42 protein-coding genes and 1 pseudogene (1 of these 43 running past the window's edge) are annotated in these 57,671 nt (G+C 63.5%); 11 read left to right on the top strand and 32 right to left on the bottom strand.

Going from position 1 to position 57,671, the window contains the following annotated elements; all coding sequences use genetic code 11:
• On the top strand, nt 1-653 hold the 3' portion of the coding sequence (locus VGM61_RS17950; protein WP_331524271.1) for a DUF3800 domain-containing protein. The gene continues 376 nt to the left of window position 1, outside the view; 653 of the gene's 1,029 nt are visible here — the last part of the coding sequence; its start codon lies off the left edge, out of view; it ends in the stop codon at nt 651-653.
• A gap of 173 nt (nt 654-826) precedes the next feature.
• On the opposite strand, the gene VGM61_RS17945 is transcribed toward VGM61_RS17950, so the two are convergent.
• The 7 genes from VGM61_RS17945 to VGM61_RS17915 form a co-directional block, all read right to left on the bottom strand.
• Nucleotides 827-1,951 carry an alpha/beta hydrolase gene (locus tag VGM61_RS17945; RefSeq protein ID WP_331524270.1) on the bottom strand — a complete coding sequence of 375 codons (1,125 nt, stop codon included), beginning with the start codon at nt 1,949-1,951 and terminating at the stop codon, nt 827-829.
• A 141-nt stretch (nt 1,952-2,092) separates the two neighbouring features.
• Nucleotides 2,093-2,638: a peroxidase-related enzyme gene (locus VGM61_RS17940; protein WP_331524274.1), complete on the bottom strand. Its 546-nt coding sequence runs from the start codon at nt 2,636-2,638 to the stop codon at nt 2,093-2,095.
• A 56-nt stretch (nt 2,639-2,694) separates the two neighbouring features.
• Nucleotides 2,695-3,234 (bottom strand): carboxymuconolactone decarboxylase family protein, encoded by a 540-nt coding sequence (locus VGM61_RS17935; RefSeq protein ID WP_331524269.1) that lies wholly within the window; start codon nt 3,232-3,234, stop codon nt 2,695-2,697.
• A gap of 100 nt (nt 3,235-3,334) precedes the next feature.
• Nucleotides 3,335-4,309 (bottom strand): AraC family transcriptional regulator, encoded by a 975-nt coding sequence (locus tag VGM61_RS17930; protein ID WP_331524267.1) that lies wholly within the window; start codon nt 4,307-4,309, stop codon nt 3,335-3,337.
• 3 nt (nt 4,310-4,312) lie between these two features.
• Nucleotides 4,313-4,768 carry a DUF3788 domain-containing protein gene (locus tag VGM61_RS17925; RefSeq protein WP_331524266.1) on the bottom strand — a complete coding sequence of 152 codons (456 nt, stop codon included), beginning with the start codon at nt 4,766-4,768 and terminating at the stop codon, nt 4,313-4,315.
• Between the two features lie 11 nt (nt 4,769-4,779).
• On the bottom strand, nt 4,780-5,196 hold the full coding sequence (locus VGM61_RS17920) for a cupin domain-containing protein (protein WP_331524264.1): 417 nt from the start codon (nt 5,194-5,196) through the stop codon (nt 4,780-4,782).
• Between the two features lie 113 nt (nt 5,197-5,309).
• Nucleotides 5,310-6,716, bottom strand: coding sequence for a PLP-dependent aminotransferase family protein (locus tag VGM61_RS17915; protein WP_331524263.1), 1,407 nt, complete (start codon nt 6,714-6,716; stop codon nt 5,310-5,312).
• A gap of 102 nt (nt 6,717-6,818) precedes the next feature.
• On the opposite strand from VGM61_RS17915, the gene VGM61_RS17910 reads away from it, so the two are divergent.
• Genes VGM61_RS17910 through VGM61_RS17900 form a run of 3 tightly spaced genes read left to right on the top strand, consistent with a single transcriptional unit; the run spans nt 6,819 to nt 8,535 of the window.
• Entirely contained in the window at nt 6,819-7,436 is a 618-nt protein-coding gene (locus VGM61_RS17910) for a nitroreductase family protein (protein WP_331524262.1), read from the top strand.
• Nucleotides 7,437-7,442: 6 nt separating this feature from the next.
• Nucleotides 7,443-8,078: an FMN-dependent NADH-azoreductase gene (locus tag VGM61_RS17905; protein WP_331524261.1), complete on the top strand. Its 636-nt coding sequence runs from the start codon at nt 7,443-7,445 to the stop codon at nt 8,076-8,078.
• Nucleotides 8,079-8,085: 7 nt separating this feature from the next.
• Nucleotides 8,086-8,535 carry a GNAT family N-acetyltransferase gene (locus tag VGM61_RS17900; RefSeq protein WP_331524260.1) on the top strand — a complete coding sequence of 150 codons (450 nt, stop codon included), beginning with the start codon at nt 8,086-8,088 and terminating at the stop codon, nt 8,533-8,535.
• Between the two features lie 26 nt (nt 8,536-8,561).
• Here VGM61_RS17900 and VGM61_RS17895 read toward each other — a convergent pair whose 3' ends face one another.
• Together VGM61_RS17895 and VGM61_RS17890 are read right to left on the bottom strand one after the other, a co-directional pair.
• On the bottom strand, nt 8,562-9,809 hold the full coding sequence (locus VGM61_RS17895; protein WP_331524259.1) for an ABC transporter permease: 1,248 nt from the start codon (nt 9,807-9,809) through the stop codon (nt 8,562-8,564).
• A gap of 10 nt (nt 9,810-9,819) precedes the next feature.
• Complete coding sequence (locus VGM61_RS17890) at nt 9,820-11,094, bottom strand: ABC transporter permease (protein ID WP_331524257.1); 1,275 nt, start codon at nt 11,092-11,094, stop codon at nt 9,820-9,822.
• Nucleotides 11,095-11,263: 169 nt separating this feature from the next.
• Between VGM61_RS17890 and VGM61_RS17885 the strand changes: the two genes are divergently transcribed.
• From VGM61_RS17885 to VGM61_RS17875, 3 genes and pseudogenes are all read left to right on the top strand, one after another.
• Nucleotides 11,264-12,226, top strand: coding sequence for an alpha/beta hydrolase (locus VGM61_RS17885; RefSeq protein WP_331524256.1), 963 nt, complete (start codon nt 11,264-11,266; stop codon nt 12,224-12,226).
• A 225-nt stretch (nt 12,227-12,451) separates the two neighbouring features.
• Nucleotides 12,452-12,790 carry a PhoD-like phosphatase N-terminal domain-containing protein gene (locus VGM61_RS17880; RefSeq protein ID WP_331524255.1) on the top strand — a complete coding sequence of 113 codons (339 nt, stop codon included), beginning with the start codon at nt 12,452-12,454 and terminating at the stop codon, nt 12,788-12,790.
• Nucleotides 12,791-12,892: 102 nt separating this feature from the next.
• Nucleotides 12,893-14,521 (top strand): annotated as a pseudogene (locus tag VGM61_RS17875) (alkaline phosphatase D family protein); the annotation flags it as partial.
• A 53-nt stretch (nt 14,522-14,574) separates the two neighbouring features.
• Here VGM61_RS17875 and VGM61_RS17870 read toward each other — a convergent pair.
• The 3 genes from VGM61_RS17870 to VGM61_RS17855 all read right to left on the bottom strand — a co-directional run bounded on the left by VGM61_RS17870 (nt 14,575) and on the right by VGM61_RS17855 (nt 27,377).
• The gene (locus tag VGM61_RS17870; protein WP_331524254.1) at nt 14,575-25,509 is read right to left on the bottom strand and encodes an autotransporter-associated beta strand repeat-containing protein; all 10,935 of its coding nucleotides are present in this window, start codon (nt 25,507-25,509) and stop codon (nt 14,575-14,577) included.
• 199 nt (nt 25,510-25,708) lie between these two features.
• Nucleotides 25,709-26,659, bottom strand: coding sequence for a helix-turn-helix domain-containing protein (locus tag VGM61_RS19570; protein WP_414694910.1), 951 nt, complete (start codon nt 26,657-26,659; stop codon nt 25,709-25,711).
• A 235-nt stretch (nt 26,660-26,894) separates the two neighbouring features.
• The gene (locus tag VGM61_RS17855; RefSeq protein ID WP_414694911.1) at nt 26,895-27,377 is read right to left on the bottom strand and encodes a TetR/AcrR family transcriptional regulator; all 483 of its coding nucleotides are present in this window, start codon (nt 27,375-27,377) and stop codon (nt 26,895-26,897) included.
• Between VGM61_RS17855 and VGM61_RS17850 the strand changes: the two genes are divergently transcribed.
• The 4 genes from VGM61_RS17850 to VGM61_RS17835 all read left to right on the top strand — a co-directional run bounded on the left by VGM61_RS17850 (nt 27,312) and on the right by VGM61_RS17835 (nt 31,817).
• Complete coding sequence (locus VGM61_RS17850; RefSeq protein WP_331524250.1) at nt 27,312-27,686, top strand: MFS transporter; 375 nt, start codon at nt 27,312-27,314, stop codon at nt 27,684-27,686. The two genes, VGM61_RS17855 and VGM61_RS17850, sit on opposite strands and share 66 nt — an antisense overlap.
• A gap of 95 nt (nt 27,687-27,781) precedes the next feature.
• The gene (locus VGM61_RS17845) at nt 27,782-28,276 is read left to right on the top strand and encodes a (2Fe-2S)-binding protein (RefSeq protein WP_331524249.1); all 495 of its coding nucleotides are present in this window, start codon (nt 27,782-27,784) and stop codon (nt 28,274-28,276) included.
• Nucleotides 28,273-30,510, top strand: coding sequence for a xanthine dehydrogenase family protein molybdopterin-binding subunit (locus VGM61_RS17840; protein ID WP_331524248.1), 2,238 nt, complete (start codon nt 28,273-28,275; stop codon nt 30,508-30,510). The genes VGM61_RS17845 and VGM61_RS17840 overlap by 4 nt, the downstream gene beginning before the upstream one ends.
• Nucleotides 30,507-31,817 carry a cytochrome c gene (locus VGM61_RS17835; protein WP_331524247.1) on the top strand — a complete coding sequence of 437 codons (1,311 nt, stop codon included), beginning with the start codon at nt 30,507-30,509 and terminating at the stop codon, nt 31,815-31,817. The genes VGM61_RS17840 and VGM61_RS17835 overlap by 4 nt, the downstream gene beginning before the upstream one ends.
• A 21-nt stretch (nt 31,818-31,838) precedes the next feature.
• Here VGM61_RS17835 and VGM61_RS17830 read toward each other — a convergent pair whose 3' ends face one another.
• From VGM61_RS17830 to VGM61_RS17735, 20 genes are all read right to left on the bottom strand, one after another.
• Nucleotides 31,839-32,762, bottom strand: coding sequence for a hypothetical protein (locus tag VGM61_RS17830; RefSeq protein WP_331524246.1), 924 nt, complete (start codon nt 32,760-32,762; stop codon nt 31,839-31,841).
• 45 nt (nt 32,763-32,807) lie between these two features.
• A complete protein-coding gene (locus VGM61_RS17825) occupies nt 32,808-34,103 on the bottom strand; it encodes a gamma-glutamyl-gamma-aminobutyrate hydrolase family protein (protein ID WP_331524245.1) in 1,296 nt (431 codons plus the stop codon).
• 183 nt (nt 34,104-34,286) lie between these two features.
• Nucleotides 34,287-35,423 carry a hypothetical protein gene (locus tag VGM61_RS17820; RefSeq protein WP_331524244.1) on the bottom strand — a complete coding sequence of 379 codons (1,137 nt, stop codon included), beginning with the start codon at nt 35,421-35,423 and terminating at the stop codon, nt 34,287-34,289.
• 60 nt (nt 35,424-35,483) lie between these two features.
• Nucleotides 35,484-36,065 (bottom strand): hypothetical protein, encoded by a 582-nt coding sequence (locus VGM61_RS17815; protein WP_331524243.1) that lies wholly within the window; start codon nt 36,063-36,065, stop codon nt 35,484-35,486.
• Between the two features lie 25 nt (nt 36,066-36,090).
• On the bottom strand, nt 36,091-37,236 hold the full coding sequence (gene tssA / locus VGM61_RS17810) for a type VI secretion system protein TssA (RefSeq protein WP_331524242.1): 1,146 nt from the start codon (nt 37,234-37,236) through the stop codon (nt 36,091-36,093).
• A 16-nt stretch (nt 37,237-37,252) separates the two neighbouring features.
• Complete coding sequence (locus tag VGM61_RS17805; protein ID WP_331524241.1) at nt 37,253-41,248, bottom strand: type VI secretion system protein; 3,996 nt, start codon at nt 41,246-41,248, stop codon at nt 37,253-37,255.
• Entirely contained in the window at nt 41,245-42,009 is a 765-nt protein-coding gene (locus VGM61_RS17800; protein WP_331524240.1) for a DotU family type IV/VI secretion system protein, read from the bottom strand. Before VGM61_RS17800 ends, VGM61_RS17805 begins: the two co-directional genes overlap by 4 nt.
• Entirely contained in the window at nt 42,006-43,412 is a 1,407-nt protein-coding gene (gene tssK, locus VGM61_RS17795; protein WP_331524239.1) for a type VI secretion system baseplate subunit TssK, read from the bottom strand. The genes VGM61_RS17800 and tssK overlap by 4 nt, the downstream gene beginning before the upstream one ends.
• An 8-nt stretch (nt 43,413-43,420) precedes the next feature.
• Complete coding sequence (locus VGM61_RS17790) at nt 43,421-43,867, bottom strand: hypothetical protein (protein ID WP_331524238.1); 447 nt, start codon at nt 43,865-43,867, stop codon at nt 43,421-43,423.
• 23 nt (nt 43,868-43,890) lie between these two features.
• Entirely contained in the window at nt 43,891-44,289 is a 399-nt protein-coding gene (locus VGM61_RS17785) for a DUF4150 domain-containing protein (protein ID WP_331524237.1), read from the bottom strand.
• A gap of 4 nt (nt 44,290-44,293) precedes the next feature.
• A complete protein-coding gene (locus VGM61_RS17780; protein WP_331524236.1) occupies nt 44,294-44,857 on the bottom strand; it encodes a DUF3540 domain-containing protein in 564 nt (187 codons plus the stop codon).
• On the bottom strand, nt 44,857-45,936 hold the full coding sequence (locus VGM61_RS17775) for a pentapeptide repeat-containing protein (protein WP_331524235.1): 1,080 nt from the start codon (nt 45,934-45,936) through the stop codon (nt 44,857-44,859). The genes VGM61_RS17780 and VGM61_RS17775 overlap by 1 nt, the downstream gene beginning before the upstream one ends.
• The gene (locus tag VGM61_RS17770) at nt 45,933-48,512 is read right to left on the bottom strand and encodes a DUF2169 domain-containing protein (protein ID WP_331524234.1); all 2,580 of its coding nucleotides are present in this window, start codon (nt 48,510-48,512) and stop codon (nt 45,933-45,935) included. The genes VGM61_RS17775 and VGM61_RS17770 overlap by 4 nt, the downstream gene beginning before the upstream one ends.
• A gap of 7 nt (nt 48,513-48,519) precedes the next feature.
• The gene (locus tag VGM61_RS17765; RefSeq protein ID WP_331524233.1) at nt 48,520-51,102 is read right to left on the bottom strand and encodes a contractile injection system protein, VgrG/Pvc8 family; all 2,583 of its coding nucleotides are present in this window, start codon (nt 51,100-51,102) and stop codon (nt 48,520-48,522) included.
• On the bottom strand, nt 51,099-52,223 hold the full coding sequence (gene tssG, locus VGM61_RS17760; protein WP_331524232.1) for a type VI secretion system baseplate subunit TssG: 1,125 nt from the start codon (nt 52,221-52,223) through the stop codon (nt 51,099-51,101). The genes VGM61_RS17765 and tssG overlap by 4 nt, the downstream gene beginning before the upstream one ends.
• Complete coding sequence (gene tssF / locus VGM61_RS17755) at nt 52,187-54,010, bottom strand: type VI secretion system baseplate subunit TssF (protein WP_331524231.1); 1,824 nt, start codon at nt 54,008-54,010, stop codon at nt 52,187-52,189. Before tssF ends, tssG begins: the two co-directional genes overlap by 37 nt.
• A complete protein-coding gene (locus VGM61_RS17750) occupies nt 54,007-54,399 on the bottom strand; it encodes a hypothetical protein (protein WP_331524230.1) in 393 nt (130 codons plus the stop codon). The genes tssF and VGM61_RS17750 overlap by 4 nt, the downstream gene beginning before the upstream one ends.
• A gap of 42 nt (nt 54,400-54,441) precedes the next feature.
• Nucleotides 54,442-55,008, bottom strand: coding sequence for a type VI secretion system tube protein Hcp (locus VGM61_RS17745; RefSeq protein ID WP_331524228.1), 567 nt, complete (start codon nt 55,006-55,008; stop codon nt 54,442-54,444).
• Between the two features lie 39 nt (nt 55,009-55,047).
• Nucleotides 55,048-57,411, bottom strand: a complete 2,364-nt coding sequence (tssC, locus tag VGM61_RS17740) for a type VI secretion system contractile sheath large subunit (protein ID WP_331524227.1) — start codon at nt 57,409-57,411, stop codon at nt 55,048-55,050.
• A gap of 74 nt (nt 57,412-57,485) precedes the next feature.
• Nucleotides 57,486-57,671 (bottom strand): hypothetical protein (locus VGM61_RS17735; protein ID WP_331524226.1); only part of this gene is annotated, 186 nt, incomplete at its 5' end.

Genomic DNA, 57,671 nt, shown 5'->3' with positions numbered 1-57,671 from the left:
ACGAGATTGATCGAGTCTTGCGTGACATGTCTTCGCTATCGCCGCAGCTTTATGTTGAATTTGCGTGCCGCCTGCATCTTGGATGGCGGACTATACGTTTAGCCACACTCTATTTTTCTGGACGTTACCCCGCTACGTTGGGTCGCTTTAATTGGCAATTGGACGAAAAGCCCCCTAATCTTCAACGGCTCTATCGAAGCTCGCTACCTGGCTTTATCCAAGAGCTGGCGAAGGACCAGCCGCTCGAGCTCCTTGAAGAAGCGAACTATCAGCATCTCAGAGCGTTCCTGATACCGAGTGATGTCCATAGCGGAATTCAAGACGCTGACATTCCTCCCGCCAATCAGCGGATCTACAACGCTGCCCGCATGTTGACTGAAGAGGCCAAGTTCGTCGATTCGAAGACGTCCTTCGGCGTCCAAATTGCTGACCTCATAGTCGGAGGATTACGTGCCTGTCTCCGAGGCGAGTTCAAGAACAACGATCGTGCTGCACGTTTGCTTGGTCGACTTCTGTTCGACAAGGACACCGAACATCAGATATTGCCACTGATGCACTTCACGGAAGGCCCTAAATCAGTTCTCGATGAGGGGACGGCTCTCGCTGCCATACGGGCGATGGGGCAATCAGCGATGCGCTTGCGCGCGCGGTAGGACACTCCATGCAGTTCCATCTTATTAATTTTACATAATATACATTATGCGAAGTAGCCAATAGACCATACCATCCCTGACCTCAGGCCTTCCCTCCCGAAAAATGGCCAGAATTCAGCCAGATATCAGCTTGGGCTCTTTGATGTCCAGGCCCATTCTGGAGTCCCTGAAACCTACTGACCGTCCGGCGTCGCTGCCTCACGCAGAACATCGAGCACCGCTCTGTTAACGGCTTCTGGCTGCTGCAGCTGGATGTAGTGCATGGTGTCGTCGATGTACCTGACTTCGCCCTTCTTCGAGAGCGCCGCCATTTGGTCGTTGAAGGCAACGTTCACATGGGTCAGAGCATCCCAATGGGCCTGGGTCTCGCCCGGGGGCACGTTCTTGGGAAGGATCTTGGGGTAATTCTGGACGAGCACGATCAAGGGCATATCGCCATACCACCTGCGTGCAGCCCGTACCTGGTCGGCGCTCGTCGCATATATTTGTGCTTCTTCGGACAAGGAAGCCGCCTGGAACGCGGGCGACAAATGAACTTTGACGTACGCATCGTTCAATGCCTTGCCGAACTTCGGGAACGGCGGCGGAACGCATTGATCGTAAAGAGTACCTCCCTTCTTCAGCGCCTTTGTCTGCGCCGCCTCAACGCATTTCTGGTCCTCTAGAACACTTTTGTTGTGATCCGAGAAGACTTCATCCCACATCTGTCGCCAGGCTTGCTGTTCGGGATCAACTTTCCAGTAGCTCGCCGGCCAGTCTTCGTTTGCCGTATCCACGAGCACCATGCCGGCCACTTCCTTCGGATACAGGTCGGCGTAGAGGCGGACAATCATCCCGCCGTACGAGTGCCCGACCAGTACGTAAGGAGGCTTGATGCCGGCGGCGGCCAGGAGGTGATGCAGATCGTCAACGGCGTTGGAGGCCGTGCCCGGGCGATTTGCCGGGTCGCTGAAGCCGAGGCCTGCCCGCTCGTAAGAACATGCGCGCGTGTGGGAGCCGATGACCGGTTGGACAAAGCCCCACGTTCCGGCTTCGTTGCCCGAACCTGATTCGAAAATGACGGAAGGAGAGCCTTTTCCGACGCAATAAAGGTTGAGTCTACGCCCCGGCGCCACTTCCACGAGTTGCTGCGCATGCGTGTAAGCAGGGTTGTCGATGACGGCCGGCGCGGGAGCGTCGTCGGCAGTGATCGGTGTCGAGAAGAGCCAAAGCAGCGCTGCCAGCGCACTTGCGCAGCGCCTTGGCATGGCGAACCAGAAACACCACGCGCCGATAGCATTCGTCCGATGAAGCTTCATTCCTTTCCCCATGTTTTTTTAAGAAGGCTCACTGGTGATAGTAGCGAATTACTATTCGTTTCACGCGCTCCCGCCCTTCCCCACCGCCCGATCCGCCACAGGGATGACTGTCGCGGAAGTTGGCTCCTCAGGGCGCGCCCTTCAGATAGTTCCCGCCAGCGCAACGGCAGGAAAGTCTTTTTCCGGATCGAAGACGTTATTGAAGAAGTTCGTCAGCGAGTACATCGCAACCAGGGCGATGATTTCGATGACGTTCGCCTCCGTGTAGCCGGCTTCGCGCACGGCTTTCAGGTCGGTGTCACTGACCTGGCCGCGGCTCTCGATGACCTTGCGCGCGAACTCGACGGCGGCGTGGCGCTTCGGATCGGTAGCCTCGCCCTTCCGCGCGAGGATGATTTCATCGGCAGGCAGCTTCGCCATATGCTCGGCAGTAAAGCTGTGAACCGTCAGGCAGTAATTGCAGCCGTTCACCTCGGACACCGCCAGACCAATGCTGTCGCGCGTCTTGACGTCAAGTGACTTGCTCAATGCTCCGAATAGAGCAGCCCAGGCGTTGAACGCAATCGGGCTCTGCGCGAAGGTTGCCATCATGTTTGGGGTGAACCCGATATTCTTGGTGAATGCCTCGAGCGTCGGCTTCGAATCGGACGGCACCTGGTCCAGCTCCAGGGGGATAGATCTTGTCATCGTAGTATTCCTTAAGTTAGTTGATTCAGGTTCGCTTTTCGACCACGTGGCTTCGTTCAATCCACGTTCGGAAAGTCGACGTCGGTATCGTTGATACGATTGAAGGTATTGGTGAAAGTGATAAGCCCGATGGCCAGCGATATCTCAGCCAACTGCGTGTCGGTATAACCGGCGGCACGGATAGCAGCGAATTCGTCCTGGCTGATCGATCCGCTGGTGTCTTGCAAGATGGACACAAGGCGAATCAAGGCATCGCGCTTGGCGTCACCTGTGGCGTTGCCCGCACGAATGGCCCGCAAAACATCGACCGGCAAGCCAGCCATCTTGGCCAAGAAACTGTGGGCGGCCACACAGACGTCGCACCCCGCCTTTACGCTGACCAACAGCTTGATGGTTTGAAGGTCTTGCTGGCTCAGGCTACCCAGGGCCAATGCGGCGTGGGCATCCAGAAACGCCTGGAAAGACGGTGGAACGAGATAGCCGAGGGCGGCGTACGTGTTTGGGACACGGCCACCAGCGAGTTTTTTGACTCGTGTATAGACATCGGCGGTAGCGCCGGTGGCGGACTGCACGGCGGGAATATCGATACGGCTCATACTGGGGGCCTTTCATCGCGTGGTTTTGATAGGTCGCCACGTTAGGCCTAACCGATACCGCTTTCGAGACTGCCCATACTCAATAAAATGCTGCAAAGGATCATGGCAGCGTGGCGAGCCGCTCGTCGTTGCGAGCCAGGCGACGCCATTGCCCTGGTGTCATCTTCATCTTGTCGGTGAATGCACGCCTGAAGGCTGCCACGGACCGATACCCAACTGTCTCGGCCACGGCCTCGGTGGTCATCGCCGGCTTCTTTAACTCGTTGGCCGCCAGGCTCATCCGAATGTCGGTCAGAAGCTCCGTCGCCGAGCGCCCAAGCTTGTCTTGAAAATGCCTCATGAAAGTCGCGCGTGACATGCTGCACATGTCCGCCAGCTCAGGCAGGTTCCAGGCTCGAGCCGGATCAGCGAACATGGCTGAAATGGCAGGAGCCAGCCGTGGATGGCCAGCAAGTGATAACAAGCCCGTCGGCACATGCGCCGATTCACTGGCCGCACGAAGCACCAGCGCGAACAGCGCCAGGCTAAGTGAGTTGAAGATCGTCTGTGCGCCAGGCTTATTACCCTCCGATTCCTGGCGCATCAGCCCGACGAGGTTGGCCAGATGGCTTGAAGTGGACTTAACGCCTTCTTCGTCATGGCTGTCCGTGGAGCGTACCGTGAGGGTTTTGGGCAGGTAGTCGCGAATCAGCCGATCATGGGGGCGTTCGATGAGAAATCGCCCACACAACATATCCAGGCGCTCGCCATCGCCATCATTTTCGCTCAGCATCCACCCAGCAGGACCTCGCTGTTTGTAGGTACGGCCTGGCGTTTGTCCGCTGCCGTCGTGCAGCACATGCGCCGCTCCGTGAGGCAACAACACGATATCTCCACCCCCCAGCTCGCTGGTCGTGCCAGTCTCCGGATCTTCAAGGATGGCCCTGCCCTTGAGAACGACATGGTAGGGAATCTCGTGCACGGCGGCCTGAGGCCACACGACACGCCACGGCGCGCCGAAGGCGCAGTGCACCTCCAGCTGACCAGTGAGGGTGATCATTCGCAACAGAGGGCCCAGCCAGTCGACTTCGTGCATATCTCAGTTGCGTGACGGTGGAGGACGCTTCATGGCCAGAAGCTCCGTCACATCATGCCGATCAGTCGCGGATGAGATCGCCATGGTCAGCCACTTCCCGTCAGGGTATGTCGGAGCCTCGTCATAGTGCTTGACCAACTCTGGGCGCCAGGCATAACGCCGTTCGTCGAACTTCGCGCGTTCTGCTCTGCCTAGAACCACCAGGACCGAGAGCCGCTTATATTCCGGCAGCAGCGTACAGAACGCCTTGGTCTTCTTGTAGCGCAGGGACCAACCGCGTTTCTTGCCACCATAGAGCCAATCGGGCGAAAAAACGCCAGGGTAGGATGCATCTATCCACTTCTGCAGTTCGGCCCAATGCGCAAACGCCTTCCGCCCAATCCAGGAACGAACGGCGCTGTCATCAGGTGGTGATGATTTGTCGGTGATCCTGTCGCCGACCTGGAGAGGTTGTTCCATGGCGTTCTCTTTTACTTTTCCGGTGTCGTCAGCGGCGCGTCATGGCTGTCGACGACAAACACGGCGAGCAATTTTGCCGGCTCACTCTTGCTCGCGTTACGGCTGATGCGATGAACGGCACCAGGCTCCTCGTGGAACGATTGCCCGGCCGTATAGATGCGCGCGGGCTCGCCATCTACCTGGCTTTCTATCGCGCCTGAAACGACATAGGCATAGATGAATGCTGACCTTGCGTGCGTGTGGGGCAACGACGCTCCTGCCGGCGGGTACAGTACTTCGACGGCGACGAGGGATTTACCCGGGATATTGGTGATCGCGTGTGAAAAGTTCGGGACAACTGACTCAGTTGGCGCGTGCGCGAAGGCCGTCGTCGCCAACAGCAAAACCGCGACACCCAGCAAGCCCGAACAAAGGGTCTTGTTACTCATTGATGCCTCCTGGTTTTAGCGCCTATGGTCCGCTGGCGCGGATGCGTTAAAAAAGAACCAAGAATGCCAATCTTCGATGTACCACGACTTGCGGCGTGCACGTCGCATAGATGCTATGCGGATGCGCGGATCAGCCCGTCCAGCTGTTTGCAGGCCGCCGGAATCTGGTCCTCGCTGACCGTGGCAACACCAAGCAGCAATCCCGATTCAGGCTTTGTGCCTGGAACGAACCAGGGCGACAGAGGCGACGGCGCCATGCCCAGCTCAAGCGCCTTTTGGCACACTGTCGTATCGGACACGCCATCGGGCAAGTGCATGACGACGGCCAGGCCGCCGATGTGTACGCGATATCCCATCTGCCCCAGGATGGTTCTTAGCATCTCACCTCTCGCGGCACATACTCGCTTCAACCTGCCTAAATGCCTCATGTAGTGCCCGTCCTGCATGAACGTCGCGGTCGCCTGCTGTACGGCAGGGCCTGGTGTCGATCCCATGTAGAGAGTTGCTTCGACAAACCGATCGACCAGTGCCGGCGGGGCCACGATAAATCCAAGCCTGAGTGCGGGGCTTATGGTCTTGCTGAAGGACCCGATATGAATCACCCGGCCGCTGCGATCCAATGACGCCAGTGCCGGCGCCGCCCGCCGGGTGAGCTGGAGTTCACCGAGGTAATCATCCTCGATAATCCATGCCCCGTTGCGGGTGGCCCATGTGATCAGCTCGTGCCGCCGGTTGAGCGATAGCGTTCCACCCAGAGGAGCCTGCTGACCTGCCGTCACCAGGGCCAGGGCGGCATCAGGTGATCGTTCGATACCACGAAGAACATCCATGCCCTCCTCGTCTACCGGAATGCCGACAGGAACGAGGCCTGCGAACTCGAGCGCCAAGCGACTTTGGAAGAAACCGGGATCTTCAACCCACGCCTGACGACCTTTCGCGTCAAGTACGCGCAGGGTCATGCCCAGGGCGCCGCTGAAACCTGCGGTGATGAAAATCTGGGATGGACTGCACTGAAGTCCACGCGCAAGCGCGACGTGCGCAGCGATGGCGCGTCGTAGCCCAGCTTCACCGCGCGGATCCGGATAGACCGCGGGAGCATCCACTTCCATGCGAGCGGCCTGCGCGCGCAAGCGCGCGAGCACGCTCGCCGGAAGGCCGCCCGGGGGCGGCACACCCATTCGAAAAATGCCGGCGCCAGCGAGCAGGTGACGGTACAGCGCTGGCGGCGTGTCTATGTCTTTCGAGGACATCGCCTCAGCGGCAACGGCGGGGCGTCTGGCGACTCGGGTGCCGCCCGAACGCGACGAGACAACGATCTGGTCGTCGACCAGGCGTTCATAGGCGGCCTTGACCGTACCCCTGGACACGCCCAACTGCCCGGCCAGCGTTATCCACGAAGGCAACCTCGCTCCCGGTTCAAGCACGCCGCTCGTAATCGCTGCGATGACCCCTCGGCAGATCTGCTCCGCCAAGGTGATTTTGGCCGAACGGTCGATCCTGAAATGCAGTGCGTATCCCATGCCTCATGGTACATCCAAAAATCGCCTTTTTGGTTCTTCTCAGTGCACCTGTGGTAGCGCAGCATGCCTCCCAATTTCGTTCTTTCACGCATAGGAACCACCATGAGCAACGCCGTCATCGACTGCATCCTGAGCCGCAGTTCCTCGAAGTACTACGATCCCTCCGCCACGTTGAGCGACGACCAGATCCGCGATCTGGTGCGAATCGGCACCAGCGCGCCGACATCCTTCCACTTGCAAAACTGGCGCTTCATTGCGGTACGCACGCCGGAAGCCAAAGCGCGACTCAGCCCGATCGCCTGGAGCCAGCCTGCGATCACGGAAGCTGCGGTGACCTTCATTGTCTGCGGCCAACTGGCCGATTCCAGCGTCATACCCGATCGCCTGGCACCGCTGGTCGCCTCGGGTGTCATGCCGGTCAAGATGGTGCCGGAATGGGAAATTCCCGCACGTGATCTGTACATGGCCTACCCGCAGCGCCAGCGCGACGAAGCAGTACGCACCGGCACCTTCGGCGCAGCGGCAATGATCTATGCCGCTCGCTCGTTGGGCTTGGGGTCGACGCCGATGATCGGCTTCGATGCCGAAGCGGTACACCAGGAGTTCGGCCTGGACCGCGACGAAGTGCCGGTCATGCTGCTGTCCGTTGGGGCGGAACGTCCCGGAAACTGGGCCCAGAAGCCGAGACGTCCTGTGGACGATGTGCTGGATCTTGTTTGACTTCGCATGAACATCCTCCATCTGGATTGCAGCCCGCGGCGCGAATCGCACAGCCGCCAACTGTCAGCGGCGATCGTCAGAAGGATCCTGGAGGTTGCGCCTGACGCTACCATCAGACGGCGAGATTTTGCCTCAGCTCCCTTGCCTCATGCCTCGTCCGACTACGCGACGACTTTGTCGTCGCCGGTGACCCTGGCTGCTCCCTTGAAAGGCGCGCTTGAGCTTTCCGAGACGCTCATTCATGAGGTCGAGGCAGCCGATGTGATTGTTATCGGAACGCCCATGAACAACTTGACCGTTCCGTCGGTACTCAAGGCGTGGATCGATCAGATCCTTCGCGCCGGCCGTACGTTCATGTCGACGCCTGCCGGAAAGGTCGGCATGCTCAAGGATCGTCCGGTGCTCATTGGCATCGCCTCCGGTGGCACATTCACTGGCGACCGTGCTAACCAGCCCGATTTTCTCACGCCGTATCTGTCGGTCGTGCTGGGGAGCATAGGGCTCAAAGCCGTGCAATTCCTTTCAGTGCAGGCCACTGCCTTTCTCAATGCGGACCAGGCGACGCAAGCGCGGGACAAGGCGCTCGCGGCACTCGACCTCAAGAGCATCACTGAAGACTATCGCGCCCTCGAAAAGTCATGAGGCATTTATGAAGTCCATCGAGATTAAAGCCGTTGATGTCAGCGATTTTCATGTTTGGCTTCCGCTTTGGAAAGGCTATCAGCGATTCTACGAAGTGGATATACAGGAGCCCGTGACGCGCGAGACCTGGGCGCGCTTCCTGGACCCCATTGAACCGATGCATGCGGTGCTTGCGATAGCGGGCAACCGGGCCTTGGGGCTGGTGCATTGGATCTACCATCGATCGACCTGGACCACAGGCGACGACTGCTATCTCCAGGATCTCTTTGTCTCGGACGATGCGCGTGGCGCAGGCATCGGACGCGCATTGATCGAGCATGTCTATGAGGATGCAAGACGTCGTGGGTCTCCCCGCGTTTACTGGCAGACGCACCAGTCCAACCATAACGCCATGCAACTTTATGACCGCATCGCTGATCGCTCGCCCTTCGTGCAGTATAGAAAGCTACTCGCCTGACGTGCTGGAACGACCAAACGGCATCCTCATATTGTACGAATGGCCACCACGGGCGGCACTTTCGCCGCATACGACGCCGGCCCCCAGACAGCCAGCTGCCCCAGCCCCCACAGCACCAGCGCTCCGATCGCCGGCACGTACAGCGGCATGACCTGCAACGGATAGGCGTTCATCAGGCCGATGTTCGCCAGCACCGCCAGCACCAGCCCAAGTACGACACCACCACTGACAATCAAGAAGTTCTCGGCGTGGAAGTAGCGCAAGATGTCACCGGTGGTCGCGCCAAGGGAGCGGCGAATGCCGATTTGCGTGCGCCGCTGGCTGACCCAGAAGCTGCTCAGTCCTACAATGCCACCTGCCGTGGCCAACAGCAGCAACCCGCAGACGATGCTCAGCAACGTCGCCACGCTTCGATCCGTGGCATAGGCATGCTCACGCGCCGTCGCTAGCGTGACTGCACCACTGTTCGGGTCGACGATGCGCATGCCACCACGCTGTTCAAGCGATTTCAGCGCTGCGGCCATCACAGGTGTCATGCCGGTGGATTGAGTGCGCACCAGGTAAACCACGCCATCCGGATCGCTGGAACGTGCCGGCAGCAAAATGCTATCGCCGTCCAGCGTATGCGTCGTGGTTAACGGTGACTGGAGGCTGGCAATGATGCCGATAACGGTCGATGGCCCGCCCGGCAGGTAAACCGTCTTGCCCAGGCCCTGGCCATCGGGAAAGATCTTGTCGGCAAGGCTTCGCGTGATGATGATGCCCGGGGCTGACATCGCTCCATCGGGGTTAATGGTCGAGACTTCCTCGGGACGGAAATTGCGCCCCTCTTCCAGCGTTACACCCAGCGTATCGATCGCGTGCTCATCGGCAAGGTAGACGACGCCAACCGGCGGGCGCTTGGTCTGGTCCGCCTTCAGGCGCACGCCTGCCAGGCGGACCCCGTAGTTTTCCAGTGGATACGCCTGGCTGGAAAACACATCACGCACACCCGATACATGGCGCAAGGCTTCGAGGTCAGCACGGATATTGGCATCGATCTGCGTCGCATTCTGTCCACCCTTCCAGCCATTGCGGATCGCGAAGAGATGCGATTCGTCCACCCCGGAGGCGCGTGAAAGATGCACAACCCGCGTCGCCACGATAAAAAGCGCATTGGAGGTGACTGCCAGCGTCAATGCCACCTGCAGCACGATAAGTAAGGTGGCGACCTTATGCCGGCTCAGCGCCGCAAGAATCGGGCGTAGCTGCATGATTGCCCTGGTCACTGCCATGTCAGGAGCCTCAAGGGTTGATCTTGATCTGCCAGGCTGGTTCGGTTTGAGCCGCCCGCCAGGTCGGATACAGGGCGGAAACCACCGTGGCCGCCATCGAAAGCAGCACAGTCAGCCCCACGAGCGAGGCATCGGCGTGTACCAGATGGGCAATATTCGGCTCGAAAAGTCCCCCGATGCCCCAGAGTCCCAGCATGGTCAGTGCCACGCCCAGAATGCCGCCGACGAAACCCACACTGGCTCCCTCGATCAGGAATTGCCGGTACACGGACGCCCGCGACGCACCCAGGGCGCGGCGTATACCGATCTCTGGCGCCCGCCGCATGAACCTGGCCAGCATAAGGCCGACCACATTGACCAGCACGATCAGTAAGAAGCTGGCAGAAACCAGCATGGACAAGGACGATGCCTTGGGCGTAATACGCAGGTAGGCCATCCATCCCATCAGATCATGCAGCCCAATATTCGGCGGCCATGCGAATCGGCCCAGGCGCTGCTGCTCTTCGGCATAGTGGCGCAGGTACTCGCGGTAGCTGGCCACGTCCGCGGCCGTCGGAAGCTCGACCCAGGCGGCGATGCGCCCGCATTCGCTATGGAGATACGCATCCCAGTTCGTCGTATCCACTGTTCCCGTATCCGTCGGACAATCGGAGTACTTGCTGTCCTTCTTCATGTCGGTCGCGCGGGTAAACGGGATGTAGATGTCGCCCACGTCGTCGAACGCGCCCGCCGAACTCATCACGGCTACGTCAAAGAAGCGCGGCTTGGGGTTCCAGTCGTCAAGGACACCGGCGACCTGAAACGCCTTCCCGTCGAGGCGAAGCCCCTGCCCTACGCTATTCCGGCCACCAAACAGTTTTTCGTTCAAGGTCCGGCTGATCACCACTACGGAGGCATGCCGCGCGTCGTCGTTTGAGGTCCAGGCGCTGCCGTAGCGAAATGGCACATCGAACATCGGGAAGAAGTCGGCGGTGACCGCATCGCCGGTCATCGGCAGGGCGGGAATCGAGGGGTCATTCGATTCCACGCCCCACTTGGTCGGATACACCAGCGTCTGCCGCTTGGCCTTGCGCGCCTGCCACAGAGCCACCGCATCGGTGTAGCTCAGCATGTCAGGCGGCTGGCCCTGGAAGGTGTGCGCCGGACCGGCATTGTCGATCTGTGGGGCATAAAGCTGCGAGGATCTGGCGGGAATCGGGTTGCTCGTCGTTGCGCGAAACACGGCGTAAGACACCATGCAAGCCGATACACCGAAAGCGAGCAACGCCACCACCAGCGCCGTCAACGCCTTGCTCCGCCGGCTGCTTCGCAGTGCCAGCTCAACGTAATGACCCCACATGCCCCGCCCCTGTCACTTCCCTTGCGTGCATGGTACGGGAAATGCGCCAGCTTCTCGCCATAAAAGCGCCTCAACTCCGGTCTAGCCTGAATGCCTCAACGAGGGGTTCAAGTCGATGAATTACACATGGCGTCAGGCCGGGTTACTCGCCGTCCTCTATTTGGCGAGCGTTGCCGCAAACGCGTTTCCTCTGGACACGCCATCCTCAACCAGTGCTTTGCCTGCGACCTGGCAACCCCCTGCCCCGCTCGTCCAGGTTCCACTTTGGCCGCAGGGACACGCGATTGCGCGCCCGCCCGTGACCGGGCCGGAATCGGTCAAGACCGGCGCCATCATCGAAAACGTCACCCGCCCCACGATGACGGTCGTCCCCCCTAAGGGAGCCAATACCGGCACAACGGTCGTCGTGTTTCCGGGAGGAGGATTCAGGGTAGTCGCCATGGAAGGAGAAGGCACCGAGGTCTGCGACTGGCTGACAAGCAAGGGTATTACCTGTGTTCTTCTAAAATACCGCGTCCCCACGAGTGGCCCGCAGTGGGATGGCTCGTGCAACTGCCGCCGCGAGCCGACCGTCCATATGGCGCTGCAGGATGCCCAGCGCGCTATTCGGCTTCTACGTCAAGAGGCGAGCGACCTGCACATCGACCCGCACAAAATCGGAGTGATCGGTTTTTCAGCCGGCGGTAACATGGTCGCCGACGTCAGCAACGCTGGCGAGCACAGCTATGCATCGGTCGATGACGCCGACAGGCTTAGCGCCCGGCCCGACTTCGCCATGGCCCTGTACCCGGGCCGCCTATGGGAAGGAAAAGGTGTCGTGCTCAACCCGACGCTCCACGTGACGGCGAAGACGCCGCCCACCTTCCTTGTCCAGGCTGAAGACGATCCGGTCGATGACGTCCGTAATTCGATCACCTATTACCTCGCGCTGAAACAGTCAGGCATCCCAGTGGAAATGCATCTGTATGCGACGGGTGGCCATGCCTTCGGCCTGCGCAAGAAAGATCAGCCGATCGGGGTGTGGCCGGAACTGGCGGAAAAATGGATGAAGTCGATCAGCATGCTACCCCATGGCTAAGAAACGAGTATGCATGATTCGTTATGTATCAAATAGTAAGACATATACTTCATCTCAAATATATTATTCTTCATACATCGATCGCCCCTGACAAAGGGTCCAGCGACCCGGCGTCACGCACGCCCCTCCCCAGCCAGGTGAGCCTGCTCAGGACCGCCATCAGTTGGGTGTCATCGCCCGCGTCGCGGGACTATGTTTGTCCCACGACACGGGGCGCCCATCACGATGCAACTTAACCGACGCCAGTTCCTCGCCATGGCCGCTGCCCTCGGCGCTGCCGCCATCTGGGGGCGGCCGCTGCATGCCCTGTCGCGCATCCCCTGGCGCGAACGCCGGGATCTGTACCCTGAAGGTGTCGCCTCGGGCGATCCCACCGCCGATGGCGTGATGCTGTGGACGCGCTATCCGCTGAAGGATCCCGGCAAGGTCGCCACGCTCAACGTCGAAGTGTCGGAAGACCCCGGCTTCCAGCGGGTAGTCGCCCATGGTGTGGCCCGGGTTTCCAGTGCCGCGGATTGGACCTGCCGGGCACTGATCGGCGGCCTGAAACCGGCACGTGAATAGTGGTATCGATTCACCGATGCCCAAGGCAACGGCAGCCGCGTCGGCCGCACGCTTACCGCGCCGGCGGAGAATGACGATCGCCCTGTCCGCTTTGCTTTTGTCTCCTGCCAGAACGCCAACTTCGGCGCGCAGAACGCCTACCGTCGCATGATCTTCGAAGACGAGCGCGCCGCGCCAGAGGATCGCCTAGGCTTCGTACTGCACCTGGGCGATTTCATCTACGAGATCGTCTGGTATCCGGAGGACCGGACCAAGGGCATGTACGACCGACGCATTCGGGACATCGTCCGTTATGCACACGGCGAGAAGATCGCTGATTTCCATATCCCCACCACGGTGGACGATTATCGGGCCATCTACCACGCCTACCTTCACGATCCGGATATCCAGGACGCGCGGGCACGTTTCCCGTTCGTGGCCATGTGGGACAACCACGAATTCAGCTGGCAGGGATGGCAGAGCCAGCAGCGCTTTGACGGCAAGACCCATGCCCGCCAGACACGCAAGGTGGCAGCCAACCAGGCCTGGTTCGAAGTACATCCGGCGCGGATCAAGACGCCGAGCGGCTCGCACGATCAATTCAACCCGCCGCACGTGGTGGATACACCGATCGAGCACTTCGACGATGCCGGGATGGGCCAGGAATCGAACAACCTGGCCGCGCTTGCCAGCCTTACCGGTTATCGCACCCTGCGTTGGGGCAGCAACGTGGACGTGATCATCACCGATCAGCGCAGCTATCGCTCTGAGGATCCGCTCGACCGCGCCGAGGCGGATGCTTTCACGGCCAAGGAATTTCCCGAGTTTGTGCCCCAGGAAGCTCAGGAGATCCTCGATGCCGGGCGCAGCTATAACCAGGATAAGCCGCCGGCGACGATCCGTTGGGGCGACCAGGATCTTCCCAACTTCATGCGCGACAAACCGCGCAAGGTGATCCTGGGCGCCACCCAGCAGGCGTGGTTCATGCAGCAGCTGAAGGCATCGAAGGCCACCTGGAAGATATGGGGCAACACCACGGCCACGCTGGACATGCGCGCTGATCCGCAGAATCTGCCGACCGGCCTTACCAAACCCTGGCCTGGCGCTGGCTACGCCGGTTTCGGCGGTGGCGACCATAGCAGTGCCTACGTGGAACGGGCCGAGATCTATGATTTCGTCGAACGCGAAGGCATCACGGGTTTCGCCACGGTTGCCGGTGACAGGCATAGCTTCTGGGCAGGCCTGGCCGCCAAGGCTTTACCACCGCACAAGTTCGAGCCCGTCGGCGTGGCCTTCGTGGTCGGATCGATCTCAGCGCCGGGAATGGTCGAGGCCATGGAGCACAACTTTGCCAGGGAACATCCCCTGCGCCCGTTATTCCTTGCCGACAATGCTGGCACGGCCAAGCCAGGGCCGGCCGTGAACATGTTGTTGCACCACGGTGTCCGCAGTTGCCTTGAGTATGCGAAGAGCGCCGACATGGCCAAGGCGCGGGCGGTATCGAATCCGGACAACGCGCCCCATGTCGCCTTTGTCGACATGGGTGGCCATGGCTATGCCGTGGTGAAGGCCAGCCCAGAAGCGCTCGAAACGGAATTCGTCTGCATCCAGCGGCCTATCGAACGTGCCACCGGCGAGGATGGCGGACCGCTTCGCTATCGCGTGGCGCATCGCACGCCGGTATGGAAAAAAGGCGAGCGACCGAAGATGGAGCAGAAGATGCTGGAAGGCGATGCTCCGTTTTCGGTGTGAATGCAGCCAACTTGAGCCCTTCCCCAAGGAAGGGCTCATCCTTTCAGAAGCGGTTACCAACGCATACGGAAACCTAGCGTGCCATTGACCGCGTGCGAATCACCGTAATGCGATAGCCCCGTCTGCGCCTGCACTTCTCCGTATACCGAATAACGTCCGCCTGCCCAGTCGAGCGCGCCACCCACGCCTGCCCCGCCCCACCACCGTTCGTTGCGCGTGGTGAAGTCGGTGCCGGCCACGTTCACGGTCGCCCCGTCCTTGAAATGATCGTAGACGTTGGCGATAGCGTACACGTGTGTCACGACCGGGCCAGAGGCGCCCTGGTGGGTGCTCCGGTAGTCGATGGTGGTGCCTGCACGGGCGGTGGCGGCAGTGCCGGTCTGCTGGGACACGCGCGCGCCGAACGCATCGTTGAAACTATCGAACGACGTGTTGCCCCACGTTACCTGGGCCTGCGGCACGATGGACCACGCGTCGCCCAGGGACACGCGTTGGCCCACTTCCACACCTGCGGCGTAGCCGTTGGCTTTGTTGTCGTCGCCAAGGATTTGCCCAAGCGTGGTGGAGTGCAGGTCGGACTTCAGGCGCAACAAGCGTGCCTGGCCATCGGCGTAGAAACCGTTGTCGGCGTACCAGGTCAAAGCCGCTCCCACGCCATAGGTATGGGTGTTGATGCGGCCGTCGCCATAAGCCGAATGCACATCGGAGCTGTCGTGGCCGAATTGCAGCGAGGCGCTGCCGACCAGCTTGCCGCCGTCTGCGTTGGCGAGCGTTGAATCGATGCCCACTTCTGAGCTGCCACTGGATACGTCGTAGTGGGTGCCGCTGGTGGTGGTTTCGGGCTTCACGGTCTGGTTGCCGCCCTGCACACGTACCCACACACCCTCGCCCGGCTTCATGCCATCGGCAGCCTGCGTACCGGCCCACTGACGGTCGCCGGTGCGCTGGAACAGCGTGTCGAGCGTATTTGCCTGCTGCAGGATGCCCGCATAGGCCTCGTACAGCGGCACACCCGGCTGATACAGCGGCGGCGGATTATTGCCCCCGGTACCTGGATCGCCAGGATCTCCCGGGTTACCCGGATTGCCCTGCGGATTGGTCAGCGCCGAGCGAAGGTACCAGTCGCCGTCGTTCGGATTGGCATCCGTACCCTTGTAGAGACGATAGGCATAAGCACCGGCAACCACCGCCTGATCGCCCTGGAACACATAGTCGCCCTTCAGCGCGAAGGCGCCATTGGATGCGCCCTGTACATCGATCAGCCTGATGCCCTGCGTGGTCGCGGCACCGGTGCCGCCGACGTTGGTGACCTGCACCGTGGCCGTGCCCGAGGTGTTGCCCGCCACGACCAACTGATCCGTGGCCGACGAATCACCCCCCAGCGCACTGTTGAAGTTCAGCGTGCCGCCCTGGCCGGTGTAATCGCCCTGCACGGTCAGCGTGGTGCCGGGCGCGGTGCCGAAATTCACCGTGCCGGCGTTGGCGAGCGAAGCGATGTGCTGCGCATGGCCGCCCAGGTCCAGCGTGGCGGCCTGCTGCACCGTGAAAGCGGACGAGGCGTTGAAGGCGCTGTCTACCGCCGCGGTCAGGGTTCCTCCGCTCACGGTGGTGGCGCCGCTGTAGCTCGATGCGCCGCCCAGCACCAGGGTGCCTGCGCCGGCCTTGGTGAGGCTACCCGTACCATCCATACCGCGGGTCAACTCAAGCGTCGTGCCAGTGTCGGTATCGATGGTCGCCGCGCCGCCCAGCCCCACTGTGCGACCACTCTGGAAGCTGCTCGTGGTGTGCAGCGTGGCGTCGTCGATGGAGAGACTGCCCAATGACTGGCCCAGGTTGCCGTCGTTCGCCACCTGCAGCGTACCGGCGTGCACCGTGGTACCGCCGACATAGGTGTTGGCGCCGTTGAGCACGAGGGTGCCCAGGTCGTCCTTGACCAGCATGCCGGCGCCGGTGAGGGCCGAGTCGACCGTGGCCGTCATGCCTGCGCTGGCTGCGGTGCCGTCGCCCACGCGGATGGTGGAAGCGCCGCCCGTCAGCTGGATGTCGCCACCGGTAAGGTGGTAGCCGTCGGTCTCGAACTGCATGCCCGAGGCACTGACCTGCCCGTTCGTGTTGTCCACCGTCACCGTGCCGCCGGTACCACCGAATACGGCCAGGGCACCGTTCGTATAGGGTGCATTGAGCGAACCGGCGATGTCGGTCCAGTAGTCGTTGTCGGCCAGGCGCCACGTGCCGTTGCCGCCCGTGATGGTACCGTCGTTCGCATGGCCCGGACCGTCCCAGAAGCTGAGCGTCAGGCCCTGCGTGTTCACCAGGTTCACCTGGTTGGCCAGCGAGGTCTGCACGAAGACATCGGTGCTGGGTAGCGTACCCAGGGCCAGGCCGTTGTCGATAAGGCTGCCGTCGTAGCTGAAGAGGCGATACACGCCCGCGCCGAAGCTGCCGCCCGGCGAGGTCGACACGTTGAGGGTACCGTCCAGCGTGAGGTTGCCGTGTACCACGGTGAGGTCGTTGAGCGCCCCGCCTACCGTGCCAGCCTGGCCCAGCTGATATGCGAGCGCCGCGTTGGCGCCCAGGGCGAGGTTACCGTTGATGGTGAGCGTGCCCGCCGAAGCGCCCGGGCTGAGCGTACCGCCGTCGGCGACCGTGACATTGCCGCCGATCGTTCCGGTACCACCGAGCGTGCCGCCGTTCAGTACGTTGGTGGCACCGGTAGCTGCGGACTGGTCGCCATTGATGAGCAAGGTGCCTCCCTGCACCGTTGTGGCACCGGTATAGCTGTTGCCGGCGGTGAGCGTGGTCGTGCCGCTGCCGAGCTGCGTTACGCCGCCCACGCCTGAGACCTGACCATCGAACGCATGGTCATCGGAATGGTTGAAGGCCAGCGTGCCGTTATTGATCACGTCACCGAGTATCGAGCCAGTCGTGCCGCCCTCGCCAAGCTGCAACGTGCCATCGGTGATGGTCGTCCCGCCGGTATAGGTGTTGTCGCCGGCCAGCACCAAGGTGCCAAGGTCCGACTTGGTCATGCCGCTGCTGCCGGTGAGCACCGAGGCTATCGTGGCCGTCATGCCCGCGCCGTCCGTCGTGCCATCGCCCACACGGATGACCGGAGCGGACCCAGTTAGCGCGATGGCATCGCCCTCGACGCGATAACCGTCGGTGGCGAACTGCATGCCGGAGCTGTTGATGTCACCCAGGCTGGCATCGACGGTCACCCGGCCAGCGGCACCGGCAAAGATCGCAAACGTGCTGTCCTGATAGGAGGCATTGACGCTGCCGTCAACGAGCGTCCAATTGTCATTGCCCGTGGCGTTCTGCCACAAACCGTCGCCACCTTGCACCTGGCCATCACCACGCGCACCATTGCCGTCCCAGAAGTTCACCGACAAGCCGTTGGTATTGACCAGGTTCACCTGCTGGGCAATCGAGGTCTGCAGGAAATAGTCCGGTGACGGCACCGAACCAATGTTCAACCCGTTGTCGGTGAGCGCACCGCCGTACCCGATGATCCGGTAGATGCCCGGGTCGAAGCTGCCACCCGGCGGCACCGAGACATTGAGCGTGCCGTCGAGCGTCAGGTCGCCGCTTACCTTCACCAGGTCGTTGAGCGGGCCGCCGACCACATTGGCCTGCCCGAGGTTGATATTGAGGTTGGACGCATCGCTCAGGGCCATGCTTCCCTTCACGGTCAGCGTACCTGGAGCGCTGCCCACGTCGCCCGGGCTGAGCGTACCGCCGTCGGCAATGGTGACGTCGCCGCCGATGCTGCCCTTGCCGCCGAGCGTCCCGCCGCTGTCGACCGAGGTCGCACCCGTCGCTGCCGTCTGGTCGCCATTGATGAACAGGCTACCGGCGCGCACCGCGGTCGGGCCAGTGTAGGTGTTGACACCGCTCAGCACCGTGGTGCCGCTGCCCTGCTGCTCCACCGCGCCGACGCCGGAAACGACGCCTGCGAGGGCGAGGCTGTCGGAACGATCCAAGACCAGCGTGCCGTTGTTGACGACATTGCCGACGATCGAACCGGTGGTGCCGCCGTTGCCTAGCTGCAGTACGCCGCCGGTGATGGTGGTGCCGCCGCTGTAGGTGTTGTCCCCGGCAAGCACCAGCGCGGCGCTGTCGATCTTGTTCAACGCACCGGCGCCGGTAATCGTTCCGGTCAGCGTCGCATCAACCGTGGTATCGAAGGTGCCGCCGCCGCTACCGAGCGTCATATCTCGGGCCGAAGTAAGCGCGCCCGTGTTTTTCAACGTACCGCCATTCAGCGACACCGCACCGGCTGCGTCGCCGAGATTACTGTCGTTGTTGACGGAGACGATGCCGCCGTTGATGAACGTACCACCGGCATAGGTGTTGGCGCCTGAGAGAAGCAGCGACCCCGTACCGATCTTGGTGAGCGCACCGGCGCCACTGATGGCTCCGCTGGCAATCATGATGACCGGCGTATCGATCGTGCCGCCACCCTGGTTGAGGGTGATGCTGCGCGCCGTGACGAAATTCCCCCCGCCAGTCCGCAGCGTGCCACCGTCGAAGCTGAGCGTGCCTGTGGTATTGCCCAGGCTCGTATTACTCGATGCCTGCAGCACGCCGCCATTGATCGCCGTGCCGCCGGTGTAGATGTTAATGCCGCTCCGAAGAATCAGCGTGCCGAGATCCTCCTTCACCAGACTGCCGGCACCATTGAGCGAAGCGGTGATGGTCGCCGTCATGTTCGCGCCATCGGCGGTGCCATCGCCGACGCGGATCACATCCTGCCCGGCGGCGAGGGTGATCCCGGCCCCGGTACCCGTGACGGTATAGCCGTCCACCGCAAACTGCATGCCGGAACTGGTCACGGCACCAAGGGTGTTGTCCACCGTCACCGTGCCCGGTGCACCCATGAAGACGGCGAACTCGCCGTCGGTATAGGGCGCGTTGAGTTGGCCAGTCTGGTCGGCCCAGTTGTCGTTGCCCGCGCTGTTCTGCCAGACGCCGGTGCCACCATCAATGGTGTTGTTGGCGTGCCCGTTCGGGCCATCCCAGAAGTTGAGCGTGAGCCCGCTGCTGTTGAGCAGGTTCACCTGGTTCGCGACGGACGTCTGCACCTGATACGTGCCGGCCGGCGTGGCACCCAAGGTGAGGCCGCTGCCGGAGAGCGCGCCGTCGTAGCTGATGATGCGATACAGGCCCGGACCAAAACTGCCGCCCGGCGTGGCCGACACATTGAGTGTGCCGTTCAGATCAAGGTTGCCGTGCACCACGGTGAGATCGTTGAGCGCGCCGCCCACTACGTTGGGCTGTCCGAACTGATAGTTGAAGACGGAAGTGGGAGCCGCCGCCAGGTTGCCATTGAGGGTGAGCGTGCCTGCCGCGTCCGTATCGCCCGGGCTGAATATGCCGCCGTTGTTCACCCGCACGTTGCCGCTGATAGTGCCGGTACCGCCCAGCGTCGCGCCGCTCGCCACCAACGTACCGAGGACGGCGCCGGATTGGTCGCCGTCGATCAGCAAGGTGCCCGCGTTCACGGTCGTCGCGCCGTTGTACGTGTTGTTGCCGGTGAGCACGGTGGTGCCGCTGCCACTCTGTGTCACGCCTCCCGTGCCAGAGATCAAACCGCCAAACGTATAGACGTCCGAACGGTCGAACGCCAGCGTGCCGTTGTCCGACACGTTGCCCACGATGGAGCCATTTGCGCTGCCATTGCCCAGCTGCAGTGTGCCTGCATTGATCGTGGTGCCGCCGGTATAGGTTTCGGTGGCGGTGAGAATGGTGGAACCGGTACCCGATTGCTGCACCTTGCCCGCGCCGGAAATGACGCCGTTGAGCGTCATGGTGTCTGAACGATCGAAACCCAGCGTGCCGGCGGTATCCACGATCACCGTGCCACTGGCGATCGAGCCACTGTTGCCGCCATTACCCAACTGCAACAAGCCGTCATTGACCACGGTATTACCCGTGTAGGTGTTAGTCCCGGTCAGCAACCAGGTACCCGCATCATTCTTGGCCAGCGTGGTGATGCCGCCAGGGCCATCGATGATGGTACCTCCCATGGTGTTGTTGCCGGTGTTCGTGCCGCCAAGTCCCAGCGTGCGATTGCCGCTGCCGGTGTACGCGGCCGAACCGGTATTGGCGAAATCGATCGCGCCGGTGCCCGATGATTCGATCACGCTGGTACCCAGCGAAAGCGTGAACAGGCGATCGGTGGTGTCGCCCGTACCGGTGTAGCGTAAGGTCGCGCCATTGCCGATCAACAGGTTGGCGGCGGCATTCGACGACGAGCCGATGCTGCTGGCCTGTCCGCCATCGGTCAGGTGATCGACACCAAGCACGCCGCCGGAGATCGCGGTGACGCCGGTGTAATTACTCGCGGCATTGCGAAGAATCCAGGTGCCGACACCGGTCTTGCTGAGCGATGTCTTGCCGGTGCCATTGTCTGTGATCTGCGCTGAAAGGCTGTTGTTGTCGGCGCTGGTGCCGGTGAGCGTGACCGCCTGGGCCGTGTTGGGCGTGCTGAACGCGATCGCACCGGTGTTGGTGAACTGCACCGCGCCAGTACCGGATGCATCGAGCGCGCTGGTGGCGGATGGTCCGAGTGTGAATAGACGATCGGTTGAATCGCCCGTGCCCAGATACTGGAACGTGCCACCATTAAGCACGAGGTTGCCGGCGGCGGCGCTGGAGCTGCCCATGGAACTGGCGCTGCCACCGTTGTCCAGGCATTCGACGCCAAGGGTGCCGGCGTTGACCGTGGTGGTACCGATGTAGCTGCTGTTGCAACCACTGAAGATCTGCTTATAGGCGCCGCCCTTCACAATGGCGCCCGTCCCCAGGATCGCGCCAGCGTAGTCGGCAGTGCCCGTGCTGGCGGCGTTGAAGGACAGGGTCGCACCACTCAATTGCACGTTACCGCCGGTCGTACCACCACCGGTCAGTAAACGTATCGTATTGTCGAACCCGTTCAGGTCCAGCAGCGCACCGGCGGTATCGTCCATCTGGAAATTGCCCGTGCCAAACAACTGGCTGGCGCCCGCACGCAAGATGCCGCCGCTGACCCGCGTACCCCCCGAATAGGTGTTGTTGGCGTGGGTCAAGACCAGCGTGCCGTCGCCCTGCTTGATGAGAACACCGGGACCCTGGATCAAGCCGCTGTCGGTGAGCGTCGTGGCCGCATTGGTGATATTGAGCGCCCCGTTTGCCGACAACTGCATGCCACGGTCGATGCTGACCGTCGCACCGGTATAGGAAAGAACACCGCCGCCGAACGTCAGGTTCGTCGGGTCGGCGGTGGAAGCACCAATGCCACTGTTCTGACCGCCATTGGCCAGGCAGTCCGTGATGATCATGGAGGAGAAGATGTTGGTCGCGCCGGTATAACTATTGTTGCAGCCGCTGAACGTTTGCGACGTGCCGGAAAACGCGCTCACTGAGCCCGCGCCGCTGATGCTGCCGGTGAATGTGCCGGTGCCCCGCAACTGCAGCACGCCGGTATTGCCGAGGGTGAGGTTGCCCGCGCCATTGAGCCCGGTGACCCAGACCGCAAAGCCGTTGAGGTCCGCGGTCGCGCCGGCATTGACCGTCAACTGGCCGGCACCCGCACCGGTCGCGAGCCCACCGAACGCCTGGCTTGATCCCGCACGCAGCGTGCCAGCGTTGACCGTATTGCCACCCGTGTACGTGTTGGTGCCGGTAAGCACGAGGGTGCCCGCACCGTCCTTGACCAGGGAGCCGCTGCCGACCACGGTACCGTCAACCGTCAATGTCGTGCCAGCTTGATCGACGGCCACATGGCCGGGACCGCCGCCCAGCGTGAAGCCGCGGTCGATATCCACCGTTCCGCCGGTATATTCCAGGCCGCCTCCGGACTGCAACGCAAGGCTGCTCGAATCGCTGGTCGCGGCGCCAAGGCTGCTTGCCTGTCCACCATCGGCTAGCGTGGCCACGGACAGCAGGCCCCCGCTGACCGTCACCGGTCCCACGAAATCATTGCCGGCGTTGGTTAACGCCAGCGTACCCGTGCCGCTCTTGATGAAGCCGGCATCGTCCGGGCTGGTCACCTGGCCGCTGAACGAGAGCACCGTGGTTCCATCGACCTGGACCGCGCGCGATGGGCCGCCATTGACCAGTGTGAAGCCGCGATCCGTGGAGGCGGTGGCACCGATGTAATGCAGCGAGCCGTTCTCGATCACCAGATTGGACGGGTCGGCCGATGACGCACCGATCGCGCTCGCCGCGCCGCCGTTGGCGACGCTGCTGATATTGAGCGTACCGCCGCTCACCGTGGTGCCGCCGGTATAGGTATTGGTGCCGTTCAACGAAACGGCTCCGGTGCCTGATCCCCCCGAGACGAAACTGGTGGCACCGCCGTTATCGACGATAGTTGAAGTGATATGGAAATTACCGCCGCTGTTCTGCAGCACGCCCAGCGGGCTGCCGCCCGAGCCGCCGGTAATCGATCCGCCCTGGATGGTTTGGCCGGCGCCCGCTACGGTCGGGGTGATGATAATGCTGCCATCCACACTGAGCGAATTTGCAGCTCCGATACTCACGATGGAATTCGCCAGGGCGGTGTATTTGAGCCCTCCGAGCGCGACATTGCCGGCCACCGTTCCGAAGTATCCCGTGTTGGTCGCTCCGCCTTCGTCGCTGACGATGTCACCGTTCACCCAGGTGCTGGCGTCGTCCTTGTCCGCATAGGCGGTGAACGCGGTGATCACCCCGCCGGTCACCTGCGCGTAGTCGGTACCATTGACGGTCGCCCAGCCACCAAGCGCGCCGTCGGCGTGCGTGGTGGTGATGGTACTGCCGGTGTTGAAACCGAAATCGACAAGGCCACCGCTTCGATTGATCCCCCCAAGCCCAACGTTCAAGGTGTGGCCGCTGGCCGCCGTCGCATTGATGCGGTTGCTGCCAGCAGTGACGTTCAGGCCGTTGAAGCTTTGGCTATCGGCTGCTGCACCGCCCGTGATGGTCAGCGCGCCGCCGTTGAGGTTGAGCGCGGAAGCGCTGCCGATGATATTGCTCGTCGGTGCGCCGGCCGCTGCGAAGTTCAGTGCCAGCGTGCCGCCACCGATGGTGGTGTCGCCGCTGTAAGTGCTGGCGCCGGTCAGCGTTTGCGTACCCGCGCCGAGCTTGGTCAATCCGCCCGTGCCGACGATGGCGCCGGCGTACGCCGTGCTGCCGGAGGTGGATTTGAGCGTGAGCGTGCCGCTGCCCAGGTCCACGCTGCCACCGGTACCGGCTAGCGAGGGCGCCGTAATGTCCTGGCTGTTGAGATCGAGCGTACCGCCATTGACGACCACCGCCTTGGTCGTGCCGAGGGCCTGGTCGGAACCGGCGATCAACGTACCGCTCTGCACGGTAGTGGTACCGGTATAGGTGTTGTTGCCGTCAAGCTCCCAACTGCCCGCGCCATTCATGGTCACGCTACCAGGCCCGGAAACGATGCCCGACAGCACGTTGGGCCCGGCAAAACTGCCACCGAGTGTCAGCACGCTGGCGGCAGCAGCCGTCGTGGCGGTGCCTGAAAGAGAAAGCGCACCGGTGCCATCGTTGTCGATCACGCTGGCACCTGTGACCGAGAATGCACGATCCGTGCTGGTCAGGCCGCCGATATAACTCAGTGTGCCATTGCTCAGCGAGATGCCACCCGCCGTGCCGGTACCGAACGAGCTGTTGGTGCCAGCGACCGCCAGGACCGGGGCAACGACGGTGATGTTGGTAATGCCCGAGCCGCCGAGATAGGTGTTCGATCCGCCGAGTGTGATGGTGTGTCCTGCGCCACCGGTGTACACGACCTGGCGAGTGGAACCAGCAGAACTGATCACGCCGAGCAACTGCATATCGGCAGAGCTCGCATTGAAGTTCATCCCTTGCGTCCCCCCGCCGGCAACGATGCCTCCGCTGAGAATCAGGGCCCCGGTCCCAAAGTTCGCCAGCTGGTTGCCGCCACTGGACGTATTGTTGAACTGCCAATCGCGGTTGGAACTGTCGCCGTCGCCACGGTAAACCAAGGTGCCGCCCAGACCACCGCCGGCCACCACCAGGATCGTGCCGTTCGCCTCCGTGGTAGGCGCACCCAGTGAACTGGCCTCACCGAGATTGCCCACCGACGTGAAGTTGTAGGTACCACCGGTGTAGAAAGTCGTCGCACCGGTGTAGTCGCTGGCGTCATTGCTCAGGGTCACACCGCTGGCAAGATCGAGACCACCCGTGCCAGTAAAGCGCGCCGAACCGACACCCACACCACGCGCGACCACAACGCCTGTGATGGTGATATTGCGGGTCGCCGCCAATGCGCCGGTGGCGGTCAGGGCGGTTCCCGTGGCCATCACCACGTTGTTGCCTGCAGCTCCCAGGGAGGCGTCAGTGGCGACAACCATCGTACCCGCCGTCAGGTTGACATCGCCGGTGAACGTGTTCGTACCGTTGAGCGTCAGCCCGCCGGCACCGCTCTTGGTTAGTCCGACGTTGCCAGCGATCACCGAGTTAATGGTGGCTGCGACGCCATTGCCCGTGGAAATGGTCGGAGTCGTGCCCGCCAGGGTAAGCGTTCCGCCATTGAGCGCGAACCCGGTTAGGTTGAATGTCAGGTTCTGCGCCGTGATCGGCGCGCCCAGCGTGACCGTGCCTGCGGTCCCGGTGAAAACGGCATTATCGAAAGCCGCGTTGTTCCAGGTCACGAACGGCCCGGCAACGCCGTCGCTGGCGCTGTTGAAGAGCGCAGAGGTGGTATCCCACGTACCGGTACCACCGTTACCGGCCGATCCACCGTTGACGTCCCAGTACCGGTCGGCGGAAAGCGCCGGCGCGGCATAGAGCGAGGCCAGTCCCATCAACACGCCAACGCGAAGCGTCCATGTGCCGTGTGACCTGCGCGCCGATGATGATCGCTCGTCGACCGCCCGCGCCGCAGCGCGCCCGCGTCCCTTGCCGTGCTTCCCGGCGAGTTCGGAAGCCACCATCCATGTGTTCAGCGCCCTGGACCAGACGATGCGAAATACGCGGTTCATCAATTTCCCCTGTCGAGGGCCGAAGGGGGTTCTCCGGCCAAATAGCCGCTGACAGGCGCAAACCGATACCCGGTGCCTGCCCGCGGCGTCCTACAAGAAAGACAGGCGAAAGGGTATGCAACCAACGGCCGGGGGAATCGGCGTGACGTCTCCTTTCGTTCGGCATGGCGTCTCTTTCGAACGCCGCGCTGTGTCGGGGCTACGTTGACCCGCCCGACAGACGTGCGATCCAGGCCGGCACGTCCACGGCTTTCCGCGCCAGTTCCGGCGTCTTGACGCCATGTGCCCTGGCTTCGCTGGGCGTCACGCCGAAGCGGGCCCGGAAACTTCGCAGCAATTGGTTGCTGCTGGAAAAGCCAAGGGTATACGCCAGTTCCGTGATCGAACGTGGCGCGCGATCGGTTTGCGTCAATTCACGGTATACGGCATCCAGGCGCATGTCCCGCAACACCTTCGCCACGCCGCCGTCTTCGGCGAAGGCACGGTACAGGTGCGCGCGCGACACGTTGAAGCGACGGCACAGAAAATCCGGCGACAAGTCCAGCAAGTAGATGTTCCGTGCCAGGAATTCCGTGATGCGCTGATGCAGGCCCGCGCCCAGCGGAGAAGCACGAGCGGCGTCGCCGGGTCCATGGTCTTTGAGCGCCGCCGAGACCAAGGTGAGCACGGCTTCCTGCGCCGCCAGGGCCTGCGTGTCCGGCAGGGGCGTGTCGAGCAGGCACAACTCACGCACATACGAAGCAATCAATCGCGTCATGGGCCAGCGCGCTTTAAGCACGGCGCCATGAAGGTTCCGCTTGCCGGCGACAGCCTCCAGTGCCTGCCGCTGCAAGGCCATCGACATCGTCGAACCCGCTTCGATCCAGCCTGTGGCGACCTGCGCAAGATCGAGAATGCAGATGTCGCCCACACCCGCAAGAAGTTCCGGTCCATGGAAGTTGCCCTGGAGCGCGCCGGAGGTCACAAGGTGGAGGCGATAGTGATCAAGATCGCCTTGCTCGGCGATGTCGCGATCACGGCGGCGATGCGGCCGTTCTGGCGTTATCCCGGTTGACGGCGGCGCAGCGGTCCACGTTCGTTTTGAACCGTGGCGCGCCACCTCGAAACTGATATCGCCAGGCTCCTCTGCCTCGGCAATATCAGCGGACATAGATGCATCTTCAGCCACAACGAATCGCCCCCTGTCGGCTATCGATGGCACTAACGGTCCAGCTTCGCGCCATGCGCGAAACCAATTTACTTTGCAAATGCTAACAGGGCAGCCATCGTCGTCATGGAACGCAGATCACAGATCGACCTAGCCCGAAAGTCACGATTCGATGCCCGCCGAAATGCTGCGCGCCGAATTTGTGCATTCCTTGCTGGCCCCATGCGGTGCGCTTGCCTCACCCCCCGTTGGACTGAACCTTGCTCCGCGTGTACTCGCGGGCGATGGCGCGAAGAAGCATGCGGCCTGTCGTTGGATCCCCGTACTGACCGGTCATCTGTGCGCGGATCACCGAGCCTTCGATAACGACCATGACCGCCTCGTGGACGCGCTTTGGGCGGGACAGGCCAAGTCGCCTGGCAAGCTTCTGGATGAACTCACCCAGTTCCGCCTTGTGGTCCAGCACCACTTGGGCGATGAGCGGGTCCTCGTGCGCACCTTCGGCCACCGAGTTCATGAACGTGCAGCCACGAAAATCAGTTTGTTCGAACCAGCTTTCCAGGGTATCGGCTATGACCTCCAGCCCGGCGCCGCGCTTTGCCAGGCGCCTCTCGACCTCCGTGCGGAACCATGCCATCCACTCACCGCTGCGCTTATGAAGGAAGGCCACGATGAGGTCACGCTTCGCCGGGAAATGCCGGTAGAACGACATCTTCGCCACGCCCGATTCGGCAATGATCCGGTCGATGCCGGTCGCGCGCAGCCCCTCGCCTTCGCCGTCGACCACACCGCCCAGGGGCGCATCAACAGCCTGTACATGACGGCCATTTTCTTAGGGGGCGCCCTGGGCGTCATGATCAGCGGCTGGCTGATGGGCCGTTACGGCTGGCCAGGCAACGTCGCCTTCGGCGTGGCGCTGGGCCTCATGGCCGCTGCCTACCACTGGATTCCCAGGCAGGAAAGCGTCACTCACCATCCGAATCGGACCGCCCATCGAACACCCGCTCACCGGACCGATCGACCCGGGTGAGGCTCGCCTTGTCCCGGGTCGACAGGTGTAGGATTGTCGAGGCATCAATCCCAGCCCATGCCGCGTCCGTCGCGGCCGCCAGGAGGAAACCGCGCATGACCACGTTGCGTGTGAACGGGGAGGACCGCGAGGTCGACGTGCCGGGCGACATGCCCCTGCTCTGGGTGCTACGGGATGTGGTGGGCCTGACCGGAACCAAGTTCGGTTGCGGCATCGCGCAGTGCGGGGCATGTACCGTGCATCTGGATGGCAAGCCCGTTCGCTCCTGCCAATTGCCCGTGTCGTCCATAGGCGGTCGTGCCATCACCACGATCGAGGGCATCGGTACGACGCCAGAGGGGCAAAAGGTGCAGCAGGCATGGTTGGCACTGGATGTCGTCCAGTGCGGCTACTGCCAGTCCGGACAGATCATGTCGGCCGCCGCCTTGCTGGCACGCACACCCTCCCCCAGCGATGCGGACATCGACGCAGCCATGGCCGGCAATATTTGCCGCTGCGGCACCTATGTGCGCATTCGCCAGGCTATCCACCAGGCCGCTACCGGTAAGGTTTTCGGGCTCCAGGTAATTGTCGACGGGAGCCCGGCATGAACACCCGCACAAACAACGACCGGTTCGATGCAGGTCGTCGCACCGCGTTGAAGAGCGCCGGGACGGGTCTGGCCGTGGCATTCCTGTGGACGGCCGGGATGGGTCCCGCGTACGCCGCCATGAACGCACGCCGTCAGGATGCCGATCCCGCCGTGGCTGCCGCGGACGGCAATCCCCCATTCGCGCCCAATGCCTTCATTCGGGTGGGGGCGGATGGCAAGGTCCGTTTGGTCATGCCGGCGGCAGAAATGGGCCAGGCCATCTATACAGGCATCGCCATGATGCTCGCCGAAGAACTTGGCATCGGCCTGGACCAGGTCGCCATCGAGCATTCGCCGCCCAGCGATGCGCTGTACGGCCAGCCCTTGCTTGGTGGGGGCCAGATAACCGGTGGCTCCACCAGCACGCGCGGTCAGTGGCAGGTTTTGCGCGAAGCCGGTGCCGTGGCTCGCGAAATGCTTATCGCTGCGGCAGCTGCACAGTGGCACGTCGAGCCCTCCGGCTGCACGGTGTCGCGCGGCATCATCACCCATGGCCCTTCTGGTCGCCATCTGGGCTTTGGCACGGTGGCGACGGCAGCCGGCAAGCTGCCGCAGCCGGCGACGGTGAAGCTCAAGGAGCGTAAGGACTTCACCCTGATCGGCAAGCCACTTCGTCGCGTGGACTCGCCCGACAAGATCAATGGTGGCACCCAGTTTGGCATCGACGCTAAGGTGCCGGGCATGAAGATTGCCGCGGTACGCACCAGTCCGGAACTCGCTGGCAAGCTCGGCCCGGTGGATGATTCCGCGGCGCGGAAGATCCCGGGCGTCATCGACGTGCTGAAACTCGACAATGCGGTGGCGGTGGTCGGCGAGCACTACTGGGCTGCCCAGCGCGGCCTTGAATCGCTGGACATCACGTGGCTGCCGGGAGTGAACGCAAAGCTCGATACGCAGGCACTGATCGACGGGCTGAAAAAGAGCTCCCGGGACGGTCCTGCGCTGGTGGGTCGCAAGCCCAAGGGCGAAGCGCCGACGGGCGGCAAGCAGGTCGACGCAGAATACATCACTCCCATGCTGGCGCATGCGCCCATGGAACCCCTCAACGCTACCGTGCATGTCACGCCAGGCAAGTGCGAGATCTGGACGGGCACGCAGGTGCCCACGCGTGTCGTGGCCGAGGCATCACGTATCTGCGGGATCCCCGCCGATGCCGTTACGTTGCATACCCAGTACCTGGGCGGCGGTTTCGGCCGGCGCCTGGAAACCGACCAGGTCGAACAGGCGGTGGCTTTCGCCAGGCAGGTCAGCTACCCGGTGAAGGTAATCTGGAGCCGCGAGGAAGACATCCGCAACGACCGCGTGCGCCCGCTTTACTTCGATCGCATCTCCGCGACACTGGGTGATGATGGCCGGCCCACTGCCTGGCATCATCGCATCACCAGTGGCACCGTGCTGGGTCGCTGGATGCCCGGCGCCTTGGGCAAGGACGGCATGGACAGTGACGCTATCGAATGCGCGGCCGACCTGCCCTACTCCATTGACTACGCCCTGGTGGAGTGGATTCGCCACGACATGCCACCCGGGCTTGTCGTTGGCTGGTGGCGCGGCGTCGGCCCCACGCACAACCTGTGGGTCATCGAAGGTTTCGTCGACGAACTGGCTCACGCCGCCGGGAAGGATCCAGTGGCCTATCGCCGCGCAATGATGCCCAAGGGCTCACGCGCTCAAGGTGTACTGGACCTGGCAGCATCGAAGATCGGCTGGGGCTCGCCACTGCCGGCGCGCTGTGGCCGGGGCATTGCTGTCGGCTCGCCATTCGGCAGCCACGTGTGCCTGGCGATGGAGGTGGAAGTTTCGCCAGAAGGCGTGGTGAAACTGCGAAAGGCCGTGGCCGCCGTCGACAACGGCATCACCATCAACCCCAGTTCGGTCAAGGCGCAGATCGAGGGTGGCGTGTTGTTCGGCCTGAGCGCCGCGATGTTCAACGGCATCACCCTTGAGAAAGGCGTGATCGAGCAGAGCAACTTCAACGACTACCGCAACCTGCGTATCAACGAGGTGCCCCTGGTTGAAGTCCACCAGGTGGAAAGCGACGAGGTGCCCGGTGGTATTGGCGAGGTCGGTACCGCCATAGCGGCGCCGGCCCTGGCCAACGCCATCTTCGCGGCCACCGGTATCCGCCTGCACCAGTTGCCGGTGTCGCGTACTTCGCTTGCGCAGTCGAACGACGGCAAGGAGGACGCGGCATGAAACGGTTCTGGAAACGTCTCCTGGTCGTCGTGGTCGTACTGTTCGTCGTTGGCGTGGGCGCATTCTTCTGGCTGACCCGCACCGATCACTCCGACGGCACCGCTCCTGCCCTTGCAGGCGCGCCATCTGGGGCAGACCCCGTCGCCCGTGGCGCATACCTGGCGCGCGCGGCAGATTGCGTCGCATGCCACACCACCCCGGACGGCAAGCCCTTCGCGGGCGGCCTCGCCTTCAAACTTCCTTTTGGCACCATCTATTCATCCAACATCACGGCGGACCCGGAAACAGGCATCGGCCGGTGGTCCGACGATGAGTTCGTACGCGCGGTGCGCGAGGGCATCCGCAACGATGGCAAGCACCTATATCCCGCCTTCCCGTACACCTCATACACCGAGTTGAGCCGGAGCGACGTACTGGCGATCAAGGCGTGGCTCTTCACCCAACCGAAGATTCGCCAGCCCAACCTTCCCAATGAGCTGGGATTCCCGTTCAACCAGCGCTGGGCGATGGCGTTCTGGAATGCGGCGTTCTTCCGCAGCCATCGTTTCCAGCCGGACGCTTCCCGGCCACCTTCCTGGAACGCCGGCGCCTACCTGGCAGGCGCACTGGGTCATTGTGCGGAATGCCATACGCCGCGCAACTTTGGCTTTGGCCTGAAACATGGCGACGCACTCGCGGGCGAGGTTGTCCAGGGGTGGCGCGCGTACAACATCACCTCCGACGGCATGCACGGGCTCGGTCAGTGGTCCGATGCCGCGATTGCCAGTTACCTCAGCACCGGCCATGCCGATGGCCACGCGTCGGCCTCGGGCCCCATGGGGGAGGCGGTCGAGCACAGCCTGCAATACCTCCGGCCCGAAGATACGGCGGCGCTCGTCACCTGGTTGCGTGGCGTGCCTGCCCGTGACGGCAAGGATCCCATCGTGGTGAACGCGCGGCCGAAGGCTGTGCTGGCTTCGGGTGACCGCGCTCCAGCCGGCGACAACGCGGCAACGGCCCTGGGCTCTGAGTTGTTCGAGGGTGCATGCGCGAGCTGTCACCAGTGGAACGGTGCCGGCCAGCAGACACCCTATGCGTCGTTGGCCGGAACACGTGGAGTCAACGATCCGAAGGGCGCCAATGTCACCCAGGCGATATTGCACGGCGTGAAGATGCGCATCGGCGAAAACGACATTTACATGCCAGCCTTCGGACATGCCTATAGCGACGCCGAGGTGGCGGCGCTGGCAAACTATGTCATAGGGCACTTTGGTGACAAGCGCGGCGAGGTGACGCCCAAAGACGTGGCGGTGCGCCGGACACTATAGGTACTGGCGAAAGCGGCGCCTTCAGTCACTATCCGAATCCGACTCTGCCTCGTACCCGAACCCGGCGCCGGACTTGAATGTGTGTTTGGTCTGCGCAAGTTTGGCTGTCGACTTGCGCACCTGCTTGGGCTGGGATTCGTAGCGGCTCTTCCAGATCTTGCCCGGCTCGCTGCCGAAATCCACGTCGTGCCCTTCGGATTTGGTATGGCTCATGCGACCTGAACAGGTCAGGCACGGGCGCATCTTGCCCCCGATAACCGTCCGTGTCTTGTGCCCGCTGGTCTCCAGCAGGTCCATGAATTTTTCCTCGACGTGACGCCCTTCCTGGGTGCGGTCGCTGTGCACGATAAACACCCTGCCCTGGCTCTTGAAGGCGTCCTTCACGGCCTTCTTGTCGGTCATGTTGAGATATTCCGGCGCCACGTCCCGCAGAAGTTTGGCGGAGTACGCCGCTGATGAGCGCGAGGCCGCGTCCGCGCCCTTGCCTTTCTTTACCCATTTCTTTTGCCCGCTCTCGTCGAACATGCGGGACTCCAGCTTGCTGGCATGCCGGCTGGTAATGCGGCCGCCCGCGGATTTCCTGGTGGCAAAGTAACTTTTTTCCACCAGCGCCTTGCGCGTCCTGTCCTGGTAGGACAGCGTCTTATGGAGGGTGAGTGCAGTGTCGTCTTCGTTGCTGCCGATGAAGATGTTGGTGCCGGCGCGCATCATCTGGATTTCAACCGGGTTATCAAGGCCTTTCTTTTTTGCCCTGTCCTTGGCGTGGAAATACAGCCGGGTGGAGATATGGCGGAACAGCTGCCTTTCACGATTGCCCGAATAACTCCTTGGCGCGATGGTCTTGATACCTTTCCTGGACTGAAAACCAGCCTGCGAAGCGCCACTGCCCTTTACGTGCGGAGCGATCGCGTTGTCCCAGGACGTGCTGCCTTTGATCTTAGGCATGAAGGTAGCCTCGATGATGATGGTTGAAACGATTCACAACCGTATTCACAGCTTTGCATTCTTGCGTGCAACCTGGAACGCGCGACTGCGGGCCAAATGAAGCGGTTGCAAACGCTTGGTGCCCACCCATTTGCTGAATTCGGCGGTCATGTCCCGGCGTGCTTCGTACGCGTCGCCGGCCCTGGCCATCCAGGTGAGTAGACGTTTGTTGGCCTGGCTCTGGGTCGCGGGAAAACCGGTGCCGTAGGCCTCGGGATGCCACTGGATGCCCATCACCGGCGCCCCGTGCCGGCTTTCAAAGGCTTCCACGCTCTGCTTGCTCACTTTGCCAGGCTTGTTGAGGTACGGCGGGTCGTGGGGCGTACCCCCGCGGGCGCTTACCGTCAGAAGCGGTGCCTTCTCCGGCCCTATTCTGGTAACGCCCTTCAGGCGGCCGGGACGCTGTTCTTCCGCGACAGCCCAGTGAGCTGTGTTGACCTTGTCCGGCGTGAGTTGATGATCGTCTTTGAACACGCTGGACAACATGGTGCCGGGCTGCACCTGCACACCATGCTCACTGGCAACCTTGGCCACCACGCCCTTGGTGGTCAGGTAGGGCATGATCCTCGTCTGGTGCGTCTTTGGCTTCACTCCGCGGGTGCTTCCCCCATAGGATTCAAGTACCCGCCATGACCCGCCGCAGATGCCGAGCACCGGGCGCCCAGTCAGCTTTGCCTGTTTCAATAGCTCCTTCTCGTGTGAGACACGCCGGCCGTGACGCACGGCGGCGCTGCCTTCTGGGACATGCTCGCGATTGCGCGGCGTTTCCGAGTCCAGACCGTAGTTGCCGCCCGGAATGAACAACAACCCTTTACCAGGATGAGTGTCCGAATCGGGGCGTCCGCCGGGCAATTCGCCTTTGTATCGGCCCTTGGTTTGCTCCCCGGGCGCTTGCAGGGTCGGCGTCACGCCCTGGTGATGGCTGATCTCCGTCGAACGCCCGGTCGTGCTGCGGATGGTGTAGTGATCCCAGAACGCGCCTGCGCCATGTGCATCTTCGCGATGTGAAATCGTGATGGGCTGACGTTTAATGGGATTGTGCGCAGCCAACTTCATCGATACTTCGCTGCTTCTTAGCTTGCGGGCACCCTCACTGTGTATCGGTCCCAGCGTCGTCCCGTGCCTGTGCTCGAAGCCCTTCGTGCCGTAAGGGCCCGCGACGATCCCGCCGCGACTGAGAATGTCTTCCCGGGTCGAGGATTCCTGCCGCTTGGGTCGGAGGCGAATCACCCGGCCTTGCGGCTTGGCCTTAACGAAACCCAACACCTGCTGCTTCGGATCTTCGTATTTTCGATGCGCCATGGCGGATCCTTTGGAGATGCCTGCAATAAATGATGTGGTTTGTCATTTTTCGTGGCTATTGGGGCGAACGCGACGTTCCGGCTCAGGGCGGTGGTTCACTCCTTGACCGGGGCCCATGTCCAGTTTCGGTTCTTAGGCATATCGATGTTCCTTCGTTGGGCATGACGGGCGTTTTCTTGATCCTCATTGCCCACGGCTATTGGGTGGTGCGACCGCTGGGAGCACTCGCGCGTCGCTCAAGGAGCGCTGCCGGCGCCCAGTCGTATTGGTCTTGGTTGCCATCTGGTTCAACGACTTCGTGGTGAGGTCGCGCGTATCGGACTCGACCGACGTATTGACCGATGGCTTGAACCAGGCGTGATGCAGGTCGCTGCGGAACGCTTCCATCGCCGTGTGCGGCTGGTTGCCGTGCGAAGCCAGGTAGCTGCGGATCACCGGCGGCACCATGCCCTGCAGGCGGTTGTCGCCATGCATGACCGATCCCACCTCCCACTTCTTGCGTTCGCGTTCTTCCTGCACGTGGTCCACCAGGCTGTCGAACGTGGCCGGCTGGCGCAGGTCGTTGTTGCCGGTCAGGGCTGCGTATCGCGCCGTGGGCAGCGCCGCCACATGCGGCTTGGCCAGGTTCAGCCGCGTCGAGGGATCGGACATGTGCTTGATGGTTGCCAGCGCGCCCATCACCGCGGTATCGAGGAAGCGGTCGGGTGATGCCATGTCCTGCACCGACCGGGTTACCGCCGACTCGCGGATGCCATCGCGCCCATTACCGATCTGGCCGTTGCCGTGGCCGGTGGTAATGGCGCCGGCAGTCCCTCCGACCGCCGCGGACTTGATCCCCGGCGTGTGCCCGGCGATGGGTGGCCAGGCGCCGGCCGCAGCAGCAGGATTCGGCGGCGGGTTGTACCAGACAAGATCGGCGTTGCGCGAGCGCACCTCGAAGATATCCTTCGCAGCCCGCTTGCGAATACCTACCCAGTTGGCACGCGTGTTGAGCACGCGCGTGGCGATATTCTCGTCCAGTCCGATGCCAACGAAGGTCGGTACGGCACCCGGCCGGTTGGTCAGGATGTTCTGCGCCGTCACCCGCACGTTGCCGCCGTACTGGCCGGCGACACCGGCGTTGTGCTTGGCCCATTGGGCCCATGGAGTGCGGCGCACCTTCAGCTGAGCCCTGACAGCAGGATTCAGGCCCTTCCGGGCAAGCTTGCCCATCCTCTGCGCCTGCGGGGCAGGACGTCCTGAGGCATAGAAGCGCCAGGCATTGCGCGTCCGGGTAAAGGCATGGCGAAGCGTCAGTTTATCGTCGGCGTGTGAAGGCATGGGCGCCTCGCGCAGGGGTGCCCGGCAGCGGCCGGGATTCGTGTCGATCGCCGCGCGGCATCACAGCGGCGTGAACGTCAGCTTGTGATAGGTGCGGGTATTGGTGGTGAGGTCCTTGACGCTGGTCATGTATGTACGCCCAGTCGGCTGTCCTGCATTGCTGTAGTTCTCCTTCACGATCAGGCCGGCGCGATTCCTGAGGGGGTTGTTGTCTCCCGGCGCCGTGACGTCCTTGATCAACCTGGCGACCCGGTTCTCTATCCTTTTGTGGGCGCTCAGGTTGATCCTACTTCTTTCGTTGGCCAGGTTGCCCGGGACGCTCGGGCCGCCAAACCTGTCCGATACCAAGTGCGCCTTGTGCACGCCGGCCGGCACGTAAGCCGGGTTGACCACGCCGATGCCAGCCAGGTTGTCGCGGGCTGCTCCCGGCCGGCGCGTGCGCAGCTTCGCGGACACGTACACCTTCTTGACGCCACCGCCCACGCCCGGATAGTTGCTCTGCCGCTGCCCGAAGCGATTGACCCGGTTGAGGTTTGCCTTGGTCTTGAATGCCCGGTACCGGGGCTGATCGATCTGGGCATAGTGGATCCTGCCGATCGTGGTGTTTCCTTGTTTAATGTCTTTGCGTGTCCAAGCAGGCATATACGTGTCTCCTCGTTAGTGGACGTCAGGCGTCCGTGTCGCCCCCGGGCAGTTCGAAAATATCGACCCGCCCTCCACCTTTCAGGAACACTTCCCGATACAGCTCCGCCGCATTCATTCCGCCCCACGCCACGGCGCGGCGGATCAGGTACGGCACCGGGCTGTGCGGTTCCACTTCCATAAGGTAGTCGCCGATTTCGGCCAGCATCTGGTAGGCGCGTTCGCGCTCGCCGAACATATCGGTAGTGCGGCGCTGGTCACCTTCTTCTTCGGTGTCTTCATCCGCATCGCCACCGGAAGCAGCCGGCGGCGATGCCGCGGGTCCGCGCCGGGTCAGCTCGCCCCGCAGCAGCGCCTCAATACGGGCGAGCAAGTCGTCCAGCTTGCTTAGCGAAGGCGTTTCCGGGCCCAACCGGCCGCGTAGCGTCTGCTCGAATGCAGTGATGGCGGCGCGACCGTCGCCCACCGCTGAATATTGTTCGTGCAGTGCTTTGGCACTGACGTGTGCCAGTAGCCCGTGCAGATCGTCGAGCGAGGCGGCCTCCCGTGCTTCGTCAGGCAGGTCGCCGTTCACGGCGCGCAGGCGCTCGTGGTAGTGGGCCAATTCCCATTGCGACCAGCTGGCCATGTGGTCGTCGTCTTCAACCAGCGGCAGCAGCGCAACGGTGTTGAGGAGCTTTTCGTTGATCCAGCGCACGATGTTGCAGCGCGCGTCGAAGCCCTCGCCGTCATCGCGTGGATGCAGTGGCTCCCACCACTCCTGGCACAGGCCACGCAGCAACGTAAAGCATGGCGCCAGGGCAACGTACCCGCTCTGGTGCAACTCCGCTTCCAGCACCCACGCGCCCAGTTGCAGATCCTTGCCGACGGTGTCGAGCATGCTGGCAGCCAGTTGTGAAACCTTGGGCCAGTTGGCACGGCGGGGCTCCGTGGCCCATGCGCCCATCGGCAGCGTGGTGTCGTCGTTCTGGCGCAGCTGCTGGATCATGCGGAAGGTCATGCTGCCGCGAGCAGGCACGCCCGTCGGCTGCGGGCCGTCCAGCGGCGAGACGAGCCGCGCCAGGGAAATGCCCAGGCGGCGCTCGAAGTATCCACCGTCGTCGCAGGCGGTCGCGGCCGTGTCCTGCGATGGCTCGGCGTCGATCGCCCTGGCTTGCGCGTACTGGCTCATTGCTCCACTCCAGGCATCACCACAACACGGGCGCCTCACGTGGGAACGTGGGCGCCTCCAGCGACACCGGCGCCTTGGTAGCGGGGTCGGTGCCGGAAAGTTTCAAGGTCAGGTACAGGTCGGCCTGATCGGTTGCCTTGCCACCGCCGGACGCATCGTTGCCGTCCAGTACAGGCACACGGAAGCGAAGCAGACGCTGCCCCGCGTCCAGCGCGTTGGCATCGGCGGGCGTGCCGCGCGCATCGAGCCAGCGCAGCAATGCCCACGAACCACCGGTATCGAATATGGCGTGGTAACCGCTGCTGTGCAGGTCGGGCTGGGCAGCATCGGGCAGTGGCATGTAGCGGGAACGGTCGGCCCATTGCAGGTCCAGCGACAGCGGCGTGCCCACGCTCCAGGCGAAATCATCGTCCGCGCCCGGCCATGCCGCGCCCTGTGCGCCGCCAGCACGCAACGTCCAGCCGATCAGCTGGTTGCTGATGGGTGAATGGTCGGGCAAGGCGCGGAAGCCCACTTTCACCTGCACCGGCAGGCTTTGCGGTTGCGCGGAGAGGTTGCCGGCAAAGAACGCTTCCACCGCATCGAGTTGGTCCAGGAACGCCTTCATCTTCGCCGCGCGCGGGCCGGTTGCGTGCTCAAGCCAGGCCTTGAGCTCCGGCTTCTCCTTGCCGTAGTAGACGAAGAACGCCTTGACCACGGCCGGTGACACCTCGCGCGAGTCGGTGGGCCCGAACGGGTAGCGCCCTGCCAGCTGGTTGTTGAACAGCATGCCGATACGTGCGTAGTGCAGATCGGAACTGGCCTGCCCGCGCCCTGAACAAGCGGCCCTGGCGAGCTTCTCCATCTCGTCGCGACGCGCGGAGAACAAATCGTTGCCCACCGGTGGCGGCGAGTACGCAGCCAGCGTCGCCTCGCAATTGGCATAGGAAAGACTGGACAGTTGCTTCAGGAAGAAATCGTTCAGCTGGGCCACCTGGCCGGCCGGGTCGGCGAACTGCACCGCACGATTCAATTCACTGATGGTGCCGCCCCAGTACGCATCGACCTGGGAATTGATGCGCTGGCTGTTGTTGATGCCCTGGACCTGCCTGAGCAGCGTCACGAACGGCGCGGCGTAACGCGAAAGAACCTGCACGCGCTGCAGCTGACGGTCGAGGTAGCCCTGCAGCACGGGCACCGTGCCCAGGTCGAACAGTGGCGCGGTATCGTCGTCGCCGCTGGCGGGCGGCGGGTTGTACAGGTGGCTGGACGAGGCGAGCGATGACGCGTCGAGCAGCATGCTGGACGCATAGTTCTGCGCGCACTGCCCTATCTCGTCCGCAAGGCTGCCAAAGCCCAGCTGACGCATGCGCTGTTGTGACCGCAGCAGGGGGTCGACTGCCGCGGACAGGCTGGAGCTTTCATCGGACAGCTCGCGGTCCAGCTGCGAGGAGGCATCCAGGCCGGTGTCGACCACCTGGACCTGACTGCGCTGGTTGCGCGCCAGGCTGTCCTGAAGTGCCAATCGCAGCTGGATGCGGGCCAGGCGTTCGTACAGCGGTTGGTCGCCGGTTGCGCCCACCTGCCCCAGCCGCTCGCGGCTGGCAAACTCCTGGTATTCACGCAGCTGGGCCAGCACCCCATCGAAGGTGTTTGGCTGCCATCCGCCGGCGGCCCCGTTGCAGCTGTATGGCAACGGCGACTTCACCTGCATGAAGGTGGTGGAGGCCAGGTCGTGCAGGCCGCCCACTTCGCGGCCCAGGCCCGGGCTGATGCCCTCCAGCCGATGATTGGAGGGATTGATCACGAACAGTGCGCCGTAGGGCGCCAGTGTAGCGCTGCGCAGGCTGTCTACCGCCGGCTGGTAGCAGTTCTCCTGGTCGAAATAGTCCAGCGTGTTGTGCAGGTTCGGATCGTAACGATGGTGCTCGATAAGGTCATTGATACCTGGTGCGAGTTCGTCGCCCATCCGGCCGCAGGGGTTGTCTTCCGGCGTGCTCAACAGCCAGCGGCTGTGCACCCAGCCCAGCCAGCTGTTGAAGCTGCGCAGGTTGCCCAGCAGCGGCGGCTTGCCTTCCTGCAGCGACGCCAGCAGGGGCACACCCGCCGCCGCGCGGCGCAGCAGGTCGCTTTCGGCCTGGGCGGCCATCCGCTCGAACTGCTGGCCCAGGCGTTCGCGCATCTCCGGAGAAACGGCTGGAACGTCCGCATAGGTTGCCTCCACCAGCGCATCGCCCAGCGGGCTGTCACGCTTGACCGTGTCGGCCGGCAGTGGGCTGCCGAAGAGATATTCGGACAGCGCGCCGAAATTCACCAGCACGCCACGCCGTGCGACCATCCCGGTTTGCGCGATACGGGCGAAACGCTGCAAATTGTCTTCCAGCGCGGACAGCTCGCTAAGTTGGTTCTTGAGCTGCTTCTGGTAGTCGGCGTAGACCGCGTCCGGTGCTGCCGCGTTCTCGGACAATTTGAGCGCGGTGGCAGACAGGGCCTCGATCCGTTGCGTCAGCTTGCATGCCATGGCCGGCAGGATCACTTGCTGCAGCGCGTTCTTTGACACCACTCCGGTGACGCCACCCTGGATGCGGCGGTCCACCCACGACAGCGGAATGGCCGTGTAACGGGTGCTCTCGCTCAGCAAGGTTATCTGCGCTATCAGTTTGTAAATGCGTTCCTGGTCCAGGCAGCCGTGCTGGGCCAGGGTCTTGCTGTTGAGCGAAATATTGATGAGCGTGTCGCGCAGCCCTTGCGCGTGCTCGTTTACCCGCGCCGCGCTCCACGGCAAGGCCACCACCAGCACCACCGCGATGCCTACCAGGCCCAGCTGCAATCGCCGGATCAGCCGGTTGCGCGCCAGCAAGCCTTTCTGGGTGCGCTGGGCAAGGTGCTGCTCAGCCATCGCCTTGTCGCGAATGAATTCCTCGACAAAGGAAACATCCTTGCGCGGTCCGCTGACATCGGGCAGGTCGTTCGCACCTACGACGCCTGTGAAATAAAGGCCACGGCAGAACGAGCGTGTCTCATACACATTGGTCTTGAACAGCGTGGCAAGGAAATCCAGCGCTGGCGCCTGCAGGCTGCGCATGTGTTGGGGAAACAGGAAAAAATCGTCGACGTCGTCGATGTGGTCCTTGCGCGTAGCCGCTTCCAGAACGAGGCTGCGCAAGCCATCGATCACTTTGTCGAAAGCCTTGGGCACCCACTCGGCCGGCAAACCGTTATCGTCGAGGGTGGAACTTGACCAGCCGACGATCTGGCTACGCAACCGCGTATCCTGCGTTCGCCAGAAGCCGTCGAACCCGGGCACGGTGTCGCAATGGCTGAATACCACGTACACCGGCAGTGCGTAGGCGAAAGCTTCCTGCACGTCGTGGATGCGCGCATAGGCATGGCGGCCCATATCCGCACGCTGTTCGGTTGTACAAGCGCACAGCCGTTCGGCGGAGATGACCCAGACGATGCCGTCCAGCGCGCGATCCGGGCGCAAGCTGTCGATGTCAGCGAGCATCTCGCCCCAACGCGCGTCGGATGCACTGGTCACAGCGTTGCGCGGTTCACCGAGCACACTGTCCGGATCGATAAGGATGCCCTTTTCCAGGAACAGCCACTGACTGTTGGGCACCGCCCGGCTGAGGTAGGTCTCCTGACTGGTCTGGCGCTGGCGCGCGGCGCGCTGCAATTCCTCGGGCACGGAAGCTGCAAGGCTGCTCTTTCCATCGCCGGGAAAACCCATCAGCAGCAACCACGAGCTGCGGTAGCGCCAGTCGCGGCGCGCCCACACGTAGCGCACTGCGTGCTCGATGACCGCGTAACGCCGTCGCACGCCATCGCGAAAGCGGACCCAGCGCCCCTGCCTGTCGGCGTTTCGGGCCGGACGCACGGCCAGCGCTTTCGAACGTGCCCTCCACATCAACCAGGCGATCAACACGAAGGCAACCGCGGCCAGAACGGCCAGCGCAAGGAACAACGGATCGACCCCGCCGCCGGAGATGCTCGAGGTGGATGCAGAAGCTGGCGCGGCGGGCGGTGTCATACCGCCCCGTTGATCGCATCGAGCAGCGACCAGGTCAGCAGCAACCACACGAGCGACGACAGCGCCAGGTAACCGATCGCACCATAGGCCGCAGCGCGGAGCCAGGGTGCGAGTGCGATGCGCGTGTTATCACGGTCGGACACCACCGTGTAGTCATAGGCCTGGGGGAATGCGTGCGCCTGGACGCTCCCCAGCTTGCGCCCGCTGGCCAGCGGATACAGCCTCGACCGGTATTCACGGAGCTTCTGCCTCCCCTCCGGGCCGCGGTGCATGCCCTGGAAGCCCAGTTGCATGGCCAGCAACAGTACCGCGGCCAGGTCCGCGTCCAGCATGGTGCGTTCACCTGCACCCATCAGGTCCTCGACGAGATCGAAGAACCGGCGTCCGGCCACGCGCGTGCGCTCGACGGTGTATTCGAGCAGGTACTCAGGCCAGTGCTCGGCGCCTGGCCATCGCAGGTCAAGAATGAAGATTTCATCGGCCAGCGCCACCATCGCGTAGCGCGCGTGCCTGTAGGTGCCCAGTTCTGCACCCGTCGCCGTTCCCTGCACGTCGCGCGACTGCCGGTCCAGTACCACCAGCAACCGGTGCGCGATCCGCTCGGCCAACTGGTGCGGTTCCATCTCCGCATGGGGGTTGTCCGGCTGCAACAGGCCGACCAGCTCGCCCTTGAGGATGGCAAGCTTGATCCGTGCCATTTCCTCGTAGAACGCCGAAAAGCGCCCGAGCAGAAAGTTGGCGGCGGCGATGTTGGCGCTCATGGATGCGGCGGACCTCCCTCGCGCGGCAGGTACAGGGTGATCGCCGCGGGAACGTGCTCGTCCGGCTCACCCAGGATGATAAACGTGTGGCCTTCGCTGATCAGGGGCCGTGAGCCGCCGTCCTCGCCCTCGATGAGGGCGTTGTCCACCTCGTAGACAAAGGCGCCGGGGCGGAGATTGAGCGCGGCCACCTGCGCCGGCGTTGTCTCCTTCACGGTCGCGCCGGGGTACCGGCGCCGCACCAGCAGGTAGATCAGCTCTTCGTTGGCCATGCGCGCGCTGCCCAGCCACTTCAGGAGCGTGGCGGCATTCTGACCCGCGCGCGGGGTAAGTTCGACCAGCAGCTTGCTGACATCGATGCCGCGCGGCAGCTGGATGCGGAATCCCGAGGCGCCCACGCGCTGGAATTCCAGCACGCGATAATTGGCATTGAGCCGGTGCAACTGGTCGCGTACATACGTGATGGCCCGAATGAAGCCAGGCTGGCAATCGGTGTGGTCATAGGGCCCAAGCACCGGCGGTGGAGGCGCACCTGGCGTGGCGGCCACGAAACCGACCAGTTGCGACAGGCCCAGGTAAAGGTCCGCCGGATGCGTGGTGGCCGACTGCAGCATCACGTCGAAAGCCGGCAAGGCCATCACCAGGTGGCGAGCGGCCTGCACCTGGGCACTGCTCTCGCTGTCCAGGCGCGACTGGCCGCGGTCGTCCAGGCGCACGCCGAGCAATTCGCGGTATTTCTGCCACAGCAATTCCGACAGCATGGCAAGCGAACGCTGCAGGCTCGCTTCATTCTGGAAAGCGGAGGTGCCGATGCAGAGCATCGGCGGATGGAACGGGGTCAGGTGCACGCCGCGCGAGTCGCCGTACAACTCCAGCAAGGGCACCGAGCAATAACTCTTCGCAACGCTGTCGCCGGCCGCAAGGCTCAGTTTCGGCCTCATGCGGTCGATGACGATCTCGTCCTTGCCGGTGTTCTCGTCGGCTTCCAGATCGCCCGGCTCGATGGTGTAGCGTTGCATGTCGCCGATATCGCTGGCCGCACCCTTGCCGCGCACCGGCACGCGCAGGTGCACGCGCACCCTCTTCTGCTGGTTCCAGTCGTTATCGCTCAGGTCCAGCAGCAGCGCCGCTGGGGCAAAATGCCCGGGATAGTCGATCACCAGCCCGTCGGTCATCACGCAACGCAGGCGCTGGAACACCACGCGGCCCTTGGTGAGCTCGGTGGGATCCAGCGCCATCTCGAGCACGCCCCAGGCATGCGGTTGCAAGGTCATCATGCGTCGATGAAGCAGGTTGTTCCAGTAGATGTCGTTCTGCTGGAAGTGATGCGGCGACAACAGCATGCCCTCCGACCAGGAGACCGCTTCGGGCAAGGTTTCTGCAACGTCGTCGAGGGCGTTCATGGCATGTCCTACTGTTCGGTCACGGAAACCTGGGTGGCGACCAGCCACACCACGGCGCGGTGGAATTTGGTGAGGTCGGCGCGCGCCTGGCCTTCCTTGGCCTGGTAATTGGCGTAGGCATAGACACCTATGGCCTTACCTGCGCGCTTGGGCAGCGGCACCGGATCGATCACCTGCGCCGGCGGCACTTCCAGGTGCACCACGTCGATCCGCTGGCCCAGGCCATTGAGCAGCGCGGTCTTCTGCCCGAACCACTCCGGACCGGTCTGGGGCAGCATCGCCACGCTGGCTGTGTCGTACAGGAACACGATGTCCAACTGCACGGCCGAATTGAGGTTGGCGCCCGGAGGCGCTGCAACGCGCACGCTCGATAGCGTCGTGGTCGGGGCGCGGCCAAGCAGCTTATTCACCGCGCCGCAACCGGCGAGCCCGGCCAGCAGGATGGCCATTGCCATGGCATGGACAACCTGGCCACGCATCAGCTCATCACCAGCACGGTGACCTGAGCGGGCGTCAGCGACACGCCCACCATGTTGGGCAGCAGGCCGTTCTGGCCCACCAGTCCCAGCATGTGCGTGCACGGGATGCCGCCCATGAACACCTTGAAACTGCCCAGCAGGGAGCGGAACGGCCCCATGAACAGATGCGACACCACGCCGCCCTCCGCGCCCGGCTGGTCGCCATTGCTGATGACACCTACCGTGACCAGGTTCTCCGCCAGCCCACCGCCGACGATCACCTGGAACTGCGCAGGAATATCGGCAAAAGACAGCGCGATGTTGGGGAACGGCATTGGCGTGGGCACGCCCAGCACCGGCACGAAGCACACGTCCGGAAACGCCAGGTTGAGTACGCCGAGGTTGGTGTTGACGAACATTGATTTATCCCAGGCTGATGCGTTCGGCGTCGATCTTCGCGTCCTGGCGCGCGGTGATCATTACCTGCTCGCCATGCAGCCTCACGAACTGGCGCGCGTCCAGCAGGAACTGTTCCACCTGGCCGACGTAGGTCCGCGCGGTATGCACCAGCGACTCGGCGGCGCTGGCAAAAAGTTGCCGCGCGTTGAGCGAAAGGGTGCCCTGCACCGCCGTCACTTCCACATCGTTACCCGCACGCAATGCGATGCTGCGCGTGGCGGCGATGTCCACCTCCCCTTGCCGGATGGATACGGCGTCGGCGCCTGGTACCGCCAGGGTGGCCCGGCCGCCGTCCGCACGCGCGAGCACGTGCAGCACGAAGTACTCATCGCCTGCGACGCTGACCAGAAGCACGCGGTCGCCCGCTTGGGGGGTGACCAGGCAGGACACTGCCTGTCTGGCAGAGCGGCCATCGCCAAGGCGCCAGATATCGCCACCGGCAGCATCGTGGATGGTTGCCTCGAACCATGCGGGCGCGGCCTGGACCACGGCGGGTGCAACAGATTTCGATTGACGGGCAGCGAACATCACGGTGTCTCCAGGGCAAGGGCGCGGGCTTCGGCGGCGAGGCGTGGCAGTGACGTGCCGCGCAGGCGGTCGGTGCGCGCGGCGTGAAAATCGGCATCGACAAAGTGGGTGTTGTGGAAGCTGGCATGGTCCAGCCGCGTATGACCGAAACGGACACGTTCGCCGCGGGCGTGATCGAAGCGCGCATAAGCCAGCACAGCCTGATCGAAATCCACGTCGAGCAGCCGGGCGTGATCCCACACGCTGCCGGCGGCGTGCGCGCCGGCAAACGACACTCTTTGCAAGGCGGCGGATTGGAACAGCGCGCTCTCACAAGTGAGGCCGGCCGCGTCCACATCGCTCCATTGCGATTCAAGCAGCAAGGCGCTGTCCAGCCTTGCCTTGCGCAGGCTCGTGCGCGCCAGAACGGCCTTGTGCAGGTTGGCTTCGCGCAGGTCAGCGCCGTCGAGGCACGCGCCGGTGAAATCCGCGCTTTCCAGAAGGCACCGTTGCAGCACGAGACCTTGCAGGTCCATGCCGTCGAAATGGCTGCCCTGCAATACCGCCGCCTGCGCAACCAACCCGCGCACGTCGATGCTGCGAAAGTCCGCATCCGGGATCACTGCCTGCGCCAGGGTGGCGTGGTTCAGATCAAGGCCCGTCAGTTCACATTGCGTGACCGCCGTGCGGTGCAAGACCGCGTACGCGAATACCGCCTGGCGCAGATCGGCCTGGGTGAAGGCGGACAAGGCGATCTGGGCCTTTCTCCACACCGAGGCCGATAAGTCGGTCAACGCGAGTGCGCACTGCTGCAACGACGCGCCTTCCCAGCAGGAGCCTGCCAACCGGCAGCGCGTGAAGCTGCACCCTTCCAGTGCCGCCTCACCGAAATCCGCCTCGCGCAGGTCGCAGTCGACGAATGTCACGTGTTGCAGGCGACTGCCGCGCAAGCGCGCGCCACGCCAGGCCACCTGATTGAGGACCAGGTTGTCGAGCCTGCGCCCGCTGCCGTCGAGCGCACCCAGATCCACGCCATGGAGCGGCCGCCCAAGGCGCTGCAGGTGGGCGATGTCGTCCCAGCTGATCATGTCGGTGATCACGGCAGCGTCCTTCCCGGTTCCAGGCGTACGCCATCCAGCCGGGCCTGGTCGAAGCGCGCCTCCGCGCATTCGGCCTGCACGAAATTTGCCTCGCGCAGGTCAGCCTGGCGGAAGTCCGCGCGGCGGCACATGGCCTGGTAGAAGTCGGCCGCCTCCGCGTGGCAGCCGGTGAGTTCGCCGCCCATGAACAGCGAGCGATAGAACAAGGTTCGCTCAAGCACGGCGTGGTGCAGACGCGCGCCGCTGAAATCGCATTCCCGGAACTGCCCTTCGGCGAGATTCGCGTCGGCCAGGTTGGCGCCGCGCCAGCTGCTCCGGTCCGCGCGCACGCGCTGCAGGTCGGCGCGCGACCAGTCCGCACCGCCGCCACCCTGCACGCGGCTAAGCTCCGCACCGGCCCACTGGCTGTCGGTCAGGCGGCACTCCATCAATACGCTGCGGGAAAGCACGGCCTCGTGCCAGTCGCTGCCGGCGAAGCTTCCGCCCAGCGCCACCGTGCGTTGCCAGGCAGCGTGCGCCCAACGGCTGCCGTCAGCCTTGGCGTGCATCAGTACGCAGTCGGCCAGGGTGGCGTGTTCGAGATTGGCGCCTTCCAGCACGATGTTCGGCGCGATCCATTGCTCGAAGCGCGCACCGGCAAGATCGGCGCCGCGCCAGTCGGCTTCGCCGGCCTGCGTGCCGGAGAAACTGGCACCCCGGAACACCGCATCGTGCGCCCGGGTACTGGCGAGGTTGGCTCCGTCGAAACATGCCGAAGCGCAATTGGCCGCGTCCATCGTGGCGCAGGTGAGCGCCACCTCGCTGAGGTCGGCGCCGTCGAGCTGCGCGCCGCGCAGATCCGAAGCCTCCAGCAGCGCGCCACGCAGGTCCGCTCCGGAGAGCACGGCGCCGCGCAAGTCCGCTCCGGAGAGATCGCAGCCGTGCAGCGAACCGCCCTCACGTACGCGCAGCAACAACCACTGCCCGACGGCCGCGGCCACATCCGGCTGCAAGGGCAGCCCCGGCAGGTTCGGCTGCGGTGAAGCCAGCCTCCCCTTGCGTTGCAGTTCCTGAATCTGTTCCACCGCCACCGGCGCTACGCCGGCAAGGGTGCCGAACTCGTTCATCGCCGCATGGCGGCCTGCCGCGCGTGCGAGCGCCTGGTCGATAGTGATGGGGGCTGCCGGCGGTGATTCGGGCAACTGGGCCAGCTGCCCAGCGGCCTCGTCGCGCCGGGACTTCGCCTGCTCACGGGCCTGGCCGCCCAGGCGTTCGGCGGCATCGAGCATGCCGCCCAGGTCGAAATCGCCACGGCGGACCGCGGCTTCGCCGGGAGTGGGCAGTTCCACTGGCATCGGTTGCGCCGGTGGCGGTGGCGCAGGCATGCCTGTCGATGCCTCGAACTCCAACGCAAGGCCCGCTTCGCGTGCCTCTCTTGCAGCCAGGCGACGTGCCTGCTCGTCCTGCGCCTCTTCGTGCCGCGCGGCGCGGACATTGGCATCGGGCTCGGGTGTCAGCTGGGCCTCGTTGAAGACGTGGCGCGCGGCAGTATCGCGGTTGAGCCGCAGCGCGAGCACTTCACCGTAATGCGATAGCGGCCTGGGCGCATCGGCGGCGTGTTCATAGGCCACCATCAATGCTTCCACGTCCAGGGCAAGGCTGTCTTCCACCGCCATCTCGCCACGGTGGATGGTCACACCGAGCTCGGCATCGGGGAAGAACCACACCGTGTCGAAGGACAGCGCGATTTCTTCCGCCGCATCGGCGGGCTGGCCGGCGCGGTGAGCGAAAGCGCGTGGCCGAAACTCAGGCAGCTGACCCTCGATCACCGGCTGGCGTGGATGCATGCCTTCCAGGCGGTAAGGTTCGCCACCGACGAAGAAGTTGTCGATGCGCTGGTCCGGCGGCGCAGCATTGAAGAATTCCGCGTGCGTGTCGTCGGCCAGTCCTGGGTACGACTCGCTGCGCCAGCGCCGCCCATAGCTGCCGATCCATTGCCGCCGCGGCATCCAGCCCACGTCCAGCTGGCCATAGCCGGCCGGCGCATAGCGTCGGCCGGGCGCACGCACCAGCCGGCCCGGATCTTCGATGTTGGGCATGTCGCCGTGGTTGCGCCCGAACAACGCCGCCAGCCGGTTGCGCGTATAGCCACGCCCTTCCGGATTGGCCGGATGGCCCACACCGCCAAAGGCGCGGCTCCAGGTCAGCGGCATCTGCGTGAAGGGCAGCGGCTCGGTGACCTGGAACCAGGGCAGCATGCCGTACATCCACTGGCGGTCTCCGACCACGCGCAGCCGCTTGTCCATCGTCCCCACCACCAGGCGAACGGTTTGTTCGGTGACGGCCAGGCCGTGCGCAGCATGAGCGCTGCCGGCCAGAAGCACCTCGCCCCGCGCCTTGGGCATGAGTTCGTCCAGCGGGCGTCCCGGCGGCAGTGCCGACATCACCTTGCGCCATTGCAGGTTGTCGCGCAGCAACGCATCGGGCTTCCCGCCCAGCGCGAAGAAGCCCAGCGTCGCTACCAGCAGCCGGTCCCTGCCCTGCCAGCGGTAGGGACGGTGCATCAGGCCGAGGGTCATCGGTTTGACGATCTTCATGCGCGCCTCATACGTAGATGTAGACCACCGGGATCGATACGCTCAAGCCGACGATATCCAGCGATATGCGTGCGGCGGCAAGTGTCACCGAGGTGCCCACGCCGGTGATGTCCACCGAGGTGGACGAGCCATGGATGCCCACCCGCGTCTCATCGCCCGTCACGCTTACTTCGGTGCTGCTTCCGGTGACAGAGATTCCGGTGCTGCTTCCGGTGACATTGATGCGCGTGGTGCTGCCCACCACGCCCAAGTCGGTGCTGCTGCCGGTAAGCGACACACCCGTGCTGCTTCCGGTGACGTTGATGTTCGTACTCACGCCCGTGACGTTGGTCTGGCTGCTGATGCCTGTGACCGACGTCATCTCGCTGCTGCCGGTCGCCGATATCTGCTCGGAGATGCCGGTCACCGACGTGCTTTCGCTCATGCCCGTCACTGAGGTGTCGGTGCGCACGCCTGTCAGCGCCACCTGGGTGGCAAGGCCGGTGAGCGAGATGCCCGCGCTTAATCCGGTACTTGACAGCGAAGTGGTCATGCCCACGGTGTCCACTGAGTTGTTCATGCCGGTGGTGCTGATGCTGCTCTGCTCGGCGGTGGTCGTGAGGTTGTGCACCAGGTTCTGCGTGGTGATGCGCGTGGATACGCCCATGACCTCGTCCTGCGCGAAGGTATCGCCGCTAACCGTGCTGTAACTGGTGGTGGTGCCGATCGTGCTTTTGCTCCAGGTCTCGGCCGATTCCTGCGTGCTGTAAGTGCTGCCATAGGACTCCGAGCGGCTTAGCAAGCCATCGGCGCCATGCTCGGAGGTGGAATAGCTGTAGCTGGCACCCTGCGAATAGCTGGTATCCCGATACTGCCCACTCTCGTAGGTGCCGTTGACGATGCCTACGGCGCGGTCCAGGTCGTAGGCCGAGCGCAGCCCGAATCGAATGCTCTGCCCGTCGCCATAGCTGGTGGAGTAGTTGCTGCCGACATGCGTGTTTGCGGTCCAGCCCGAAGGCGTCACCACCAGGCTGCCGTTGGCGGCGACGATCTGCTGTACCTCGGGCAGTTCGGATTCGTCGCTGGCGCGTGTCACCAGCACCGTGACGCCGATTTCCGGCACCGTCGCCATGCTTGCCGACAGTTTTACCCACACCGGCCCGGACGGCGAGCCGGGACTGGAAAACTGCACGTATACGCCTTTGGCCATCAGGTTGGGCGGTGCCGCCTGCGTGTCACGCAGGCGGCTGGTGGCGGGATCGAAATTCGCCGGTTCGTAATAGCGCCAGTCGGTAGGTCCGCGGCCGGCCACGTCCACCACCTTGGCCAGGATGCCGCCCTGTTGCGTGTCCTGCACCGAGAAAGCGGTGAGCATCGCCGCGGCGTCCGTGGCCTCGAACTCGTTGGTGTAGCCACCGTCCGCGCTGGCCTTGTGCGTGACCTTGCCCAGTGCGAAGGGCTTGTTCTCCAGTGACGGACGCACCGGCGCTGGCGACACGCCCTGCGCCATGTCGCCGCGCAGCGTGAACTGGCAACCCACGTGGAACCCCGAACACGTGCTGGACCCGGAGAGCTGCCGCGCGGAGCCTGCCATGCTTGATGCGGTGGTGCGCACGTACTCGCGCACCGTGCCGCTGCTCATGCCGTACTGGTACGTGCGGTACTGGTTGAACGGCAGTTCCCCCGGATCGGCCGGGGTGAATGCGCTGAAGGTCTGGAAGGTCGGCACCGGATCTTCATCAGGGGCGTTCTCCTGGTGTACGAAACGACCGTTCACGCCCGTGCTGGTGAGCGACTGCTGGTAGCTGTACTGGAACACCACGTCGTCCTGCTGCATGCCCAGCTCGTCGATCGCGGTGAATGTATAGCGCAGCGGGCGGCTGAAGGCCTGCGGATAGGCCGGACGATTGGCAAACACCACCGTGTGTCCGTTGCCGGTGTGCTTGAAGTAGTAGTAGATGTGCGCCTTGGTCATCATGCGGCGGAGGAACTCGAAATCGCTTTCGCCTGCCTGCAGCCAGTCCTGCACGCGCGCCACCGCGATGTTGTCCTCGCCCGACACCGCATCGAGCGAATAGTCGATGTAATGCCTGCGCATGAGGTCTGCGATCACGTCGCGCACGCTCATCTGCGGGTGTACCGAGTAGCTGTTGGTGAGGTTCAGCCGCCACAACGCAGGCTTCATGCCTACGCGGTACACACCCGGCTCATCCATGGCGAAGGAGGTGATGATGCCGTTGTACAACGTCATCGAGGGTGCCGAACCGGTTTGCAACGCCTGCACGAAACGCGCGGCAGCATCCGGCGATTCATTGGTCATCGGACGATTCAGGCCAACCGTGACCGGCCGCCCGACCAGGGCATCGAAGTTCAGTGGCGGGTTGAGTTTCGGTGCGGTATTGCCGCGCAACTGCAACTGGAAGTCGAACGGCTCGGATACGGACTCCTGCCCCTCGAATGACAGCAGGCGGAAGGTCTCATCGCCCAGCCAGCGGTTGCTGGCCAGCGAAATGCCGCAATGCAAGTACAACAGCGGCGAGTCGGACTGGCCTGCATGCCCGATCGACCGGATGGCCGAGCGGCCGGCAGTGTCGGTGGGCAACGCGCTCATGCGGACTCCTGCAGGTCGTCGGCGCGGATCGTGAAGCGCACCATGCGTGGCCGGGCCGAGCCTCCACGAAGCCATCCGGTCTGGCCAAGCCGCAGGCCATGACCGCTACCGAAGCCCGCCAGGCGGCGCGGCCTGCCCAGCCACGCCGGCGGGATATCCGCGGGGTCCACTTCGATCGATACCACCGCATCGACGTGACGGTCGAACAGGTAGTGCACCATCGCCGCCAGTCCACGATAGCCGTCGCCGAAATGCGTGTGGTGCGCTCCGTCCGGCCGATGCGCACGGTCGGACAGCAACAAACACAGGCGCGCATACGACACCGGCCCGATGTGCAGGCCAACCGCCGCATGATTCACCCAGACGCTGCGCCCCAGCGGCGCACCGTCACCAAGCGTGCGATGCCCCAGAAGCGTGCGATCGCGTAGCTCGATGTCGCGCCACGCACCCACCAGTGCCTCCACTTTCACCGCCGCTTGCAGGTACACACGCAGCACGATCTGCGCTTGCGCCGCGCTCTTGCGCCCGCTCGCCACCAGGCCCGAGAGCGCCAGCAAGGCCCGCCGCGGCAACGGCACGCGGCGCGCCAGGATCGCCGCGCCCTCCCCTTCGAAGGCCGACAACCCCATCAGGGCGCCGGCCGCGTCCGCCAGGCGCGTGTCTTCCGGCTGTACCGCGTCGAAAGCCGGCACACTGGCCGCTTTCAGTTCGTAGCGAAGGGTGCTGAGCCGGTGGTTGAAGATGTCCAGGAACTCAGCCATCGCCGGATCGCGTTCGGCAAGGCGCTGGCGCGTCCATTCGGTAAAGCTGTCCGGCATCGGACCGAGCACGCCCGATAGCGCAAAATTGGCTACAAAAAGCTCAAGGCGCGGGTCTTTCGCCGCACCGGAGCGTTCCGCGCGCACGCGTCCTTGCGAGATTTCGCTGCCGGGGAATACCGGCGACATCTCGCCGCGGAAGCGCAGGCCTGCCGCCACTGCACGCGCGCCTTCCTTGCGCCCGGCGGCATTCGGCAGCGGCCACGATTGCAGGCGTACCCACTGGAAGAAGTCGAAGGTGGCCGGGCGCCGCAGTAGCCGCTGGGCTAGAGGCTCACCTGTGCGCCAGTCAGGGGTGGCCATGACTTGAGCTCTCCTCGGCGGTTGGAAGATTCCAGGATCAGTTCGATAACGGTGTTGACCTCCGCATAGAGGGCCAGGAAGCGGTGCAGCACGCTGCCGAACAACACGGCACTGCCGCCCTCGAAGTGGCCGAGGTCGACCTGCAGGCGCACCTGCAGGCAATCGACGAAGCCGCGCCATGTCTCCCGACGCGGCATGCGTTTCTGGATCCGGCGCGTGGACATCGCGCGCAGCCCGTCAATCTGCCGGTAGCCGGTAAGGCTGGCCGGCCCCACATGCAGCCGCAGCATGTTCTTGAGCACCGGCGGCCCGCGCTGGCCATCGATCAGTGACAGATGGTTCAGGCATAGCTGCGATACCAGAGCCCATGGCCGCTCGCCGACCATCTGCGGCGGCTGGTTGGGCGTGGGCTTGCAAGCCACGCGCAGCGAGGTCACGGGACCTGCACCTTCCAGGTACAGCACGGTGTCCACCAGAAGCTGCGATGGCAGTCTTCGATTGGTGCACAGCGCGGTACCGCCGATCATCTCTTCAGCCGGCAGCACCGGATCGAACTCCGGATCAAGGAAGGACACGAACGTCTCGGTGCCATGCACCGCGCCGGTCTGGTTGACCTCGCGGCGGGTAGCATAGAAGTAGTCGATCTTGTCCAGCCGTTGCATCTCATCGAGCGCGAAGTACGGCGCGATCGGCCGCGGGCTGCGATCCGGGCGAATCGAAACCAGCTCCTCCAGGCTGTAGATCTCGCAGTAGCGATGGTTCTGCTCATCGGCGACCAGGCGGTATTCGTACTGGTTCTGGTCCAGCACGAATGGCTCGATGCGCTGCGGGAACAGATTGACCAGCGGAAGGCAATTGAGCCTTAGCAGGTGGCGGTCGTAGTAGTGGTCTTTCGATGGCGGTACGTCGAGCAGGAACAGCAGGTCGAACTCCCTGTCCACGCCGGACAGGTCCATGCCGGCCACCTCGAAGAACAGGAACTTCTGCGGAAACGCAAAATATTCCTGCAGCAGGCGGTAACCCGGGTGGGTCAGCGGATTGGCCCCCAGTACCGCTTCGTCGTCGTCGAATCCACGCCAGCGCAACTGCCCGGCATCGAGGTAACGCAGTTCACCGGTGCTGCGGACGCGCACGGCCATCCGCACCAGGTGCGTCGCCAGGGCGTCGTACAGCGCAAAGGCATGCTTGTGGTCGACATGGATGCAGAAGCGCAACCAGGGCATCTTCATCGCATGCACCGGCTCTTTGCCCATGCACTGGATGGTGGCGCTCAGGATGGAAGCGGTACGGGTATCGGCCGGGTCCAGCGGATAGGCGTTGGCCGCCATCGCCTCCACATGGGTCACCTTCAATGGCCACAGCGGCGTGTCATAGCAGGTACGGAAACGGCAACGTACCTGCTGGCCGAATTCATTGGTGGCCAGTGCATAGACATAGCGGCCACGCTCAAGCGTCGCGCCGTGCGCGAAATTTGCGCCGTCCGGACGCACCTCGATCTCGCCTACCACCATCGAGGGTAGCGGCGCCTCCAGGTGCGGGTACAACAGACCCAGCAGCGCATTGGGCAGCACGGCCTGGTCGGTTTCCAGCTGGTAGCGCAGCCGGCTTGCCATCCAGGCGAAGGACTGCACCAGCATTTCAACGTGCGGATCGCTGCTGCGGCCGCCACTGAGTTCAAGCGCCTTGGCAATGGCCGGGAACGACGCACCGAAATCTGTCGCCTCGCCGCGCAGCGATGCCAGTTCCTGCTCGAACCACATCTTCAGGCGGGGCGTGTCGGCATTCATGCCATGTCGTCCGGGCGAGGCAGTTCGAAGCGGAACGTGCTTGGCTCGCCCTCGACCTGGACGCTGCCGTGCACCACCAGTGCGTAGGGCCGGAGGGACTTGCCGGTCACCAGCCATTCCAGCCGGGGCGCGCGCAGGCGCGGTTCGAAACGGACGATCGCCGCCAGCAGGCGCGCGCCGTAATGTTCATGATCGACGAACCCTATCCCGCTATCCACGATCGGCGGCATGCCGAAGTCGCACACGCGCGCACCGTGCGCCGCCACGTAGGGGCGGCCTTCGACGATGCGCTGGATCTGCGCCGCCACCGCCGCGATCGGATCGAACGGCGGCGCCCGACCCATGTCCGGCTCGCTGCGGTTGACCAGCCGCTCCATCAGGAATTGCATACTGCTTACTCCCCCGCGTGCGACGTTCGGCTATCGACCGCTTCAGGTGGTGAACTGACCGATCGGACGATTGCGTGCGATAGACCAGCCAGATGCCAGGTTGCCCGAGGTATTCATATCGGCTTCCTGCACCGTGTAGGTCCACAGGATCTCGGTGAAATTGAGCTTGAACTGCTCGGTTGGCATGTCTTCGGGATTGGACTGGAACTGGATCTCGCTGATGATCGCGTCACGCAATTCGATGGTCAGGATGTTGGCCGTCTTCTCGCCGGAATTCCGCGCGATGTATATCTTGGTCGGGTTCTTGTCGCCCTTGCCAAGTGGCATGGCGCGCAGGCAGTACTCGTAAAACTTCACCGAGGTCTTGTCCACGTACTTCACGCAGGTGAACTCGGTGATGATCGGGCGGCCTGAGGTTCGCGCCGAGTTGCTCACGTCGGTGGTGATCTGCTGCTTCATGCCCTGGTGCACGGACACCAGCTCCAGGCATTGCCCGAGCTTGAGCACCTCGTCGCGCCACTGGTCATCGATAAGGCTGCCGCCGCCCTTCCAGCCGTTGGGGCCGCCGAAGATCGATGAATCGCCGGGCTGCAAGAGAATGAGGTCCATGGTCGCTCCTGGTTGAGATCGGGGGCCGCGCTCGCGGTATCAGCCCGCGGGCAGATCCGCCACCAGGCGAATCGACGTGGTGAGTTCTTCCAGCTGGAAGTGCGGCTTGATGAAAACCGTGGCCTTGTACGAACCGGGCGAGCCGGGCACGTCGGTCACGGTGATCTGCGCCGCGCGCAACGGATAGCTGGCTTTCACCTCCTGCGAGGCGTTGTCGTCCAGCAAAACGTATTGCGCGATCCAGGTGTTGAGGTAGGCCTCGATGTTGCCGCGGGTGAGGAACGCGCCGATCTTTTTGCGCATGATCACCTTGATGTAGTGCGCGAAGCGCGATGCGGCCAGGATGTAGGGCAGCATCGCGGACAGCTTGGCGTTCGCGTTGGCTTCGTCACTGATGTACTGGCGTGGCAGGTTGGCGGTCTGCCCGCCGAAGAACGCCGCCTGCCCGGTACCCTTGCAGTTGCACAGAGCGATGAAGCCCAGGTCATTGAGTTCCTTCTCGCGGCGGTCGGTGATCGATACTTCGGTCGGGCAAATCATGTTTGCCAGGTCTGCGTCGTCGCGATACGTGAACACCGGCAGCCCATCGACCAGGCCGCCTCCTTCCACACCACGGATGGCCGCCGTCCAGTGGTACAGCGCGAAGGAGTGCGTGACGCGCTCTGCCAGCGCGTAGGCAGCATTGCCCCACAGGAAGGCGTTGTGGTCCGGACCGTCGGGGCCGGTCACCGTCTCTTCGTAGCGCAGGCCCTCTGCCGGACGCGCGTCCTTACCGTAGGGCAGTCGCAACAGGATGTGCGGCAAGGCCAGCGCCACATAGCGCGAGTCCTCGCTACCACGGAACTCCATCCACTGCGCCAGTTCCGGTGACTCGAACAGCTGGCTCAGGTCGCGCGGCTTGGCCAGCTTGTCGAAGCTGTCCAGACCGAACAGGCCCGGCGCCGCCGCTGCAAGGAAAGGCGCGTGCGCGGACGCGGCGATCCGGGTCAGGTTCGTCAGCAGCGACATGCTGGCCGGCGAATGGTCGAACTCGTAGCCGCCCAGCAGCAGGCTGTACGGTGAACCGCCATAGGTACCGAACTCGGCCTCGTAGATCATCTTGAAGATGCAGCTCTGGTCGAAATCGGCCGCTTTCTCCAGTTCCTTGCGCAGGTCATCCATGCTCGCGTTGAGCACGCGCAGCTTCAGCAGCCGGCCGCTTTCGGTTCGCGACACCACGTAGTAAAGACCGCGCCAGGTCGCCTCGAGGTCCTTGAAGGATTTGGTATGCAGGATCGCATCAAGCTGCCGGCCGATCTGCACGTCGATACCGCCGGCGCGCTCATCCATCAGACCGTTGGCACCCAGCGCCACCTGGGAGAGATCCTTGTTGCCCAGCGGCACCAGGATCTCGTTGGTGAAGCGCCCGGAGAGGCGGCGCGCCTTGCTCAGCGGATCGATCGACAGGAATGCCTGCTGCCGCTCGGCCACCTGTGCCGCCTGGCGTTTGGCCAGTTCATCCGTCGCGGCCGCCTGCGCTTGCGCGGCGAGTGCCGCGGCGTCGGCGTCGTTCTTGTCCTTATTTGCCTTGACCACGGCGGCATTGGCGTCGGCGATTGCCTGGTCGCCCTTGGCCTTGCCCGCTGCGTCCTGCGCCTTGCCGAGCGCGGCGGCCGCATCGATGGCTGCCTTTTGCGCGGCGGCCAGTGCGTCGGCCGCCGCCTTGGCGGCCGTCGCGCCGGTGGCTGCCGCTGCCGCCGCGGCGTCCGCAGCCTGCCTGGCGGCCGCGGCGGCCTGGGCGTTGCCGGCCATCTGTGCAGCCAGCAAGCTCACCAACGCCCCGGGGACTTCGGTGCCGGTGGCGTTTGCGGGCGGATTGTCCTGGGCGTCGATCTTGCTGGCGACCCAGGTGTCCGGCGATATATCGGTGAATGCCCCCTTCAAGGCGCCGATGGCGCCACCATCGAGCGTGGCGTGATCGAGCAATGCGCCCAGGGCATCATTGCATTCAGCCATCGACTGCAGCGATCGGAGGTCCGCGCGTGCATCGTAGCGCTGGCGCAGGCTTGGAACGGCATTGACGATCGCCAGCGGCTCGAAATCCGCCAGCGCCTTGAAATGCAGTTCGCCTGTGAGGGTCTTGCCTTCACCAGCGACCGTGTTCGCGATGCCGTTCAACGTGATCATCGGCGAACTGTCGGCCAATATCTTGTCGAACGACTCGGTATCGATGTCGTGCATGCGCCGGTCCTTCAGCGCCGGTAACAGGCTGGCGTCCAGCTCGCCCGACAGGTTGGCGAACATGCCCACGATGAAAGCCAGTTCGACTTTCTCGCTCGATCCGCCCGTCTCCACGTCGTACGTGATACGCACGCGCGGCGGCCGCACACGCAATAGCTTCTGTTGGATGCTCTCGACAGTCATGTACCGGCCTCGTCTCAGTGAGCGGCTGCAAGGTTCCTGCGCTTCGAACGCTGCCGCACGCGTTGCACAGATACCTAATCAAAAGGCGTGCCAACGTTGCTAAACGGCGGTATGGCGCGGTTCCGGCACGCAAAGGGAGCGAAGCTGAAAGATTCATCGTGTGGTTTTTCACACACTCGATCGTGTCGCTCGAAACGCCAGCGCGAATGCAAATGCTTGAATGGATGGAACGGTTGGCACTCAGCAATCGGGTGAGAAAA

The organism is Pinirhizobacter sp., from assembly GCF_036499745.1.
Classification (GTDB): Bacteria; Pseudomonadota; Gammaproteobacteria; order Xanthomonadales; family Rhodanobacteraceae; genus Pinirhizobacter.
Note: the sequence above shows the minus strand (reverse complement) of the source record. Positions and strands in the feature narration are given on the sequence as shown.

What these genes read in the sequence shown, in the direction of transcription:
- VGM61_RS17785 (WP_331524237.1), bottom strand. Translation starts at nt 44,289, where the DNA reads ATGTTCGTCAACACCAACCTCGGCGTACTCAACCTGGCGTTTCCGGAC.
- VGM61_RS17770 (WP_331524234.1), bottom strand. Translation starts at nt 48,512, where the DNA reads ATGAAGATCGTCAAACCGATGACCCTCGGCCTGATGCACCGTCCCTAC.
- VGM61_RS17805 (WP_331524241.1), bottom strand. Translation starts at nt 41,248, where the DNA reads ATGACACCGCCCGCCGCGCCAGCTTCTGCATCCACCTCGAGCATCTCC.
- VGM61_RS19570 (WP_414694910.1), bottom strand. Translation starts at nt 26,659, where the DNA reads ATGTCCGCTGATATTGCCGAGGCAGAGGAGCCTGGCGATATCAGTTTC.
- VGM61_RS17815 (WP_331524243.1), bottom strand. Translation starts at nt 36,065, where the DNA reads ATGCCTGCTTGGACACGCAAAGACATTAAACAAGGAAACACCACGATC.
- VGM61_RS17885 (WP_331524256.1), top strand. Translation starts at nt 11,264, where the DNA reads ATGAATTACACATGGCGTCAGGCCGGGTTACTCGCCGTCCTCTATTTG.
- VGM61_RS17945 (WP_331524270.1), bottom strand. Translation starts at nt 1,951, where the DNA reads ATGAAGCTTCATCGGACGAATGCTATCGGCGCGTGGTGTTTCTGGTTC.
- tssK (WP_331524239.1), bottom strand. Translation starts at nt 43,412, where the DNA reads ATGAACGCCCTCGACGACGTTGCAGAAACCTTGCCCGAAGCGGTCTCC.
- VGM61_RS17780 (WP_331524236.1), bottom strand. Translation starts at nt 44,857, where the DNA reads ATGTTCGCTGCCCGTCAATCGAAATCTGTTGCACCCGCCGTGGTCCAG.
- VGM61_RS17915 (WP_331524263.1), bottom strand. Translation starts at nt 6,716, where the DNA reads ATGGGATACGCACTGCATTTCAGGATCGACCGTTCGGCCAAAATCACC.
- VGM61_RS17920 (WP_331524264.1), bottom strand. Translation starts at nt 5,196, where the DNA reads ATGAGTAACAAGACCCTTTGTTCGGGCTTGCTGGGTGTCGCGGTTTTG.
- tssF (WP_331524231.1), bottom strand. Translation starts at nt 54,010, where the DNA reads ATGAATGCCGACACGCCCCGCCTGAAGATGTGGTTCGAGCAGGAACTG.
- tssC (WP_331524227.1), bottom strand. Translation starts at nt 57,411, where the DNA reads ATGACTGTCGAGAGCATCCAACAGAAGCTATTGCGTGTGCGGCCGCCG.
- VGM61_RS17800 (WP_331524240.1), bottom strand. Translation starts at nt 42,009, where the DNA reads ATGAGCGCCAACATCGCCGCCGCCAACTTTCTGCTCGGGCGCTTTTCG.
- VGM61_RS17765 (WP_331524233.1), bottom strand. Translation starts at nt 51,102, where the DNA reads ATGAGCGCGTTGCCCACCGACACTGCCGGCCGCTCGGCCATCCGGTCG.
- VGM61_RS17880 (WP_331524255.1), top strand. Translation starts at nt 12,452, where the DNA reads ATGCAACTTAACCGACGCCAGTTCCTCGCCATGGCCGCTGCCCTCGGC.
- VGM61_RS17930 (WP_331524267.1), bottom strand. Translation starts at nt 4,309, where the DNA reads ATGCACGAAGTCGACTGGCTGGGCCCTCTGTTGCGAATGATCACCCTC.
- VGM61_RS17895 (WP_331524259.1), bottom strand. Translation starts at nt 9,809, where the DNA reads ATGGCAGTGACCAGGGCAATCATGCAGCTACGCCCGATTCTTGCGGCG.
- VGM61_RS17830 (WP_331524246.1), bottom strand. Translation starts at nt 32,762, where the DNA reads ATGCCTAAGATCAAAGGCAGCACGTCCTGGGACAACGCGATCGCTCCG.
- VGM61_RS17790 (WP_331524238.1), bottom strand. Translation starts at nt 43,867, where the DNA reads ATGGCAATGGCCATCCTGCTGGCCGGGCTCGCCGGTTGCGGCGCGGTG.
- VGM61_RS17840 (WP_331524248.1), top strand. Translation starts at nt 28,273, where the DNA reads ATGAACACCCGCACAAACAACGACCGGTTCGATGCAGGTCGTCGCACC.
- VGM61_RS17910 (WP_331524262.1), top strand. Translation starts at nt 6,819, where the DNA reads ATGAGCAACGCCGTCATCGACTGCATCCTGAGCCGCAGTTCCTCGAAG.
- VGM61_RS17900 (WP_331524260.1), top strand. Translation starts at nt 8,086, where the DNA reads ATGAAGTCCATCGAGATTAAAGCCGTTGATGTCAGCGATTTTCATGTT.
- VGM61_RS17925 (WP_331524266.1), bottom strand. Translation starts at nt 4,768, where the DNA reads ATGGAACAACCTCTCCAGGTCGGCGACAGGATCACCGACAAATCATCA.
- VGM61_RS17940 (WP_331524274.1), bottom strand. Translation starts at nt 2,638, where the DNA reads ATGACAAGATCTATCCCCCTGGAGCTGGACCAGGTGCCGTCCGATTCG.
- tssA (WP_331524242.1), bottom strand. Translation starts at nt 37,236, where the DNA reads ATGAGCCAGTACGCGCAAGCCAGGGCGATCGACGCCGAGCCATCGCAG.
- VGM61_RS17905 (WP_331524261.1), top strand. Translation starts at nt 7,443, where the DNA reads ATGAACATCCTCCATCTGGATTGCAGCCCGCGGCGCGAATCGCACAGC.
- VGM61_RS17750 (WP_331524230.1), bottom strand. Translation starts at nt 54,399, where the DNA reads ATGCAATTCCTGATGGAGCGGCTGGTCAACCGCAGCGAGCCGGACATG.
- VGM61_RS17850 (WP_331524250.1), top strand. Translation starts at nt 27,312, where the DNA reads ATGAAGGAAGGCCACGATGAGGTCACGCTTCGCCGGGAAATGCCGGTA.
- VGM61_RS17935 (WP_331524269.1), bottom strand. Translation starts at nt 3,234, where the DNA reads ATGAGCCGTATCGATATTCCCGCCGTGCAGTCCGCCACCGGCGCTACC.
- VGM61_RS17835 (WP_331524247.1), top strand. Translation starts at nt 30,507, where the DNA reads ATGAAACGGTTCTGGAAACGTCTCCTGGTCGTCGTGGTCGTACTGTTC.
- VGM61_RS17820 (WP_331524244.1), bottom strand. Translation starts at nt 35,423, where the DNA reads ATGCCTTCACACGCCGACGATAAACTGACGCTTCGCCATGCCTTTACC.
- VGM61_RS17845 (WP_331524249.1), top strand. Translation starts at nt 27,782, where the DNA reads ATGACCACGTTGCGTGTGAACGGGGAGGACCGCGAGGTCGACGTGCCG.
- VGM61_RS17745 (WP_331524228.1), bottom strand. Translation starts at nt 55,008, where the DNA reads ATGGACCTCATTCTCTTGCAGCCCGGCGATTCATCGATCTTCGGCGGC.
- tssG (WP_331524232.1), bottom strand. Translation starts at nt 52,223, where the DNA reads ATGGCCACCCCTGACTGGCGCACAGGTGAGCCTCTAGCCCAGCGGCTA.
- VGM61_RS17825 (WP_331524245.1), bottom strand. Translation starts at nt 34,103, where the DNA reads ATGGCGCATCGAAAATACGAAGATCCGAAGCAGCAGGTGTTGGGTTTC.
- VGM61_RS17870 (WP_331524254.1), bottom strand. Translation starts at nt 25,509, where the DNA reads ATGAACCGCGTATTTCGCATCGTCTGGTCCAGGGCGCTGAACACATGG.